General features: G+C 48.6%; 50 protein-coding genes and 1 pseudogene. 27 read left to right on the top strand and 24 right to left on the bottom strand.

Translation table 11 applies throughout. From position 1 onward, the window contains the following. Nucleotides 1–29: 29 nt before the first annotated feature. From DXA87_RS12830 to DXA87_RS17815, 5 genes are all read left to right on the top strand, one after another. The gene (locus DXA87_RS12830; RefSeq protein WP_199537929.1) at nt 30–377 is read left to right on the top strand and encodes an aldo/keto reductase; all 348 of its coding nucleotides are present in this window, start codon (nt 30–32) and stop codon (nt 375–377) included. A gap of 103 nt (nt 378–480) precedes the next feature. Further along, entirely contained in the window at nt 481–1,290 is an 810-nt protein-coding gene (locus DXA87_RS12825) for an epoxyqueuosine reductase (protein ID WP_117504727.1), read from the top strand. Nucleotides 1,291–1,452: 162 nt separating this feature from the next. Then, entirely contained in the window at nt 1,453–1,737 is a 285-nt protein-coding gene (locus DXA87_RS12820) for a hypothetical protein (RefSeq protein ID WP_117504725.1), read from the top strand. Nucleotides 1,738–1,909: 172 nt separating this feature from the next. Next, nucleotides 1,910–2,707, top strand: coding sequence for a hypothetical protein (locus DXA87_RS12815; protein WP_117504723.1), 798 nt, complete (start codon nt 1,910–1,912; stop codon nt 2,705–2,707). A gap of 233 nt (nt 2,708–2,940) precedes the next feature. Continuing rightward, nucleotides 2,941–3,228, top strand: coding sequence for a hypothetical protein (locus tag DXA87_RS17815; protein WP_147326531.1), 288 nt, complete (start codon nt 2,941–2,943; stop codon nt 3,226–3,228). A 797-nt stretch (nt 3,229–4,025) separates the two neighbouring features. On the opposite strand, the gene DXA87_RS17810 is transcribed toward DXA87_RS17815, so the two are convergent. From DXA87_RS17810 to DXA87_RS12750, 10 genes and pseudogenes are all read right to left on the bottom strand, one after another. Further along, entirely contained in the window at nt 4,026–4,661 is a 636-nt protein-coding gene (locus DXA87_RS17810; RefSeq protein ID WP_147326530.1) for a hypothetical protein, read from the bottom strand. Nucleotides 4,662–4,677: 16 nt separating this feature from the next. Continuing rightward, a pseudogene (locus DXA87_RS12795) lies at nt 4,678–5,049 on the bottom strand (DUF2500 domain-containing protein). 312 nt (nt 5,050–5,361) lie between these two features. Then, nucleotides 5,362–5,796, bottom strand: coding sequence for an NUDIX domain-containing protein (locus DXA87_RS12785; protein WP_008402203.1), 435 nt, complete (start codon nt 5,794–5,796; stop codon nt 5,362–5,364). Nucleotides 5,797–5,861: 65 nt separating this feature from the next. Then, nucleotides 5,862–6,290 (bottom strand): hypothetical protein, encoded by a 429-nt coding sequence (locus tag DXA87_RS12780; protein WP_242998064.1) that lies wholly within the window; start codon nt 6,288–6,290, stop codon nt 5,862–5,864. Between the two features lie 52 nt (nt 6,291–6,342). After that, nucleotides 6,343–6,738 carry a hypothetical protein gene (locus tag DXA87_RS12775; RefSeq protein WP_117469311.1) on the bottom strand — a complete coding sequence of 132 codons (396 nt, stop codon included), beginning with the start codon at nt 6,736–6,738 and terminating at the stop codon, nt 6,343–6,345. A 53-nt stretch (nt 6,739–6,791) separates the two neighbouring features. Next, a complete protein-coding gene (locus tag DXA87_RS12770) occupies nt 6,792–7,283 on the bottom strand; it encodes a hypothetical protein (RefSeq protein WP_117504721.1) in 492 nt (163 codons plus the stop codon). A 74-nt stretch (nt 7,284–7,357) separates the two neighbouring features. Beyond that, the gene (locus DXA87_RS12765) at nt 7,358–7,474 is read right to left on the bottom strand and encodes a transposon-encoded TnpW family protein (protein WP_117504719.1); all 117 of its coding nucleotides are present in this window, start codon (nt 7,472–7,474) and stop codon (nt 7,358–7,360) included. Between the two features lie 416 nt (nt 7,475–7,890). Next, nucleotides 7,891–9,795, bottom strand: coding sequence for an ABC transporter ATP-binding protein (locus tag DXA87_RS12760; protein ID WP_117504718.1), 1,905 nt, complete (start codon nt 9,793–9,795; stop codon nt 7,891–7,893). Beyond that, entirely contained in the window at nt 9,792–11,525 is a 1,734-nt protein-coding gene (locus DXA87_RS12755) for an ABC transporter ATP-binding protein (RefSeq protein ID WP_117504716.1), read from the bottom strand. The genes DXA87_RS12760 and DXA87_RS12755 overlap by 4 nt, the downstream gene beginning before the upstream one ends. A 97-nt stretch (nt 11,526–11,622) precedes the next feature. Continuing rightward, a complete protein-coding gene (locus tag DXA87_RS12750; protein WP_117504714.1) occupies nt 11,623–12,045 on the bottom strand; it encodes a MarR family winged helix-turn-helix transcriptional regulator in 423 nt (140 codons plus the stop codon). A gap of 593 nt (nt 12,046–12,638) precedes the next feature. Here DXA87_RS12750 and DXA87_RS12745 point away from each other — a divergent pair. Then, a complete protein-coding gene (locus tag DXA87_RS12745; RefSeq protein ID WP_117504712.1) occupies nt 12,639–13,121 on the top strand; it encodes a DUF2798 domain-containing protein in 483 nt (160 codons plus the stop codon). Between the two features lie 310 nt (nt 13,122–13,431). On the opposite strand, the gene DXA87_RS12740 is transcribed toward DXA87_RS12745, so the two are convergent. Together DXA87_RS12740 and DXA87_RS12735 are read right to left on the bottom strand one after the other, a co-directional pair. Further along, a complete protein-coding gene (locus tag DXA87_RS12740) occupies nt 13,432–14,118 on the bottom strand; it encodes a DUF6198 family protein (protein ID WP_117504710.1) in 687 nt (228 codons plus the stop codon). A gap of 481 nt (nt 14,119–14,599) precedes the next feature. Beyond that, entirely contained in the window at nt 14,600–15,169 is a 570-nt protein-coding gene (locus DXA87_RS12735) for a GNAT family N-acetyltransferase (protein ID WP_117504708.1), read from the bottom strand. Nucleotides 15,170–15,492: 323 nt separating this feature from the next. Here DXA87_RS12735 and DXA87_RS12730 point away from each other — a divergent pair, with 323 nt between their 5' ends. Next, complete coding sequence (locus DXA87_RS12730; RefSeq protein ID WP_117504706.1) at nt 15,493–16,407, top strand: AEC family transporter; 915 nt, start codon at nt 15,493–15,495, stop codon at nt 16,405–16,407. Here the strand turns inward: DXA87_RS12730 and DXA87_RS12725 are convergent. Then, the gene (locus tag DXA87_RS12725; RefSeq protein ID WP_117469325.1) at nt 16,397–17,071 is read right to left on the bottom strand and encodes a TetR/AcrR family transcriptional regulator; all 675 of its coding nucleotides are present in this window, start codon (nt 17,069–17,071) and stop codon (nt 16,397–16,399) included. The two genes, DXA87_RS12730 and DXA87_RS12725, sit on opposite strands and share 11 nt — an antisense overlap. A 322-nt stretch (nt 17,072–17,393) precedes the next feature. Between DXA87_RS12725 and DXA87_RS12720 the strand changes: the two genes are divergently transcribed. Both DXA87_RS12720 and DXA87_RS12715 read left to right on the top strand, forming a co-directional pair. Continuing rightward, complete coding sequence (locus DXA87_RS12720; protein WP_117469599.1) at nt 17,394–18,503, top strand: aldo/keto reductase; 1,110 nt, start codon at nt 17,394–17,396, stop codon at nt 18,501–18,503. A 21-nt stretch (nt 18,504–18,524) separates the two neighbouring features. Beyond that, nucleotides 18,525–19,055: a DUF3877 family protein gene (locus tag DXA87_RS12715; protein ID WP_117504704.1), complete on the top strand. Its 531-nt coding sequence runs from the start codon at nt 18,525–18,527 to the stop codon at nt 19,053–19,055. 152 nt (nt 19,056–19,207) lie between these two features. On the opposite strand, the gene DXA87_RS12710 is transcribed toward DXA87_RS12715, so the two are convergent. The 3 genes from DXA87_RS12710 to DXA87_RS12700 all read right to left on the bottom strand — a co-directional run bounded on the left by DXA87_RS12710 (nt 19,208) and on the right by DXA87_RS12700 (nt 22,798). Next, nucleotides 19,208–20,176, bottom strand: a complete 969-nt coding sequence (locus tag DXA87_RS12710; RefSeq protein WP_117504702.1) for an L-lactate dehydrogenase — start codon at nt 20,174–20,176, stop codon at nt 19,208–19,210. Between the two features lie 286 nt (nt 20,177–20,462). Continuing rightward, the gene (locus tag DXA87_RS12705; RefSeq protein ID WP_117504700.1) at nt 20,463–21,959 is read right to left on the bottom strand and encodes a hypothetical protein; all 1,497 of its coding nucleotides are present in this window, start codon (nt 21,957–21,959) and stop codon (nt 20,463–20,465) included. Next, on the bottom strand, nt 21,956–22,798 hold the full coding sequence (locus DXA87_RS12700; protein ID WP_117504698.1) for an RNA methyltransferase: 843 nt from the start codon (nt 22,796–22,798) through the stop codon (nt 21,956–21,958). Before DXA87_RS12700 ends, DXA87_RS12705 begins: the two co-directional genes overlap by 4 nt. A gap of 182 nt (nt 22,799–22,980) precedes the next feature. Here DXA87_RS12700 and DXA87_RS12695 point away from each other — a divergent pair, with 182 nt between their 5' ends. After that, a complete protein-coding gene (locus DXA87_RS12695) occupies nt 22,981–24,351 on the top strand; it encodes an MATE family efflux transporter (RefSeq protein ID WP_015554093.1) in 1,371 nt (456 codons plus the stop codon). Here the strand turns inward: DXA87_RS12695 and DXA87_RS12690 are convergent. The 8 genes from DXA87_RS12690 to DXA87_RS12655 form a co-directional block, all read right to left on the bottom strand. After that, on the bottom strand, nt 24,348–24,704 hold the full coding sequence (locus DXA87_RS12690; protein WP_117469330.1) for a cupin domain-containing protein: 357 nt from the start codon (nt 24,702–24,704) through the stop codon (nt 24,348–24,350). The two genes, DXA87_RS12695 and DXA87_RS12690, sit on opposite strands and share 4 nt — an antisense overlap. A gap of 129 nt (nt 24,705–24,833) precedes the next feature. Then, the gene (gene aroF, locus DXA87_RS12685) at nt 24,834–25,844 is read right to left on the bottom strand and encodes a 3-deoxy-7-phosphoheptulonate synthase (RefSeq protein ID WP_021903916.1); all 1,011 of its coding nucleotides are present in this window, start codon (nt 25,842–25,844) and stop codon (nt 24,834–24,836) included. Between the two features lie 475 nt (nt 25,845–26,319). After that, nucleotides 26,320–26,922, bottom strand: a complete 603-nt coding sequence (locus tag DXA87_RS12680; protein WP_117504696.1) for a cytidylate kinase-like family protein — start codon at nt 26,920–26,922, stop codon at nt 26,320–26,322. 169 nt (nt 26,923–27,091) lie between these two features. After that, entirely contained in the window at nt 27,092–27,802 is a 711-nt protein-coding gene (locus DXA87_RS12675) for an ABC transporter ATP-binding protein (RefSeq protein WP_015554098.1), read from the bottom strand. 13 nt (nt 27,803–27,815) lie between these two features. Then, entirely contained in the window at nt 27,816–28,577 is a 762-nt protein-coding gene (locus DXA87_RS12670; protein WP_181968539.1) for an ABC transporter ATP-binding protein, read from the bottom strand. 1 nt (nt 28,578) lies between these two features. Further along, on the bottom strand, nt 28,579–29,655 hold the full coding sequence (locus DXA87_RS12665; RefSeq protein ID WP_117504694.1) for a branched-chain amino acid ABC transporter permease: 1,077 nt from the start codon (nt 29,653–29,655) through the stop codon (nt 28,579–28,581). A 9-nt stretch (nt 29,656–29,664) separates the two neighbouring features. Next, complete coding sequence (locus tag DXA87_RS12660) at nt 29,665–30,549, bottom strand: branched-chain amino acid ABC transporter permease (protein ID WP_021904194.1); 885 nt, start codon at nt 30,547–30,549, stop codon at nt 29,665–29,667. Nucleotides 30,550–30,697: 148 nt separating this feature from the next. Next, entirely contained in the window at nt 30,698–31,915 is a 1,218-nt protein-coding gene (locus DXA87_RS12655) for an ABC transporter substrate-binding protein (RefSeq protein ID WP_117504692.1), read from the bottom strand. Nucleotides 31,916–32,224: 309 nt separating this feature from the next. On the opposite strand from DXA87_RS12655, the gene DXA87_RS12650 reads away from it, so the two are divergent. The 17 genes from DXA87_RS12650 (at nt 32,225) to DXA87_RS12570 (ending at nt 52,691) form a co-directional block, all read left to right on the top strand. Then, the gene (locus DXA87_RS12650; RefSeq protein WP_117504690.1) at nt 32,225–33,127 is read left to right on the top strand and encodes a LysR family transcriptional regulator; all 903 of its coding nucleotides are present in this window, start codon (nt 32,225–32,227) and stop codon (nt 33,125–33,127) included. A 211-nt stretch (nt 33,128–33,338) separates the two neighbouring features. Next, entirely contained in the window at nt 33,339–33,980 is a 642-nt protein-coding gene (locus tag DXA87_RS12640; protein WP_117504687.1) for a vitamin B12 dependent-methionine synthase activation domain-containing protein, read from the top strand. A gap of 23 nt (nt 33,981–34,003) precedes the next feature. Continuing rightward, complete coding sequence (locus tag DXA87_RS12635) at nt 34,004–36,496, top strand: homocysteine S-methyltransferase family protein (protein ID WP_117504685.1); 2,493 nt, start codon at nt 34,004–34,006, stop codon at nt 36,494–36,496. 396 nt (nt 36,497–36,892) lie between these two features. Further along, nucleotides 36,893–38,659 (top strand): arginine--tRNA ligase, encoded by a 1,767-nt coding sequence (argS, locus tag DXA87_RS12630; RefSeq protein ID WP_117504683.1) that lies wholly within the window; start codon nt 36,893–36,895, stop codon nt 38,657–38,659. Nucleotides 38,660–38,858: 199 nt separating this feature from the next. Beyond that, nucleotides 38,859–42,065 carry a DEAD/DEAH box helicase gene (locus DXA87_RS12625; RefSeq protein ID WP_117504681.1) on the top strand — a complete coding sequence of 1,069 codons (3,207 nt, stop codon included), beginning with the start codon at nt 38,859–38,861 and terminating at the stop codon, nt 42,063–42,065. Between the two features lie 151 nt (nt 42,066–42,216). Further along, on the top strand, nt 42,217–43,596 hold the full coding sequence (locus DXA87_RS12620; protein WP_117504679.1) for a D-alanyl-D-alanine carboxypeptidase family protein: 1,380 nt from the start codon (nt 42,217–42,219) through the stop codon (nt 43,594–43,596). Between the two features lie 21 nt (nt 43,597–43,617). Then, nucleotides 43,618–43,821 (top strand): hypothetical protein, encoded by a 204-nt coding sequence (locus DXA87_RS12615; RefSeq protein ID WP_015554108.1) that lies wholly within the window; start codon nt 43,618–43,620, stop codon nt 43,819–43,821. Nucleotides 43,822–43,827: 6 nt separating this feature from the next. After that, entirely contained in the window at nt 43,828–44,715 is an 888-nt protein-coding gene (locus DXA87_RS12610; protein ID WP_348982227.1) for a metallophosphoesterase, read from the top strand. A 123-nt stretch (nt 44,716–44,838) separates the two neighbouring features. After that, nucleotides 44,839–45,630: a segregation/condensation protein A gene (locus DXA87_RS12605; RefSeq protein WP_117504729.1), complete on the top strand. Its 792-nt coding sequence runs from the start codon at nt 44,839–44,841 to the stop codon at nt 45,628–45,630. An 88-nt stretch (nt 45,631–45,718) separates the two neighbouring features. Further along, nucleotides 45,719–46,480, top strand: coding sequence for an SMC-Scp complex subunit ScpB (scpB, locus tag DXA87_RS12600; protein ID WP_117504677.1), 762 nt, complete (start codon nt 45,719–45,721; stop codon nt 46,478–46,480). Next, complete coding sequence (gene nrdD / locus DXA87_RS12595; protein WP_117504675.1) at nt 46,477–48,609, top strand: anaerobic ribonucleoside-triphosphate reductase; 2,133 nt, start codon at nt 46,477–46,479, stop codon at nt 48,607–48,609. Before scpB ends, nrdD begins: the two co-directional genes overlap by 4 nt. A 308-nt stretch (nt 48,610–48,917) precedes the next feature. Further along, nucleotides 48,918–49,412, top strand: a complete 495-nt coding sequence (gene nrdG, locus DXA87_RS12590) for an anaerobic ribonucleoside-triphosphate reductase activating protein (protein WP_015554112.1) — start codon at nt 48,918–48,920, stop codon at nt 49,410–49,412. Between the two features lie 26 nt (nt 49,413–49,438). Then, nucleotides 49,439–49,753 carry a hypothetical protein gene (locus DXA87_RS12585; protein WP_015554113.1) on the top strand — a complete coding sequence of 105 codons (315 nt, stop codon included), beginning with the start codon at nt 49,439–49,441 and terminating at the stop codon, nt 49,751–49,753. 208 nt (nt 49,754–49,961) lie between these two features. Then, nucleotides 49,962–50,324 carry an Rpn family recombination-promoting nuclease/putative transposase gene (locus DXA87_RS18455; protein ID WP_242990600.1) on the top strand — a complete coding sequence of 121 codons (363 nt, stop codon included), beginning with the start codon at nt 49,962–49,964 and terminating at the stop codon, nt 50,322–50,324. Continuing rightward, on the top strand, nt 50,251–50,778 hold the full coding sequence (locus DXA87_RS18450) for a hypothetical protein (protein WP_242990601.1): 528 nt from the start codon (nt 50,251–50,253) through the stop codon (nt 50,776–50,778). Before DXA87_RS18455 ends, DXA87_RS18450 begins: the two co-directional genes overlap by 74 nt. Before the next feature lie 391 nt (nt 50,779–51,169). Continuing rightward, entirely contained in the window at nt 51,170–51,610 is a 441-nt protein-coding gene (gene tnpA, locus DXA87_RS12575; RefSeq protein WP_015554115.1) for an IS200/IS605 family transposase, read from the top strand. Further along, on the top strand, nt 51,573–52,691 hold the full coding sequence (locus DXA87_RS12570; protein WP_117469343.1) for an RNA-guided endonuclease TnpB family protein: 1,119 nt from the start codon (nt 51,573–51,575) through the stop codon (nt 52,689–52,691). Before tnpA ends, DXA87_RS12570 begins: the two co-directional genes overlap by 38 nt. Nucleotides 52,692–52,835 lie beyond the last annotated feature (144 nt).

Below are 52,835 nucleotides of genomic sequence, written 5' to 3'. Positions count from 1 at the left end.
CCGCAAAGACGGCCGTTTAGCTTCGCAATATGCAGGCACCATTTGGCGAAGGAAGAAACGGTCTTTTTGAGAATGAAGTCCTGAAAATGATTGGACAGAAATATGGAAAAACAACAGCCCAGGTAATGCTCCGCTGGCATATCCAAAGAGGTGTGATCGTAATTCCGAAGTCTGTACATAAAGAACGTATGATTGAAAACTTTAATGTATTTGACTTTGCGCTTGATGAGAATGATATGAACCAGATTTCACAGATGGATACTGCCACAAGTGCTTTTTTCTCACATCAGGATCCAGCAATGGTGGAGTGGTTTGTAAAAATGGTTGAGGAGCGCAAATCGCAGCATGACAGCAGCAAAGAAAAAAAGAACTGGTAAAGCTGCTTATGAGGTGAGTACGCACTTTTTTACTGCTATTGTCACCGGAAGCTGCCGGTGGCAAACTCAGTTGGAAGAAAAAGAAATTAGGTGGGGACAAAGAATGAAAGGCCGTGTTGCAAAATATTATCTGACAGACGGAAGAAGACATACAGATTCAGAAGGTTATAAGACAAGCGTGGCATTTGAAAAATACCTTGCAGACTGCGGTCTTCAGGTGGCGACTGACAGAGACTTTGGAATTACAGCTCTGCGGTGGGCAGGAATGAAGGCGGGAATTGGAATCATACGAAAAAACAATTTCTTTTATACCGAGAAAGGGTCTTATCAGTATCTGGAGGCTTTTTTAATTGATGAGCCGCTTCAGTACATTGTGGAGAATCAGATCAGACCATGCGCTGAGAAATGTAACCTGTGCATGCGATCCTGTCCGACAGAATCATTGGAAGCGCCGTACATGATGTGCAGAAACACCTGCGTTTCCTGCCTGACAACATGGGATGGCTGGGATCTAAGGACGGAACCGCTGCAGAACAAATTCGAAAAATGGATCTACGGCTGCGATGCCTGCCAGGATGCATGGCCCCATAATAGAAAAGCATGGAAAGATACAGAAGAATTCCCAGAACTCGAAGCGTGGAGCAGCCATTTTACGGATACAGAGATCGTTCTGGCGGAATACAGCTGGCTGCGATCCGTCGTGCAGCCCAAACTCTGGTATATTCCGCAGGGGAAAGAGTGGCGGTATAAAACGAATGCGCTGAACGCGATGTTAAATAACTATGATCCGAAATACCTTCCGGTTATTAAAAAAGTATGTCAGGATGAATATTGTGAGGTTCGTGATATGGCGGAGTGGGTGCTTGAAGAGATTGAAAGGAAAGATATCGGTGAATCGGAAAATGGGCAGTGATGTTGCATATAGAACATAAAATTACAGATAATTAACTAAAATATAAATAATATATTACAAATCATGAAGACATACGGAAGTATATTGAAAAAAACAGCAATTGAAATATAATTTAAATAAGAGAAAAGCTCAAAGTGGACTGCCCCCCGGAGAGGAGGCAGTATGAGCAAGAAGAAAATTAAAATAAGATATATCATTTTTGTTCTGATCATCATAGGCATAGTAGTTTTTGTTGGAAAAATAACTAAGCTTGATGATTTAAACGCAGAAAAAGTCACCGAGATCATACTCGTATCCCCACCTTATAAAAAGAGAATAACAGACCGGCAGGAGATCGAAGAATTTACGAGTCTGTTTAATGAAAGAAAAAAGAAACCTGTATTTTCAATCATCAACTCATCTGGCTGGAGCAAAAGAGCCATTATAACAACGGAAGCATATCAATAGGATATTATTTTTTGCGGGGAAAACATCACAGTGAACAGGCAGAAATATGTCATGGATGAATCGATTGATTCTGAACTGGAACAGTTTTATCAGTCCCTGAATGAGACAGAGGAAAAATATAATTAACAAAGCCCCGTTAAGATGAATGCCCCCGGATAAGGAGGTCACTATTATGGATAAATCAATAAAAACATGGAGAGTTTTTCTTTTTGGGATGTGCTGTATCTTGGTGAGCCTGTATATAAAAAAAATTTTACTCTCATTAGAAATAATAAAAGGTGATTTTTTATCCAATAGTATTGTTGGGGTTGCGGTGATCTGGTTCATAGCCGGTATTTTTCGCCTATACCATTTAAAGCGAACATATCCTGAACTTAAAACAGTCTTATCGAAAGATAAATGGTGCATAGCAGAATCTATTCTTATTTTCATTCTAGCAGTGGGATTAACATTAACTGGTGTAGGAGCGCACAATACCCAGATGTTATCTGAAATATTTCAAAGAGATGAAGATGAGAATATCACAGAATCTATAGTAAACACAGAGTATGGTTCTATAGAGGATTTTTCAGCAAACAACAGCATGGATATTTTTGTGCTTAATTTTAACAAGGAAAGCAATTTAGATAATGGATCGTTCAGCGCAGTAGATAAAACTGTTTCTGTGGCAAAGAGCTATACGGCAGTAACATATGAATGTGAGATAGATAGCGATAGATTTCAGGTAAAGTTGGCAACATATGATTCGGACAATGGCGAAGAACAACTGAACGCTGTAATAAAAAGCAATCCGGACATATTCACGAAAAAAGATATTGGAGGAAATTCCACATATTATTGCCCGGGATCAAAATATGACTGGTCGGACTGTTATGCAATGGTAGTAGATCATAAATTACTCGTGGTTAATATAGAAAAAGAATATGATCAATACATTGAATGGGTGTTAGGGCATATCACATTACAGTAATAAAGAAAGTAATTACTTTTTGTAATATTACAAGGAGCTAGTTTATGCAGATTATATTTCTGCCTGGTGATGAACCATTTTCGCAGTATCCTAATCATTATGTCGTTACTTCTAGTCTTGAAAACGTGATACTCACCATTTAAAGAATGGAGATGATCCTGATTAAAAAGCTACGCATAATTGCATTAATATCTATTCTGTGCCTACTGATAGTTTATTTGCTTTGGAATAACATGAGTTTAAAAGGAAATTGGCCGGATGATTCTGATACCGTTTCCATTGAATGGTATGATTATAAAGGAATCTATCACAACCAGACTTTGACAGAAGAAAGAAGCGGACTTACTCAATTAATAAAGGATATAACCCCAAAGAAAATATACATAACTCCGCAATCACGTTCAGGAGAACAAAGTTATAATATTGACTATTCTGGCAAGCGAAGTGTTCGTTATACTGTAAAAAGTTCAGGTTTAATTATTATTTTGAATAATGAATTTCCATTTCAACATTCGGTCTGAAATAGGAGATGACGCGGTAATTATTCAATACATAAATAGTATGGTTGATAGATGAGCAAAGAAGAAAAAACGCATCACCATAAAAGCTGTTTGATCGTGATATGAATGGAGAACTTGTACACTGGTTCACAAAATCAAAGGGAAATGGAGGGGACAAAATGAAAAAACATTGTATACTATGGACTGTAGTAATAACTCTTATTGTTTCCTGGTTTTTATTTTTCCCGTGGAGCAAACAAGTATTAGAGGATGGCGGGACTATTGTCTATTCCAGTTTCACATATAAAATTTATATATGGAACTCAATAGGAGGAAAAAATACGACTGAGATATATTATTTCCCATCTAATTTTAAGTATAGGAGTGGAACATTAAATTAATAATCAAAAGTCAATGATAAACCCTTGAACATTGTTTGTGTGTCTGTCATCGAATATTTTCAACTGGTGAAAGTCTGGAAACTGCTTGGTAATGGGAAGGGGGAGGAGAAAAATGTTGTCCTCTCAAAAGAAATATTTTATTACGATTATTATATATGTTGCGCTTTACCTTTTGTCCCAAACTGTTCTTTCCAAATTATATTTGTTTCAATGGACAGCAACACACCATTATTTATATGTTTGGATTTTCTCCACTGTACTGCTTTATTGTAAGAAATATATAGTTTCATTTTCAATAACATTTGGAAATTTGTTTGGAATATTAATTGGTCAATTTTTTGGAGATTGCATTAAGTATAAGAACATATTAAAAATAACAGCAGAAATGTCCTTGGAACAAAAATATACACTTTACCATCATCCAGGCGTAGAGTATTGGATTGTAACTATTATTATTTTTACAGTAGTTGGCATATTAGTGAACAAGCGCAGATATGTCAGGGATGAATCTTGAACTGGATCAGTTTTAGCTATTGTTGAATGAAACATTGGAAAAGAGTGAATGCATCGGCGAAATTCATGGAGGTGACGGCTATGAGGAAAATAAAGGAGCTTATATTTTCTGAGAATGGTATGAAAGCAGTTAACACCTTGTTCTTTTTGGCGATGTTTTTTTATAGCAGCGGCCTGCTGTTTGTCGCTTATATTGTCTGGATCTGTTATCTTGTGTTTTGCATTAGAAATACGGAATCCAGGGGGAGCAAAGTGGTTTATTCGGTGTTTGTTGGACTTGCAGTGGTTATGATCGGAGTGAGTCTGTATGGTTTGATACAAGGATGATAGATCATCCGGATTTCCTTTTGAACTTCCAATTTTCAGCGACTTTACTGCTACCGATGCATCTTCTGCACGTTCTTCTTTATTTGTCTCTGTTTCTTCATGTGCAGAATCTGCAGGGGCAATCGTAGTTATTTCCGGTATCGTCTTCTGAGCAGTCTGGCAGCTGGTCATAAACAAGCAGACAATTCCGAGCATTATAAATAGTTTTTTCATGTTATCACCTCCTGAATCACACGCGCTCAAATGACAGATATCTCGTCCCTTGAGAAGTGAGTTTTCCGACATTTCCTTCCGCCAGTATTCCATATTCTCTTCCTGAAACCTGTAGTTCCATCCGGTCACCGCTCTCTACCTGAAACGTGACATAGTAGCTGGTACTTGAAGTCGAATGAAAGGCATGAGCTCCATACGGGTCACCCTCATTTGCATGGCTATGATGTGTGATATTTTCACGCTTTGCGACGATGGTTGCACTCACCGACAGACGCGGTGACTGATTGTTTTTGTGCCATGTTCTGATTCCGGTCACAAACTAAAAGATGATCATACCGAAAACGATCACAAAGATAATTGGAAACATATATTCAAACAGCATAAACATATCACTCACCCCTTCTTAATCTTGCGTCTAACGATTCCCCTGAGCACAGCATATACAACAATCACGAAAAGCGAGGCAGCGCTATACAGTAATGCTTCTGTATACCAAGGCGCAGAATTCTGTTCGTATAGTTTCGGAAAGCGCTTGTACTCATAGAAATCCATACTCGTTTTAATCACAATCACATAAAAACTCGCATAGATCATACATTTTAAGAAATCGTAGAGTTTATTCATATCATCACCTCCGCGATACACTGCTCAATTCTTTTGACTTCAACAAACTGAAAGTTTCCGTTGCTTATCTTGATTTTTATATAAAGCCTCTTTTTTTTGCTTCTTCAATCAATATAGGTTGAATTAAAGGATATGTCCAATTATCAACTAACTTATCTGAAATCAATATTTTCTCAATCTCACAATGTAATTCCACGAATGAGCTAATGTCTGCAATAAATAACATTCCAAAAGTTTCATCATCAATATTTTCATTTACTCGTGTCTTTCCTTTAACAGAATACACACATATTGGTTCAATTTTAAAATCAATTGCCCCTGTTTCTTCTTGTAATTCTCTTTTGGCTGTTTCAAAAATACTTTCTCCAGGTTCTCTGTGACCGCCTGGCACTTCATAAGTTTCTCTTTCTTTGTGTTTACAGAATACCCACTTGTTGTCTGTTTTTGATATTATTACTGCAAACTTCAAAAGTTCATCTGCGACATTGTCATAAAATTTAACTTCTACCATTCTACCAATACCTCGTCAAATTCCGATTTTTCGTTCTCTGCGACTTCCCAATAAACGGGAAGTTGTTACTCTGATTTCCGCCAGAACAATCCTTCTGAAGCTGCAATTTCCTCAAACAACATACACATTTCTTCGTCTGGATTATAAATGTTTATATTTAAGCAATCCCATCCAAACTGGAGAAGCACATCTTTACTTGTAAATAATATATTTACATCACCAGAATGGCTTTCCAGTATAGTGTCAATGATTTTTGTTACTTGTTCGGGGGTTGGCTGTTCAATCCATTTGCCCCATTGAACAGATACGGGATAATAACACATCGCTTTCAAAATAACGCCAACAAACCTATCTCTTAACCCACAGTAATCATAGTGGTTGAGTAGATAAGTTTCTACTTCAAAAAACTGTCCACCACAATTCATGGGTACTTGTTTAGGGAGGAAATCCATTATATAGCACGGGGTTTCCAAGAGTTTGTCAATTATGTTCACTTAATCACGCTCCTTTAACAAATTCCGATTTCTCAGTTTAAAAAACTGGAAATTATTTAATTCTCTGTGTACCTAATTGTAATTGTTCAACTGCTATTTTTGCTTTATTGTCATCTTCCTTTTGAAGATTTTCTATTTCCGAGTTCCGAATAGTCAAAATGATTTCGTCCCCCACCTGTAAATCATCAAGTGTTATATCTACAACATCTTGCGTATCATAATTACAATAGATCATAGGAATTTGGGAACAATCGATAAGACAATCATCTCCTAAAACACATTCTTCTCCGCTATCTTTTGTGGTTATGATTTTATTTTCTTTATCAATTTCTGTTATTATCGCATTGACACCTAAAGTAAGTGGTTCGTTTGTTTGTTGTCCAGAACACGCAACTAAAGTAAACACACAAATAAATATACATAATGCCATTATCATTTTTTTTATCATAAGTTCCTCCAAATTCCGATTTTTGTTCTATTTGCTCCCCGATAAATATGAATTTATAACAGTCCTTCTGCTTTTGCCCGAATCGCATAAAACTCTTGGAATGTATCTGGTTCTTCCATTATAGTTTCTTTCATAATTCTTAATCTCCGTTTACCAACTCGTCTATCCAATACAGCAAATATTTTTACGATTAAATTTTCACTTTTAAGACTCGCTTCAATATCTTGATTATCAAACTCTGCAAACGCATTATAAAAACAACGTTGGTCAAAAATACCCAATTTTATAGCTGTATCGTCCATATACGCATTTTCTACTTTCATGCGTTTCTCGTATTTTTCGTCTTGAGGAAACATGTCTGCTTTCGCCCAATTGTTCCAATAGCATCCCTTGATGATTTCTTTTCCATCATATCTTATCGCCGCCCGTCCCTCATGGTCGGGACTCCTGCTATATGATGTTGCATAATACTGAATATGACCTTGCAGATTTTGAGCCAGATATTCCGTTTCCAACTTTTTCCTTATACCACTCCATGTTGCCATTCATTGTTCTCCTCAAATTCCGATTTGTTACTCACATAATATCATGTTTTTTCTTCAATTACATCTACATAATTTTAATAAACCGCCATTCGGTTTGCTTCTGTAACCAGCATCCGGTTAATCTTCTCCTGCATTGTTTCCCTTGCATCTTCGTTGAAATGATAACGGATGACAGAGACTGTCCAACTCATCGATACGCTCTTTTGGAATACAAGGCTGTTCGGATATATCCTCAATGTATTAGATATCATCCGCAAAATGGGATTCCAGTATTACTTCCCGCATCGTACATCCCATCCCGGCGCATTGCATTTGACGATTAAACTGCCGGACGAACAATCCTGCCCTCCGCCCTTAGCATTCTTCTGCAAGCTTAGAGGAAACCTCCCGGAATTCCTCAAGACCCGGGACCGGAGGGGTACCGGCGCGTCCCCCGCCACAATGAATCAACCCACAGAACCTGCCCTCACATATTCTTCCATATACATAGCTACAAAAAAGCCTGCCCCACCAGCATTCTATTTGCCAGTGCAGCAGGCCCTTTAAAATACGTTCTAAATTACATTCCAAGTCAACATCTAAGCTGAAATCTACAGGCTAAGAGCCATCATTCCAACTCAAACGCCCCAGTATATAACTGATAATACACACCCTTCTGCGCGATCAACGTATCATGATCCCCGCGCTCAATGATATGCCCGTGATCTAAAACCATGATCGCCTTACTGTTGCGTACCGTAGAAAGTCTGTGGGCGATCACAAACACCGTGCGTCCCATCATCAGGTTGTCCATGCCCTCCTGAACCAGCGCCTCCGTTCTCGTATCGATCGAGCTCGTCGCCTCGTCTAAGATCATCACGGGTGGATCCGCGACAGCTGCTCTCGCGATGGAAATGAGCTGTCTCTGTCCCTGGGAAAGGCTGGCACCGTTGCCGGTCAGCATCGTATTGTAACCTTCCGGAAGTCTCTGGATAAAATCATCCGCATTTGCAAGTCTTGCAGCCGCCATACATTCTTCATCGGTGGCATCCAGCCGTCCATAACGGATATTCTCCATAACCGTACCCGTAAAGAGATTCACGTCCTGAAGGACAACGCCGAGAGACCGCCTGAGATCCGGTTTCCGGATCTTTGTGATATTGATCCCATCGTACCGGATCTTGCCGTCCGGAATATCATAAAACCGGTTGATCAGGTTCGTGATGGTCGTCTTACCGGCACCTGTGGCGCCGACGAAGGCGATCTTCTGACCGGGCTTCGCGTAGAGTGTGATGTCATGAAGCACAAGCTTCTCCGGCGTGTATCCGAAATCCACATCCTCTAAACGGATATCGCCCTTTAAAGGAGTATAAGTGACGGTTCCGTCCGCCTTATGCGGGTGTTTCCATGCCCAGATTCCGCTCTTGTCGTTTGTCTCTTTTAAGACGCCGTCAGCGCCCCATTCCGCGCGTACAAGAGTCACATAACCCTCATCTTCCTCCGGCTCCTCGTCGATCAGCGCGAAGACACGGGAAGCGCCCGCAAGACCCATGGCGATCATGGAGACCTGCATGGAGGCCTGACCGATGGTCTGGGAGAGCTGTCTTGCCATTCCAAGGAAGGAAACGATCACTCCGATGGTGAGGACTGCCTGCCCACTGAGACTGATATTCGGAGCGGAAAGATATACGAGGAGTCCGCCGACGATGGCGAGGACCACATACATCAGGTTTCCCACGTTATTTAAGATCGGCATCAGGGAGTTGCCATAACGGTTTGCCATCTCACCGTCGGAGAATAGCTGTTCATTTAATTTGTCGAAATCTTTTTTACATTCTTCCTCGTGGCAGAAGACTTTTACGACCTTCTGTCCCTGGATCATCTCTTCGATAAAGCCCTCTTCTCTGGCAAGAGATTTCTGCTGTGCCATCATGTAGCGGGAGCTTGCGCCGCCGAATTTCTTCGTGACGGTCAGCATGAGAGCGGAGAAAAGGCACACAATGATCGTCATCCAGACGCTGTAATAGATCATCATAAGGAACATGACGGTGATCGTGAGGGAAGACTGGAAGACCATCGGAAGCGACTGGCCGATCAGCTGGCGGATCGCATCCGTATCGTTTGTGTAGGTACTCATGATATCGCCGTGGGCGTGGGTGTCAAAATATTTGATCGGCAGAGACTGCATCTTATCGAACATGTCCACACGCAGGTGCTTTAATGTCCCCTGTGTTACGGTCGCCATGAGGTGGGTGTAGGTGAAGGCAGCCGCGACACCGAACACATACAGGGTGACCATTGAGAGGATCGTCTGTATGAACGGCTGCCGGATGCTCTCAAATCCGTTCTCCAGTCCCGGAAGAATGCAGGTATCGATGAGCCGCTGTAAAAATACGGTCTGGACCACGGAGGCAGCTGCGGCAATGATGATGCAGATGATCACGGTGATCATGTACACCCGGTAGTTCTTGTAAATGTAGCGGAGCAGGCGGCCGAAGGTGCCATTTTTCTTATTCTGTTTTTCCATGATCATGCCTCCTTGCTCTTTGTCTGGGAATCATTGACTTCTCTGTAAATACCGTTTAAGGCGAGAAGCTCTTCGTGGGTTCCGGATTCCACGATCCGCCCGCCATCCATGACGAGGATGCGGTCTGCATCCTGAACAGAGGAAACACGCTGGGCGATGATGATCTTTGTGGTGTCCGGAAGCTCATGTTTAAATGCCTGACGGATCAGGGCATCTGTTTTAGTATCCACAGCGGAAGTGGAATCGTCCAGGATCAGGATCTTTGGTTTCTTTAAGATCGCTCTCGCGATACAGAGACGCTGCTTCTGGCCGCCGGAGACGTTCGTTCCGCCCTGTTCGATATAGGTGTCATATCCATCCGGGAATTGTGTGACGAACTCGTCCGCCTGCGCTAATCGGCATGCGTGGATCAGCTCCTCGTCTGTGGCGTTCTTATTACCCCAGCGGAGGTTTTCCTTGATCGTTCCGGAGAAGAGGACGTTCTTCTGGAGAACGACAGCCACAGCGTCACGGAGGGCCTGAAGATCGTACTCACGCACATCGCGTCCACCGACCTTCACCGCGCCCACCGTCACATCGTAGAGACGTGGGACCAGCTGGATCAATGTTGTCTTTGCGGAGCCGGTACCGCCGATGATACCGATGGTGGAACCGGACGGAATCTTAAGATCAATGTCAGTCAGGGCAAATTTTTTGTTCTTTCCGGAATAGCGGAAGGAAACATGGTCGAACTCGACGCTGCCGTCTTTTACGTCCGTTGCTCCGTTTTCCGGGGATCGTAAAACGCTCTCATGATTCAGGACTTCGGCAATACGGTCGCCGGATTCCTGGGCCATGCTGCACATAACGAATACCATGGACAGCATCATCATGGACGTGAGGATCTGAACGCCGTAGCTGATCAGGGAAGAAAGTTCCCCGGTGGAAAGCTCGCTGCCTCCGGTGCCGATGATGAGCTTCGCGCCGAAAAAGCTTACTAAAAGCATTGAAACATAGATGCAGAAGGTCATCACCGGGTTATTTAAGGCGAGGATCTTTTCTGCCATCGTGAAGTCTTTTCGCACCTCCTCGGCAGCGTTTTCAAATTTCTCCTTCTCGTAACCTTCGCGGACGAAGGATTTTACGACACGGATGCCGCCGACGTTCTCCTGGACGGAGTTATTTAAGGCATCGTATTTCTTGAAGATCCGCTTAAAGATCGGGTGGACATAGAAGAAGATGCCAAACAGTGCCGCTGCAAGAACCGGGAGAAGTGCCAGAAAGATGAAGGACATCCGGACATTGATGCTCATGCTCATGATGACGGAAAAGACTGTCATAAGCGGGGCACGGACTGCCATACGGATCAGCATCTGGTAGGCGTTCTGAACGTTCGTGACATCCGTCGTCATCCTCGTAACAAGAGAGGAGGAGGAGAACTTGTCGATGTCTGCGAAGGCGAAGTCCTGGGTCTTAAAGTAGAGATCTCTTCTTAAGTTCTTCGCGAGTCCGCACCCGGCTGTGGCAGCCGCTCTCGCCGAGAGAACGCCGAAGAGCAGGGAAAGGGTCGCAAGGACCAGTAAGAGGGCGCCGTATTTTAAGATCGGTGCCATGGAAGATCCGGTCATGTCATCGATAAGCTTAGACATGATGAGAGGAATCGTACATTCCAGAATGACTTCCATGGTGACAAACAGCGGTGTCTCGATGGACACGCGTTTGTACTGGCGCACGCTTTTTAAAAGTGTTTTAACCATGAATGATTTACCTCGTTTCCATATAAAATTTGCGATCCCGCAAAAGCTCCTGATGCGGAGAACATGCAGGTTCTGCAGGTGGGACCCGTCCGGATATTCAGGACATATTTCGGATCATCTGGTTGATGACCCTGAAAAACACGGCGAGATCCTGGGGAGATATTCCGGAGGTCAGACGATCTTCGGTTTCTTCCAGACTCTGGTGGATCAGTTCCTGATACTGCATGGCTTTTTCAGTAGCGACAATGCGTTTTAGGCGGGCATCATAAGGAACTGCCTCACGGTAGATCAGTCCGTTTTTTTCCATATCCTTTAAGAGCTTTGTGGCGGTCGGTGGTCTGAGACTGTACTCCTCTTCGATATCTTTCTGGAAGACATCGCATTCCTGCCCGCGCGCCAGAATAAAATGTAGCGTTTTTCCCTGTGCGCCGCTTAATGTACCATGAAAAGAAAAGGTACTGAAGTGCCTGCGGATCAGGTTGGAGAGCATTCCCACACTGCGTCCAACGGTTTCTTTCATAGATCAAGTTCCCCCTTATACCCACCACCCAAAAGAGGTGGGAGTCTTCTCGACAGAGATAAAAAGCTGTGATTTGATCGTCTGCCGGATACTTAGCAAACTAAATTATTAGCTTGCTAAGAATAATAAGGCTTTTGTGGGGGAATGTCAATGGGAAAATTGTGAAGAAACTGTGATCGATGATGAAAAAGCTGAGGTTTGCGGAAGAAAGTGGGGACAGCTTTAGAATCCCATGGATGCCATGATGGGGATAGGATGAATGTGAATAATGAAATGCGAGAATTGGGACAAAGTTTTGTGCAAGTATACAAAATTGGTGTTTTGTGGAAAAAAGTACTTACGAAGCGATAAAGAAATATTGTATACTGCGTTCACATAGAGATTGAGAACGCAGTGAGATGTACACGAAAAGAGCAGTGGAGTCGCAACGAGTTTTGTTGGCTTCGCTGTTTTTTTCTGTCATATGCCCGGAAGAAACGGTCAGAGACGGTTCTTACAGATGATGATCTGAGTGAAGAAGTTCTGATACGGCTTTCGGGGAAATATCCACATCGTTTTCACAGAAATTTATAGGTTGAAAAAGGAGAAAATGTATGCCAAGAAATAAGAGAGAAAGTCTGATCTACACAGTATTAATGTGTTTTACCATGGTGCTCTGGATGAGCATCTACAACGTAACACTTCATATGGGAGCGTTAAACCTCACAACAATCCGTGAGGCCTGGATCGGATTCCCGATCGCCTATGTGTTCGCGATGTGCATGGACTGGTTTGTGGTCTCCGGACCGGCGAAGGGATTCGCGTTCCGTTTTCTTGTAAAGCCGGAGAGTCCGGTGCTTCACAAGGTGATTGCGGTTTCCTGCTCCATGGTGGTTCCGATGGTTATCATCATGTCCCTCTACGGTGCCCTTGAGGGATGCGTAAAGGGCGGAAACTTCAGCCCTCTGCTGCTCATCTGGCTCACGAATATCCCAAAGAATTTTGTAATGGCACTGCCGTTCCAGCTCATCATCGCGGGACCGCTTGTCCGCAAGGTGTTCCGTGGCGCATTTCCGGAAGGGACTGTGTTAGCGTAAAGAATTCAGAAAAGAAAGCTGCGGTACAAATTGCGGCGTAGATAAGAAAAGCCGTGTGGTCTTTCTCTGTGATAGGATTATGAACCTATGGGGGAAAAAGCTCAGGCGGCTTTTTATATAGAAAATTTAAATGTATTCACTGAAAAATTTCTTTAAAACGGACTGCTTCCTATTTTAGATTGGAGAGCTGCAAGAGTGGGCTGCTTTATGATTCTGCCTAAAATTATGAAGTTTAAATGCGAATTCGTAAGCATATGGAAAATTATAAGGTAGGAGGAGCAACATGAATACAGACAAAGTAATACAGGACCTAAACCGCAGATTTGCTGCGTTCTGTGAGGAATGACACAAACCGGAAGTGTCTATCCAGTATATTGCCTATCATGCCGATGACCTTACCCATCGTAAACGCGGCGAGGATCGTTCCGATTCCAAGCCCTTTGATATGACCGAGGAAACAGAAAGTCAGTCCCGCGGTCACGGCGAGACAGGTCACGTCGAAGGTGATCTTGACTCTGGAGTATGGAACCTTCAGAATATCGGCCATTTCTCGAGGAAAGAGGTCTGTCGGGATGATCGGAAGTCCGCAGCGGTTGGAGAGGGCAATTCCGAGGCAGATGACGAGATAGCTCACGATAAAATAGACGATCTGGTATCCGATCCCCATCGTGAGGCCCGCGAGGGCGGTCTTATATACATCTAACATCTTACTGAAGGCGAAGCCTACAACGAAGCTGAAGAGGTATGTAGGAACAAACTTTTTCCGTAAGATCATGAGGGCAGCTACGAGAATCCCCTGAAAGATATAAGTCCAGGTTCCGAGCGTCAGAGCCGGGAAGGATTCAGAAAAAGCGTACGGAACGCTGGAGATCGCCGAAATTCCGGCACCGGAGTCCAGCATTAAGACAACACCGAAACTGTTGATCAAAATCACAATAAGAAGAGCAAGTTCACCGCGCCAGACAGGGCGCTTGTCAGTTCGTTCATTCGTATTCATGTCACATCTCCTGTAAGCTTATATTATGTCAAAATCGAACGTTTACCATTGTAGCGTGCTAAAACAAGATGTGCAAGTCCTTTTTTTCATCTAACCAGTATATAGTGCAGAGAAGACTCCAGATATAGATCACATGAATGAAAAGTGTTTGTAATTACGTTCTTTATCCAGTTAATTCTCAGTATGGAGAAAGCAATTAAGCACAGGACACAAAAGCAGAGAGAGTCAGTAATTTCTTTCTTAATTCAGCCAATACACAGCGCAGGGAAGACCTGGGGCACGGACCGCCTGGGTGAAGGGAGCTGGTTTCCTCTTGGCTCGCCGGAGAATGCGTTGGAGGACATGTGCCGCTTGTCTGAGCGAAGCGAGTTGTGGCACATGTCCTCCGTCCTTAGCATTCTTCGGCAAGCTTAGAGGAATCCTCCCGGAATCCCTCAAGTGTCCGCGCCCCAGGCCCTCCCTGCGCGTACCTCTCGCCATATTATTCGTTATAGGAATATGGCTTTACCGCCGCCTGATCCGATGTATGTTCCCCAATAATCTTCTCCATCCAGATCATATCGTACCACCGGTTAAACTTATACCCACAGTTTTCAAAAGTCCCGCAAAGCCGGAACCCAAGATGCTCATGGAACCGGGCACTGTTCTTATTTAAATACTCGTCCTCAACCTTCGGGTATCCGATGCAGGCGTAAAGATTCAGAACTCCCATGTCTTTGAGCCGCTCAGCCAGAGCTTCATAGAGTTTTCTGCCAAGCCCGCATTTCTTCGCGTTGTGATCCAGATAGATCGTGAGCTCACTGGCCCAGTCGTAGGCGGCGCGCCCGACGAAAGGATGGGCGTAAGCGTAGCCTTCGATCCTGCCGTCACGTTCGATGACGAGATAAGGATATTTTTTCATGATATCGATCATGCGGTTCTCGAATTCTTCAAGGGAAGGGACATCGTATTCAAAGGTGATTACGGTGTTCTCTACATAATAGGTGTAGATCTCAAGGATTCTCGGAGCGTCGGATAATTTCGCGTTTCTTACTTTGATGTTGGTTTCCATGTTGGGACCTCCTTTGTGAGATGGTATAAATTGGGGTTATTGTACCACTGATAGGGAACGGTGACAAGATTTTATATCCGGACGGGCGGGCAGAAGGGAGATGGATTGGTTACTGTACACGGGTAGGAATTTTCTGAACTGAAAATTCCGTACAATACAGTGGTAGTAGTGGATTTTGCCGATTTGGAATGCGAAGCATCGGCAAAATCAGTTACTGTTTGCGCAAGGCGTGAACAGTAACATAGATTGGTGAAAGTGAAGAGATTGACAAAATCGGAGGGGAAGCAGTACAATAACGCCAGTTTGTAATAAAGGAGTACGTGATGGATTTTACAAGTTTGTTTAATATGCAGGGAATGATGTTCTGCATCCTTGCGCTGGGATGGTATCTCAGGAAGAGCGGGATGATCGATAAGAGCGGGAAGGCGCTGCTCAGCAGTCTCGTGATGAATGTGACGCTTCCCGCGAGCATCGTGAAGTCGTTCCAGATGGAGTTCAGCGCGGATATTCTGAAGCTGACGCTGGAAGTGATCGTGATCTCGTTTTTGATCCAGATCTTTTCGAATCTTTTAAGCCGTGTGCTGTATCCGGGCTGGAGTGAGGAGAGCAAAAAGGTTTTGCAGTACGCGACGATCGTCTCAAATGCCGGTATCCTCGGAAACGCCATCGCTGAGGGAATCTTCGGAGATCTGGGAATCATGTATGCGGCGGTCTACACGATTCCGACGAGAATCTTTATGTGGTCGGTGGGACTCACTTATTTTACGGAGGCGCCGACGAAGAAAGAGCTTTTAAAGAAGGTCGTGACACATCCGTGTATCATCGGAATTTTTACCGGCATGGTACTTCTGGTATCCCAGTTCCAGCTTCCCGGATTTGTAAACCAGACAGTCCGGACGGTCGCTGGGGCGAACACGTTCTGCGCGATGCTTCTGATAGGATGTACGCTCGCGGAAATCCCGTTTAAAGAGGTGTTCACGAGAGAAGTTTATTACTACACGTTTATCAGGCTGTTCCTGATTCCTGTCATCGTTCTGGCGGGCTGCCGTCTGTTTCACATTGATCAGCTGATCACAGCGGTCTGTGTGATCCTGTCCGCGATGCCGGCAGCGAGCACGAGCGTCGTTCTCGCGGTCAAATATGGAAAAGACGACCGCCTTGCAACGAAGATCGTTGTCTTTTCGACGGTCGTCTCACTGATCACACTTCCGGTCTGGTGCTATATTCTTACGGTATGACGCAGGAATTTTCTCCGGCAGGACCGGAGAGATAGAACCAGAGGTTCATTCGGATAAATTCATACATGTTGAGCCGGAAATCACGTTTTTTATATGGGATTCCGGCTATTTTCATAGCCTCCAGCATAACCGGATTGGAGTGGCAGCTTCCACATAGACCGGCAGCATGGTACAGGACAGATAGGAAGACTTCACTGGCATCATGGGAGCTAAGGCCGAGACGGACTTCCATGAGCCTTACAAAGGCATCCCGGCGTGCATGGTAGCTTGTTTTGAAGCTGGCAAGGCGGCATGCAGTGACATGGACCTCGATGATCGTACAGAGGATATCGCTGTAGCGGAGATAGTCACGGTGCGCGTTCAGGACATCTGCCCAGGCAGCAGCCCATTGATCCGGGGTAAATGGTTTCTCATCGGGAAATGCTGCGAACAGATCGTCAAAATAGGACTGCATTTTATCGGAGCAGATCTCAAGATAGATCTCTTCCTTCGTCGTTACATATTTATAGAGGTTTGCCCGCGTCCAGGACAGCCTTCCGGCAATGGTGGAGAGGGTGATCTCCTGATAGGGGACAGAGCAGAAGAGCTCGTCCGCCGCGGCCTTGATCTCGGCCATTCTGGCCTGTTTCTGTTCTTCACTTCGCGCTCGCACGAAATCTGTCATGGAATTCACCTCCTGAAGGTCTGATGTAGTTCCCGGCGATCAATAGGATCCGGTCGGCCGGTAGAAATCTGAAAGTTAGTTTAAACTGACCGCAGATAGTATGCTATCATCATTATAATTGATTTCCATTCGCTTGACAAGGGAGTGGGCGTATGCTATCATCAAAATAAGTTACAAGATGTTACTTAACGCAGCGGCGGGCGTTGCCGGACCGTGAAAAGTGGACGACGGATCAGCCGGAGAAAAGGCAGGAGCATGATTGGGACGCAGCGGTGAAGACATTCACCGCCCGTGCCGGATCTATTCAGAAAAGGAGAGCAGCATGGATAAGATTAAAAAGAATTTTGGTTTCGGATGTATGCGTTTCCCTATGATCGGGGAAGAGATCGATGAGGCGCAGGTTTCCCAGATGGTGGATTATTTTCTGGATCAGGGCTTCAACTACTTTGATACGGCTCACGGCTACATCGGTGAGAGAAGTGAGCTTGCGGTCAAAAACTGCCTGACGAGCCGTTATCCGAGGGAGAGCTACATTCTTACAAATAAGCTGACGGCCGCTTATTTTGAGAAGGAAGAGGATATCCGCCCGTTTTTTGAGTCACAGCTGGAGCGCTGCGGTGTGGACTATTTTGATTTCTATCTGATGCATGCCCAGGGAATGGGAAACTATCCGAAGTTTAAGGAGTGCCATGCGTATGAGACGGCTTTAACCTTTAAGGAAGAGGGGAAGATCCGCCACTTTGGAATTTCTTTCCATGACCGCGCGGAGGTCCTTGAGCAGATCTTAACGGAGTATCCGCAGATCGAAGTCGTCCAGATCCAGTTTAACTATGCGGACTTCGATGATCCGGCAGTTCAGGCCGGGAAATGCTATGAGATCTGCAGAAAGCATGGAAAACAGGTGATCGTTATGGAACCGGTCCGCGGCGGAAGCCTTGCGAATCTTCCGGATGACGCGAAGGCAGTCTTTGAGGAGCTTCACGGCGGCAGTCCGGCTACCTATGCGATCCGCTACGCGGCGGGATTCCCGGGTATCATGATGGTCCTCTCCGGAATGAGCAGTCTGGAGCAGATGAAGGAAAATGTGAGTTTCATGAAGGACTTCAAACCCCTTGATGAGAGGGAGATGAAGGCGGTCGAGAAGGTGCGCGAGATCTTCCGCGGAAAGAACCTGATCCCGTGTACCGAATGCCGCTATTGTGTCGACGGATGTCCGAAGAAGATCTCGATCCCGGATCTGTTTGCGTGCATGAATGCGAAGAAGACCTACCAGAATACGAATTCCAATTTTTATTATGGAATCCACACACGGAACAACGGAAAAGCGTCGGATTGTATCAAGTGCGGAAAGTGCGAGAAGGTATGTCCGCAGCATCTTGAGATCCGCAAGCTGCTCTGTGATGTTGCGGATGTATTTGATGTGAAGGCGTAAAAAGAAGGAGAATTTGGCAGGATGGGATTTCGAAGACTGGAAGAGAATCTGATCGATCTGGTGAAGGAGCAGCAGGCGAAGCTGGGATTCCGGCCGGAAGTGATACGACTTTATTATCCGGTGTCCACGCTGAACCATTTTTTCGGGAGTGAGGACACAGCGGAGGAGATGAAGGTGCGTCTGAACGGTCTTGGGGCGCATATGAAAAAGACATTGGGAGAAGTCCGCGTGACGGCGAAGGGAGACCGGTTCTGTTTCCTGATTCCGGAGACCGGAAGTGTCTATGTGCATGAGCAGATGAAAGGGCGGGAATTTATTCAGGATCTGGTGGATCTTGTCGGGACGCATGGATGCAGTCTTGAGGAGATCAGAGAACTCTTCCGTCAGTGGTCCGCAAAGCCGGTGTTTGAGAAGATCGAAGATGGAGATTTCGACTGGGTCTTCTATTTTGCGGATGGGATTCCGGACCGGTATTATTACTGTTTTAAGGATGAGGGCTGTCATCTGATCTACCACCGGTTTTTGCCGGAGGATTACGCGGAATTACAGTAGATGTAAAAAAAGCTCGCGAACAACGAGCCAAAGTCCGCGCTTTCGCGAGACCTTGGCGACTGTCGCGATAACAAGGGGAAACTCGCGAAGCGTGTTTTCCCTTGTCTTAGGTTAAAAATCTGCCGTTGCTATGCCGGGCAGATAATATAAGGTTAGTTGGTGGCTGTGGAGAGATCAAGCTCTGCAGCTATTTTTTTCAGGGTCTCGGCGGATTCCCGGAGTTTTTCTGCTTCCTCTGCGTCCAGTGAGATTGGAACGTGGGTCTCGATCCCGTTGAGTCCTACGATCGCCGGCATGCTGAGGGAGATGCCGCTGATCCCGTATTCTCCATGCATCATGGAGGAGATCGGGAGAATGGAACGTTCGTTTCGGATGATGCATTCGCAGATCCGTTTGACGCTCATGGCGATCCCGTAGTAGGTGGCCTGTTTTTTGGAGATAATGTCGTAGGCGCTGTTTTTTACCTCTTCGGCGATGCGGTCCATGGCGGCATCATGGTTATAGTGGCCGCGCATCTCACAGAAGGTGTTTAACGGGATTCCGGATACGTTGGTACTGCTCCACGCGGCGATCTCGCTGTCACCATGTTCACCGATGATGAAGGAGTGGACGCTGCGGCTGTCGACACCTAAATGTTCACTTAAGGCATATTTTAAGCGGGCAGTGTCTAAGACCGTGCCGGAACCGATGACACGGTTTTCAGGGAAGCCGGAGAGCTTCAGGGCCGTGTAGGTCAGGATGTCTACCGGGTTGGAGACGATGAGGAGAATGCCCTGAAAGTCCCGTCTGGAGATCTCCGGAATGATGCTTTTATAAATGGCTACGTTTTTATGGACGAGATCCAATCTTGTTTCGCCTGGTTTCTGATTGGCGCCGGCGGTGATGATAATGATGGCGGAGTCGGCGATGTCATCGTAGGTTCCGGCATAGATCTTCATCTGACCGGCGAAGGGGATCCCGTGGGCGATATCCTTTGCCTCGCCGTCGGCTTTTGCTTCGTTGGCGTCTAAAAGGACGAGCTCGGAGAAAAGGCGGCTCTGCATAAGAGTGAAGGCAGTGGCGGAGCCAACGAAGCCGCAGCCGATGATCGCTGCTTTTCTTGGGTTGATAGTCTGAGTCATATGGGGTACCTCCTGTATTTGCAAAATGGTGTTGGTTTGGTAGCTGTTCAGTAGGTCTGCGCACTCGCTGCGCTGACCGTAATAAAACACAGGCTTGAAGGCAAAAATCCCATCGGCGAAGCCGATTTGGAATGGATTTTTGCATGTAACTGTGAGGCACTGAACAGTTACTTGGTTTGCTATGCGATGGGCTTAGTATAGCATAACCAAAATATAATGTATGTTGTGTATACAACGAAAATGGAAGAAATTGTTAAAAAAATAACAGAAGGTCAAAGTTTAAAATTTACTCGTTGTAGGAACCGGTCGTGATCGTATATTTGCCAGTACCCTGCACAAATACAGTGCCGTCTGTGCCGGCGATCGTCACGCTTTTGCCGTCAGCCCCTGTGATGGAGCCGTTACAGGTGAGGGAGGTGACAGTGCTGTTTCCGGTTACGGTCCAGGCGGAGAGGGCGTCTATGGTGACGTCGCAGGTTCCGTCTCCGCCGTCACCGGCGTTTGTCTCGTCCTGAAGGATGGCGCCTGTTAAGATGGTGCCGTTTGTGAGCTTCAGATCGAGATTACTGATGCTATCCCAGAGGATATCGCCGCTCATTTCCTGAGAATCTGCGGTAAAGGTGCAGTCAGCACCATTTTTTCCGGACTGACCCCAGCCGCGTTTGTTGGCATTTCCGGTGCATTTTAAGAAAAAGTTATTGGACGGGGAGTAGGTGATGTCCACATTCTTAAGATAGAAGGAACTCTCCGTGTTTGTCGTATAAAAGAGGCCGCCGTTTAAGGAGGTTAGGCTACCACCGTCCATGGAAAATTTGCTTTCGCCGACTTCTGAGTCACCGGACATGCTCTGATAGAGGATGACGGTCCAGTCGCAGTCATTCTGTTCATTTTCCGGAATGTTTCCGGAGAGAGAGCAGTTTGTGAGAGAAAGGGAGTTCAGACCCTCGATGCAGACAGCCTCAGAGTTTTCAGCAGTGAGCGCCGCGTTGTTGACGGTAATGTCGGCAGTACAGTAGACTGCCGGGGAGCCGGTTCCCCTGGAGGTGTAGGTTCCGCCGGTTACCGTCATGGTACCGCCGCCGCGGTCGCTCCGGATCGCTGCGGAGGATTCACCGTTTGTCTCAACGGTGAGGTTGGTGGCAGTGAGTGTGCCGCCGCCTGCCACATGGATACCGCCGGAGGTATCCTGTTTTGTGGTGATCGTGGTGTCGGATACGGCGACATTGCCGTCGCCGTAGCTGAAGACACCTGCACCGCCTTTTGCATCGGTGGTGATGGTGCCGCCGGTCAGTGTCAGGCTGCCGTTGGTGGCAAGTGCCGCGGCACCGGTTCCGTAAAAGCTGGAATCATCGCCTCTGGTGCTGTCAGCGGAATTGCGGTCGATCGTGAAATTTTTTAAGGTGATGTTCGCACCTTCGGTGACGAGAACTGCGCTCTCATCGGTTCCTGTGGAGGTGTAGGTCTTTCCGTCCTCCTCAGTATCGGTGGAGTAGCTTGAGACTGCCGTATAGGATGTCGGAGCAGCGTTCTGTCCACCCGGACCTCCGTTTCCGTCGTCCGGCGGTGCCTGTTTTCCATCCGGACTTCCCTGAGCCCCATCCGGCGGATTTCCGGGTTTATCGGAGTTTTTGTCTTGAACGCCGTCCGGTTTGTCAGCCGGAGCGGAGTCGGACGTTTCGGTCACCTGCGCGGTGCCAGCGGTGGAGTCAGTGGCTTTTTGACCGCATCCTCCGACCATAAGAGTACCTGCAAGAGCTATGCAGAATAATGCCTGTTTTTTCATGATATCAGATCCTTTCTGTTTTTCGTCAGTTCCCAAAATGCCACCGCGCTGGCTGCCGCCACATTCAGCGAATCAACCCCATGGGCCATCGGGATCATGACCGTATGATCGCACCCGCCGATGGTTGCGGAGGCGAGGCCGTCCCCTTCTGTTCCTAAGATCACGGCAAGTTTTTCGGCAGCCAGAAGCTTTGGATCATCAATGGAAACGGAATCTTCCTTCAGCGCCATGGCAGCCGTCTGAAATCCCAAAGATCGGAGTGTTTCAAGTCCGCCGCAGGAGAGATCCGCGTTTTTCGGAAAACAGGTCCACGGAATCTGGAAGACAGTTCCCATACTGACTCTGGCGGCTCTCCGGTAGAGGGGATCGCTGCAGCCGGAGGTCAGGAGCACCGCGTCCATTCCAAGGGCCGCGGCAGAGCGGAAGATCGCCCCGATATTTGTGGGATTCATGACATTCTCAAGGACAGCGATCCGGTGTTTTCCCTCACAGATTTCCGCCACAGACGGCAGGATCTTTCGCTTCATGGCGCAGAGCAGGCCGCGGGTTAAGGCAAAGCCGGTGAGATTTGTCAGTAGATCGAATTTTGCGGTGTACACAGGAAGCTCCGGGTAAGCAAAAAAGAGCTTCGGGATCAGGTCGTCGGCCTGTTTTTCTTCGATGAGGACAGCGAGCGGTTCATACCCGGCATTGAGGGCGCGCTCGATCACATTCGGGCTTTCTGCGATGAAGATCCCCGGTTTCGGTTCGTTGATATGGAAAAGCTGGGACTCGGAATATCTGGAAAAAAGATCGAGTTCCGGCGCTGTGAGATCAGTGATTTTTTTGATCTGCGGCATAAGAAAAATCTCCTTTGGTTTTCATAAGATCAGGGACCGTTCCGTCACTTGACATCCCTGGTCATACATGATACGATTATTTTAGTTACAATGTGTCACTTAAACGACAAAAGTCCGTACTATGCGGACAATACCTGAAGCATATGAAGGACGAATGGTCTGATACTGAGGGAGGAAATGGCATGGGATTAGTCCGGAAAAGGGCAGGAGCCGGTAGTGGGAAGAAGGATGGGAATCTGACAGAAGGTCCGATCGGACGAGGACTTTTCAGGTTTATGATCCCGATCTTTTTAGGACAGCTTTTACAGCAGCTTTACAATATGGCGGATGCCTGGGTCGTCGGAAATTTCGCGAGCAATGATGCCTTCGCGGCGGTGAGCTTATCATCAAATGTGAATATGTCGGTGATCACGTTTTTTGCCGGGATCGCTGTGGGCGGCGGTGTCGTGATCTCGAAATATTTCGGGGCACAGGATGAGGAAAAATTACGGTGCGCGGTACACACAAACTTTCTTCTGGGAATCGTGTTCTCGGTTTTCGCGACGCTCATCGGTTTGTTTTTTGTTCCGATCCTTCTCGGCTGGCTCAACACGCCGGACAGCGTGATGGTGGAGGCGAGACTGTACTTCGGAATCTATTTTGCCGGTGTCTCCACCGTCATCATGTACAATATCTGCATGAACATCATGAGGGCAGTGGGGGACAGTGTCCATCCCCTGTATTATCTGATCTTTTCTTCTATAGTGAATATGATCCTGGATCTGATCTTTGTGGCGGGATTTCAGTGGAGTGCCGCAGGCGCTGCTGTTGCCACGGTGATCGCCCAGGGATTGAGTGTTTTATTATGCATGATCCGCATGGTGAAGGATGGAGGGGCTGCGACGATCCATTTTAAGGAGCTTCGCTTCAATGGCTCCATGATCCGTCAGGTGATCACACAGGGACTTCCGACGGGACTTCAGAACTCCGTGATCAGTGTCGGAAATCTTGTGGTCCAGTCAAACATCAATACCTTCGGAGCTTTTGCAATCTCCGGACAGGGGGCCTTCGCGAAGCTTGAGGGGATTGCCTTTCTTCCGATCATGAGCATGTCCATGGCGCTGACAACCTTTGTGAGCCAGAATCTCGGTGCCGGGAAAGCGGACCGCGCGAAGAAAGGTTCCGTGATGGGTGTGGCGTTCGGAATGGCAATGGCGGAGCTTGTAGGAATCTGTCTTTTTATCTGGGTTCCGATCCTGCTTCGGATCTTTGTGGATGTGCCGGAAGCGATCGAATTTGGAACGATCCACGGAAGAACGGTTGCCTTATTTTTCTTTTTGCTGGCGTTCTCCAACTGCGCGACGGGAGTACTCCGCGGCGTGGGAAAATCCATTGTCCCGATGTTCACGATGCTGATCTGCTGGTGCGGTATCCGCGTGCTCTACGTGACGATCGCGATCCGGATCATTCCCGTCTTCCGGACGATCTCCTCAGCGTACCCGCTGACGTGGACGCTGAGTTCGATCATCTTTATCGTGTTCCTGCTTCGAATGGACTGGGACGCGCGGGTTTAGATCTCTTTTCCACGCTCATTGATCACAAGTGCCATGATCTCAAGCGGCTCATCAAAAGGATTTTTGATCGCGTGGCTCTGGCCAACCTCGATGACACAGACATCGCCCGGGTGGATCTCGGTCTCGGTGTGATCGTTGTCCTCAAAGATTCCCTTTCCCTTGAGAACGTAGTACGGCTCGGTGTTTTCCACATGCTGGTGGAATCCGATGCTGGCGTGGGCCGGGATGATCACGTGGGCGTACATGGACGCGTGACCCATGAGCTCATCCTTGTTTAAGATATGACGGATCTCGATCGTTCCGTCGCCTCCGCGCAGATTTGGAACAAAAGCAGTTTCAGTGTTTCTGACCATCGTGTGAACCTCCATGAATCTTAATAGTCTGCAACCGTCCGGCAGGCCGGCGCATTTCCAGCGCCGACCTGCCGTTTCATTGCGGTGTGATTTAAATATTATACTGCATATTCAGGAAAAGAACAACGATTAACCGAGAGAGTGGAAGAAATCCGCAGCTTTATCGACTTTTTTCATCAGATGGTCGAACATTTCCGGCGTCAGGGACTGGGCACCGTCGCAGAGGGCTTTCTCCGGGTTATTGTGGACCTCGATCATGAGACCGTCGGCTCCGGCTGCGATAGCTGCCATGGCAAGGGGCTCCACCATGAAGCGGATGCCTGCCGCATGGCTCGGGTCGACGATGACCGGAAGATGGGTCTTTTTCTTTAACATCGGGATCGCGGAGATATCCAGCGTATTTCTGTAGGAAGTCTCAAAGGTGCGGATGCCGCGCTCGCAGAGGATCACCTTCTCATTTCCACCTGCCATGATGTACTCCGCACTCATCAGAAGCTCGTCTAAGGTGTTTGCAAGACCGCGTTTTAAGAGGATTGGCTTGTCGATCTTTCCAAGGACTTTCAAAAGCTCGAAGTTCTGCATGTTTCTTGCGCCGACCTGTATGATGTCAACGTCGTCGAAGAGCGGAAGATGCTCCGCGCTCATGATCTCCGTGACTACCGGGAGACCGGTGGCTTTCTTTGCCTCTAAGAGAAGGTCAAGACCCTGCTCGTGAAGACCCTGGAACGCGTACGGGGAAGTTCTCGGTTTGAAAGCACCGCCGCGGAGGAAGGCTGCGCCGGAACGCTTCACGTCCTCAGCAACCTCTGTGATCTGCTCCTTTGTCTCGATGGAGCAGGGGCCTGCGATGACCTGAAAGCTGCCGCCGCCGATCTTTCTGCCGCAGACATCGATGACTGTGTCCTCCGGGTGCATGGAGCGGTTTGCCTTTTTATACGGCTCACGGATCCTGCGGACGTCCTCAACGACATCGTTGGCTTTTAACCAGTCTTCATGGATCTGGCTTGTGTCACCGATGAGACCGATGAGGGAGGCCTCGGTTCCTTCGGAGAGATGGAGCTTAAATCCCTGATTTACAAGCTCTGTCTTTAAGTTCTCTACTTTCTCTTTGTTGGCATTTCTTTTTAAAATAATGATCATAATCTTATTCTCCTTTATATGACAAGTTTCGGTTTGGTCTGCTTATAAAAACGCTCTGGAAAACGGATATTCCTGTATTCAGCTGGTACCGTAGCCGAAAAAAAGGAACTGCTTCATGCATACGTTTGTGGGTATCCGGAAACAAAAAAGCCGGTGTCTGCTGCAATCGCAAACACCGGCTCCGCATTTTCCTTTACGTTTCCTGAAGTCCTAAAGACCTTCGGTCGGAGAGGGTTGTTTTTTGCAGCAGAAACAGTCCGCGCAGTAATAATAGCCCGGAAAATAATAAAAAGAATAGGATGCAAAAAGATTCATCATCTGGTTCTTCATATCTGCTGTTCTCCTCTCTGAAGATTACCGCCGGATTCATTCTCTCCGGCTGCTGAAGCTATCATAGCGCTGTCGGGCGGATTTGTCAACAGAAAAATTCAATAAGTTGAAGTTTTACGCTTTTATGCAATAAAGAGAATTCCTGCTATTCCAAAGTGACTGAATTCGCAATGATCTCCACACACCGCTCGATCCCGAGTGTACCGCTGTTTAAGCAGAGGTCATAGTTTTTCGGTTTGCCCCACTCATTTCCGCTGTAATACTGGTAGTAATCCCGTCGCTTCGCGTCCACGGCGCGGATGCGGCTCTCGAGTTTCTTTATATCTTCAGGCTCCTTTTCAAGCCTCTGGATCCGCTCCACACGCTTTTTGAAGCTGGAGCAGATAAAGATGCGGAAAGCGTCCTCGACGATCACATCGGAGCATCTGCCGATGATCACACAGGGACCGTTTGCGGCAAGGCGCTGGATGATCTTCGACTGGATCACGAAGAGCTGGTCGGAGACCGGGACTTCGTATACAGGTGAGAAAGGATCCACAGTGGCATAATCATCGTAGTTGATCCGTTTCTGACCGGCGATCACTTCATCGTTCGCATGAAAAAGATCTTCCGAGATATTGCTGTCCTCGGCCGCCATGGCGATGAGTTCTTTATCGTAAAAAGGAATGCCGAGTTTTTTTGCGAGACGAAGACCGACCTCGCGGCCTCCGCTGCCGAGCTCGCGGCTGACTGTAATGACTTTGCTCATAATATCTTCCTCCCCTGTACATGATTTTTCTTCTTTATTCTGCACAGTTTCAGTGCTGTCTGCTAAGAGTATACCATAAAATTCGTCAAAACGTTACATGATTTTCATGGATTCATATATTTGTAAGAAAAAAATACGGTCTGTGCCAGGCACAGACCGTAACTTCTGATCATTCACTTAAATAAGCCTTTTTGACCTTATCATCATTCATAAGTTGCTTCGCGTCGCCGCTCAGAACGATCTTACCGGTCTCCAGTACATATGCCTGATTCGCGATGGAGAGCGCTTTTTTCGCGTTCTGCTCGACTAAGAGAACCGTCACGCCGTCGCGGTTGATGCTCTGGATGATGTCGAAGACTTCATTTACATAGATCGGGGACAGCCCCATGGACGGCTCGTCGAGAACGATGAGCTTCGGATGGCTCATGAGGGCGCGTCCCATGGCGAGCATCTGCTGCTCACCGCCGGAGAGGGTACCGGCCGGCTGGTTCACACGCTCCTTTAAACGCGGGAAACGCTGATAGATCATATTGAGCGTCGCATCCATCTCTGCCTTATCTTTTCTTGTGTAGGCACCGAGCTTCAGATTCTGGAGAACGGTGAGCGTGGAGAATACACGGCGTCCCTCCGGAACATGGGCGATTCCCATGCTGACGAGCTTGTAGCCGGGGATCTTTGTGATATCGGTTCCTTCGTACATGATATGTCCGGAACGGGCGCTCAAAAGACCCGTCACGGTGTGCAGTGTTGTCGTCTTTCCGGCACCGTTGGCACCGATCAGAGCGACGATCTCTCCCTGATTTACATCGAAGGAGATTCCTTTTAACGCCTGGATCACGCCGTAGTAGACTTCCAGATCTCTTACTTCTAACATTGCCATGATTGTTCTCCTCCTATTCACCGAGATAAGCTTTGATAACTTCCGGATTGCTTAAGACTTCCTGAGTAGGACCTGTGCAGAGGACCTGACCAAAGTTTAAGACGGTAAGACGCTCACAGATACCGCTGACGAGCTTCATATCATGCTCGATTAGGAGGATCGTCATTCCGAAATGGTCGCGGACGAAGCGGATCGTGTCCATCAGCTCTGCGGTCTCGTTGGGGTTCATGCCGGCAGCCGGCTCATCGAGAAGAAGAAGCTTCGGCTCCGTCGCAAGGGCGCGGGCGATCTCGAGCTTTCTCTGTTTTCCGTAAGGAAGGTTGGAGGCCTTGAAATCACATTCTCCCTCAAGTCCGAATACCTTTAAGAGTTCCATGGCTTCCTCATCCATCTCTTTTTCCGCCTTGTAGTACCGCGGAAGGCGGAGGATTCCCTCAAGAGTGGAGTAGGTGTGGTGGTTGTGAAGTCCTGCCTTTACGTTGTCGAGAACGGAAAGATCCTTGAAAAGGCGGATGTTCTGGAACGTACGGGCAATACCGGCTTTGTTGATGTCGGTAGTGGACTTTCCTGTAAGGTTCTGGCCGTCTAAGAGGATCGTTCCTGTATCCGGCTTGTAAACGCCTGTCAGGAGGTTGAAGATCGTGGTCTTGCCGGCACCGTTCGGTCCGATGAGACCGTAGAGCTGGCCTTTTTCAATGTTGATGGCAAAATTATTGACAGCCTTTAAGCCTCCGAAGGAGATGCTTAATCCTTTTACACTTAACATGTCTGACATTTTAAGCTTCCTCCTTTCCGGAATGGGCAGCATGCTGCGGTTTTAAGCCGCCGAAGATCCGCTTACGGAGCGTGATGAACTGCGGAGCGGAGTTGAAGAGCATCGCGAGGATCAGGACGATGGCGTAGATCAGCATACGGTAGTTGTTTAAACCTCTTAAAAGCTCCGGGAGCAGGTAGAGGATAACGGTTGAGATCACGGATCCACGGATGCTTCCGATTCCGCCGAGAACCACGTATACAAGGATCATGATGGACATGTTGTAGCCGAAGTTCTTCGGGAGAGCAGTAAGTGTCGTAAGGTTGTGGGCATAGAGAACGCCTGCAACGCCTGCCAGAGCAGCGGAGATGCTGAAGGCCAGCAGCTTGTATTTTGTGATGTTGATTCCGATGGACTCAGCGGCGATGCGGTTGTCACGGATGGACATGATCGCGCGGCCGGTTCTGGAATTTACAAGGTTCATGACGATGATCAGTGTGATCAGGACAAGAATGATGCCGATCGTGAAGGTGGCTGCCTGCGGGGTCCCTGTGATCCCCTGAGGACCCTTGATGAGGACCTCGCCGCCATCCTTTAAGCCTAAGGACATGGAGTCCTTGAAGGAGATGTGGAAGCCGTCAGCGTCGCGTCCGAGGAATACGGCGTTTACAAGGTTCTTGATGATCTCGCCGAAGGCAAGAGTCACGATGGCGAGATAGTCACCGCGCAGACGCAGGACCGGGATGCCGATCAGAATGCCGAAAACGGCAGCAACGGCAGCGCCGACAAAGATGGCGATCACAAGACTTACGGTCGGATCGATCACGCCCTTCATGCACTTGGAAAAGAGGGCACCGGAGAAGGCGCCGACACACATGAAGCCTGCGTGTCCGAGGCTCAGCTCACCGAGGATTCCGACGGTCAGGTTTAAGGAAACCGCCATGATCACGTAGATACAGAAAGGAACGAGGAGTCCCTTTAAAAGGCTGGATACATGTCCGGTGCCCATGAGCACTTCCATGATGATCCAGGCAGCAACGACCATGCCGAGCGTGATCATATTGTTGATAAAGATTTTCTTTTTTGCTGTACTTTTCATGGGAATCACCTACACTTTCTCGTTCAGTTTTTTGCCCAGGATTCCGGTCGGACGTACTAAGAGGACGATGATCAGGACGGAGAATACGATCGCGTCGGAGAGCTGGGAAGAAATATATGCTTTTGACAGGATCTCAATGATTCCCAGAAGGATTCCGCCGATCAACGCGCCGGGGATGGAACCGATTCCGCCGAATACGGCTGCCACGAAGGCCTTGATGCCTGGCATGGATCCTGTGTAAGGAGTCAGGGACGGATAGGCGGAGCAGAGTAAAACACCGGCCACGGCAGCGAGGGCGGAGCCGATCGCGAATGTGAGCGCAATGGTTCCGTTTACGTTTACCCCCATCAGGGTGGCGGCACCGCGGTCTTCCGATACGGCGAGCATGGCCTGGCCGGCCTTCGTCTTGTTGATAAAGGTGGTAAGTCCGATCATGATCACGATACAGGAAACGATCGTCACGAGAGTCTCACCGGTCACTGTGATGGCACCGTCCGCGAACTTCAGAGCCGGGATCGTCACGACAGAGGTGAAGGACTTTGTGTCGGCTCCGAATAAGAGGAGTGCGACATTCTGTAATAAGTAGCTGACGCCGATGGCCGTGATCAGGACGGACAGAGGAGAAGCGTCACGCAGCGGTTTGTAGGCGACACGCTCAATGACGATACCGAGCACGGTACACACGATGACAGAAAGGAGAACGCTTAAGAAGACCGGCATTCCCATACTGTGTGTCGTGATAAAGACCACGTAGCTTCCGACCATGATGATATCGCCATGGGCGAAGTTTAACATTTTCGCGATTCCATAGACCATGGTGTATCCAAGCGCGATGATCGCGTAGACACTGCCAAGGCTGATTCCATTGATTAAGTAGTTGATAAAACCCGTCATAAATTTTACACCTCGGTATGTTTTCATTGGCTGTGGGCCAGTTTTTCGGGGAACGGTCTGGAAACATCACAACGCAGGCCCGTGAAAGAAACAAGAGGATTGCCGAAGCGACAATCCTCTTAACATGATGCCATTCTTAAATGATCGATTACATCGCCTGATATGCGCCGTCTACGACTTTGACAGCCTTCGGTGCCTTGTGCGGTTCGCCATCTTCTGTCCATGTCATGTCTTCACCGGTAAGACCATTGACTTTGATCTTTAACATAGCCTCTTTCATCTTATCGCAGGTATCGCTTACAGATGTCTCCGGTGTGATGTCAGCCTCTTCCATGGCAGCTTTGATCGCGTAGATCGCGTCATATGCGTCAGCAGCGAACTGGATCGGAGTCTCGCCATAGTTCTCTTTGTAAGAAGTTACAAATTTCTGGGTAAGCTCATCCTGGGCGTCAGCAGCAAACGGAGTTAAGAGCATTAAACCTTCTGCAAGCTTTGTATCAAAGTTCTCAACCTGAAGGATACCGTCCATACCGTCGCAGCCGAAGAATTTCGGAGCGTAGCCCATGGTGTCAGCCTGCTTGAGGATCAGGGATGCCTCTGTGTAGTAGATCGGAAGGAATACGAGGTCAGCGCCTGCGTCCTTTGCCTTCTGGAGCTGTGTGGAGAAGTCCTTGTTGGAATCTGCTGTGAATGCCTCGGCGTCCACGATCTCAAGACCCTGGTTTGCAGCCTCAGCAGCGAATTTCTCGTAGATACCGCTGGAGTATACATCGGAGCTGTCGTAGATCACTGAGATCTTTTCCGCAAGCTTGTTCTCAGCAATGTAAGTTGCGGATGCAGCACCCTGATCCGGATCGGAGAAGCATACACGGAACACGTTCGGGTTCTGCGCACACTCAACAGAGGAGCCGGACGGTGTGATCTGGAACATATTGTCAGCATTCGTCTTATCTGCAACAGCTACACACGGAGCGGAGGTTACAGTTCCCATGAGGACCTGCATGCCCCAGTCTTTTAATGTGTTGTAGGCATTGACGGATTTCTCGGCGTCGTGCTCGTCATCCTGGAAATTAAACTCGATCTGGTATCCGTTGATACCGCCGTCAGCGTTGATCTCATCAACAGCGATCTGTGCGCCGTTCTTAACTGCGAGACCATATACAGCAGCCGCGCCTGTGACCGGGCCGATACCGCCGATCTTGAATACTTTGCCGGAAGATGCTTCACTGGAAGCGCCAGCAGCGGCTGTTGTTGCGTCAGCTGCTGCAGCGGCAGTTGTCTCGGTTGTGGAAGATGAGCTTCCGCAGGCAGTTAAAGAAGCCGCCATTGCAAGTGCAAGGCTTAAACTTAAAACTCTTTTTTTCATAATTGATTCCTCCTCTGGAACTTGTTATCATGATAACCGTTCAACGCTCTGTCGAGTTGCAGTGAAGCGGTTAAAGATTATTTTGAATTATAGGGAGTTTGTTTCAAAATGTCAAGCAAATTTATTTTTTAACGAAAAAATTGTTGCAGTTTGGCTCTGCAGCGCACGGACCGCAACGACCAGAGCCGGTGTGCCTTTGCGGAATGGCGGTTCGGATTGACAAAATGACTCACAGTGGATAAAATTTGACATATCAGGAGCCGGGAAGGGAAAACAACAGGCCCGGATCCACCCGAAAGGAGACGTGTTATGACGCTGACGCAGTTAAAGTATGTGATCACCATCGCGGACACCGGTTCCATGAATGAAGCGGCGAAGCTTCTTTTCATATCCCAGCCCAGCCTTTCGTTGGCGCTCAAGGAGCTGGAAAATGAGATCGGGACAGAGCTTTTTAAGAGAAGCAACCGCGGCGTTGTCCTGACACCGGAAGGACAGGAGTTCTTAGGCTACGCGAGACAGGTAACGGAACAGTATAAGCTGATGGAATCCAGATATATTGAGAAAAAGAACGTGAAGAAGAAATTCGGCGTTTCCATGCAGCATTACACCTTCGCGGTAAACGCGTTTATCGAGATGGTAAAGCAGTTCGGTATGGATGAGTACGAGTTCGCGGTCCGGGAAGAGAAGACCTATGAGGTCATTGAGGATGTGAAGACGTTCAGGAGTGAGATCGGGATTCTGTATCTGAACGATTTCAACCGGAAAGTGCTCACAAAGCTTTTCGATGAGTCCGACCTGGAATTCTGCCCGCTTATGGACTGCGGGATCTATGTATATCTCTGGAAAGGCCATCCGTTAGCGAACCAGAAGGAGATCACCATCGAGGAGCTTCAGGAGTATCCGTGTTTTTCCTTTGAACAGGGAAATTACAACTCCTTCTATTTTGCGGAGGAGGTGCTGAGCACCTACAGCTATAAACAGCTGATCAAGGCCAATGACCGGGCAACCTTGTTAAATCTGATGGTAGGCCTTAACGGATATACCCTCTGTTCCGGCATCCTCTGTGATAATTTAAACGGTTCCGATTACTGGGCGGTGAAATTAAAGTCCGACGAGGTCATGACTATCGGATACTTAAAGAGAAAAGGGATCGCCCTGAGCCCGTTGGGACAGAAATATCTGGAGGAGATCCGGAAATTTGAAGGCATGTAGCATGCTGAATGGCAATAAGAAAAAACTATAACCAGACACATGGCGGATATATTGGACGATGGCGGATCGGACGTGATATGCTGATAAAGATCTGTCAGGGAAAGAATATGCGGACAGATCATAGGAAGAGAAATAGTTTAACCTCTGGTTATGGGAAGCTTAACTGCCGGTTATACGATCTATTATAATAAGGAAGGAACTCGTTCAAATCATGCAGACGGACAGAAAAGAAGCGCTCCGATATCTGGGGCTTGGAAAACATGAACCGGATCCGGAGACGGAACGGCTTTTGGAGGAATGCATCCGGGAAGCAGAACGCGCGGCGGAGTTCAGACACCTCGTGCGGGAGTATCCGCTCTCTGTGGAAGAGGACGGAACCATCGATGGCGGCTGCTTCCGGGTAAAGAGCGCAAACTTAAAAAAGAACCTGTCCGGCTGTGAGTCTGTGCTTGTGATGGCGGCCACCGTGGGGGCGGAGGTAGACAGACTTCTCGCCCGGTACGGAAAGCTTTCGGTCGCAAAAGCAGTGGTCATGCAGGCAGCGGCGGCAGCGATGGTGGAGGCTTACTGCAATGAGCTGAATGCCGGGTGGAAAAAGGAATATCTGGAAAAAGGTCTTTATCTGAGACCAAGATTTTCACCGGGTTACGGGGATTTCCCATTATCGGTCCAGAAACAGATCCTTGACGGACTGGAGGCAGGAAAGAGGATCGGGATCACACTGACAGAGGGATTTCTGATGCTGCCTTCGAAATCGGTGACAGCGGTGATCGGGGTGAGCCGGACACCGGCAGCCTGTGTGATCGAGGGGTGCGAGGCGTGCGGAAAGAAAGACTGCGCCTTCAGAAGATAAGTTGAAGAAGATAGGAGAGAGCCATGGGAATTCTGGAACTGATGAGGGAGAGACGGATTTATTTTGACGGAGGTATGGGAAGTCTTTTACAGGCCCGGGGTCTGAAGCCTGGCGAACTCCCGGAGACATGGAATCTTTCCAGACCGGAGATCATCACGGAGATCCACAGGGAGTACCTCGATGCGGGATCTGACGTGGTGACGACGAATACCTTCGGCGCAAACCATTTTAAATTTAAAGCGGAGGATGGATATTCCGTAAAAGAGATCGTGACGGCGGCGGTTCGAAATGCAAAAAACGCCATCGCGGCGGCCGGACATGGTTACGCGGCTCTGGACATGGGACCGACGGGAAAACTCTTAAAGCCATACGGTGATCTGGAGTTTGAGGACGCCTATGAGGCATATAAAGAGGTAGTCCTCATCGGAAAAGCGGCTGGCGCGGATCTTGTGATCATTGAGACCATGGGCGACGGATATGAGCTTAAAGCAGCAGTCCTGGCGGCGAAGGAGAACAGTGATCTGCCGGTATTTGCGACCGTCACGCTGGATGAAAAGGGAAAAATGCTGACCGGGGGCAACGTGGAGTCTGTGACGGCACTCTTAGAGGGACTGGGAGCCGATGTGATCGGTTTAAACTGTGGTCTCGGGCCGATCCAGCTGCTGCCGTTTATGAGAGATATGGCGAAGGTGTCCTCCACCCCGATCCTCGTCAACCCAAATGCGGGACTGCCGAGAAGCGAGGGTGGAAAGACCGTTTACGATATCGATGCCGATGAGTTTGCCACGGCGATGCAGGAGATGGCGAGAAACGGGGCGACGGTACTCGGCGGCTGCTGCGGAACGACACCGGAACACATCCATAAGACAAAACTTGCCTGCGATGATATTCCTGTCTGTGAAATTACGGACAAAAACCGCACGGTGATCTCCTCCTACTCCCACGCGGTGACATTCGGCGGCAGACCGATCCTGATCGGGGAGCGGATCAACCCGACGGGAAAGCCGAAATTCAAGCAGGCATTGAAGGATAAGGATCTGACCTATATTTTATCCATGGGTGTTGCCCAGCAGGAGAGCCGCGCCGATGTTCTGGATGTCAACGTGGGACTTCCGGGGATCGACGAACCCCAGATGATGGTGGACGTGGTAAAGGAACTTCAGGGCGTTCTGGATCTGCCTCTTCAGATCGACACCTCCGACCCGGTGGCCATGGAGCGGGCGCTCAGGATCTATAACGGGAAACCGCTGATCAACTCGGTAAACGGAAAGAAAGAGGTCATGGAGCAGATCTTCCCGCTGGTAAAGCATTACGGCGGCGTTGTGGTTGCCCTGGCTCTCGATGAGGACGGAATTCCGGAGACCGCAGATGGAAGGATCGCTGTTGCAAAGAAGATCTACGAGACTGCGGCAGCCTACGGGATCCCGAAAAAGGATATTCTCGTGGACTGCCTCTGCATGGCGGTGAGCTCCGATAAGAACGGGGCGCTCACAACACTGGAGACCGTGAGAAGAGTGCGGGATGAGCTTGGAGGAAAGACAGTCCTCGGTGTCTCCAACGTGTCCTTCGGACTTCCGATGCGTGAGAATATCAATGCCTCCTTCTTCCTTCTCGCGATGCAGAACGGACTTTCCGCGGGGATCGTGAATCCGAATCTGGAAGCCATGATGCAGGCCTATGACAGCTTCCTTGTGCTGTCAGCTCAGGATGAGAACTGCGCGGGATATGTGGGAATCTATGGTCCGAAGGAAGCGGAGAAGAAGAGACAGAAAGAGATCTTAAAGGCGGCGGCGGTGAACCAGGCAGCCGGGGTGAGTGGAGCGGCAGGCGCAGGAAACAGCAATGGAGCCGGAAATACGTCCGGCACAGGCACAGGAGCGGCAGATACCGGATCTGCGTTAAAAAAGAGCATTGTAAAGGGAATGTCTCAGGCGGCAGCCGATGCAGCGAAACTCGCCTTGAAGGACACGGATGCCTTAGAGCTCATCAATACGGATATGATCCCGGCCCTCGACGAGGTAGGAAAAGGCTTTGAAGCCGGAACCGTGTTCCTCCCGCAGCTTTTGATGAGCGCGGAGGCGGCGAAGGCAGCGTTCGCCGTCGTGAAAGAGTCCATGGAGGCCAGCGGTGAGGTACAGGAGAAGAAGGGAAAAGTGATCCTCGCCACGGTAAAGGGTGATATCCACGATATCGGAAAGAATATCGTGAAGGTCCTTCTGGAGAACTACAGTTTTGACGTGATGGATCTCGGACGCGATGTGCCGCCAGAGACCATCGTGGAAGCGGCAGTGAAGGAGCACGTGCCGGTGGTGGGACTCAGTGCCCTCATGACGACAACGGTTCCGGCAATGGAGGACACCATCAAGGCGCTCCGGAAGGATGCACCATGGGTGAAGGTCATGGTTGGCGGTGCAGTCCTGACACAGGAGTATGCAGATGCCATCGGGGCGGATGCCTATTGTAAGGACGCTATGGCTTCGGTGAATTTTGCGACGAGCGTGATCGGGGAAGCGTAAAAGATAAGATGATATTTTCAACTGCCAGGTCTTTCATTGAAACCTGGCAGTTCGATGTTCCTCCCCAATATGCCTGCCCATGACGTGTTCAGACCATAACCGAAAACAGCTCCTATTTCTTTCTGCACACGGGCAGGAGGTTTCTGGAGTGAAAATGCCGTACAATCCAGTGACAGTCGTGGGTTTTGTCGCGTTGAAATTCGAACTATCGGCAGGATCGGTTCCTGTTTATGTCATGCGTGGACGATAACAAAAATATCAACAGAACTATGGATTTTTCTACCGCGATACGGTATAATGATAGTTACTGTATAAGTCTGTGTCTGCAATTGCCATGTTTTTGGTATGGCACGGGAAAATGATGCAGACTGGCACGCTAAAAAAGGAGAAAATCAGATGAAAAAAATTCTGGATATCATCACGGATGAGATGAAAAAAGCTTTTGCGGCGAACGGTTACGATGAGAACTTTGCAAAAGTGACTCTGTCCAACCGACCGGATCTCTGCGAATACCAGTGCAACGGCGCGATGGCAGCCGCAAAGATATATAAAAAGAAACCGATCGATATCGCGAACGGTGTAGTAGAACAGTTAAAAGACAGCGAAGTATTTGAAGAAGTGAATGCCGTTATGCCGGGATTCATCAACTTGAAATTAGACCCGGCTTTCCTTTCCGGCTACATGAACGGAATGAAGGGTGCAAAGAAGCTCGGAATGGACGAGGTCGAGAAGCCGGAGACAATCGTTATCGACTACGGCGGAGCAAACGTCGCAAAGCCGCTCCACGTCGGACATCTCCGTTCCGCGGTGATCGGTGAGGCGTTAAAGCGTATGGGACGATTTGTGGGCCACAAGGTCATCGGAGACGTTCATCTCGGTGACTGGGGACTCCAGATGGGCCTTATCATCGAGGAATTAAAGGACAGAAAGCCGGAGCTTCCGTACTTTGACGAGAGCTTTACCGGAGAGTATCCGGAGGAAGCGCCGTTTACGATCTCTGAGCTTGAGGAGATCTACCCGGCAGCCAGCGGAAAATCCAAGGTTGACGAGGCATTCAAGGAGCGCGCCCAAGAGGCGACCTTCAAGCTTCAGAGCGGATACGCGCCGTACCGCGCGATCTGGAAGCATATCATGAATGTTTCCTTAAAAGATTTAAAGAGAAACTACGCAAACCTTGACGTGGATTTCGACCTGTGGAAAGGTGAGAGCGACGCGCAGCCGTATATCCCGGACCTGATCAAGGACCTCCAGGATAAAGGACTTGCATATGAGAGCCAGGGCGCTCTCGTTGTTGATATCGCCGAGCCGACCGATACCAAGGAGCTTCCGCCGTGTATCGTGAGAAAATCCGATGGCGCGGCCCTCTACGCGACTTCCGATCTTGCGACCATCGTTGAGAGAGAAGAAGATTTCAAGCCGGATCACTATATCTACGTAGTGGACAAGCGTCAGGAACTCCACTTTACACAGGTCTTCCGTGTCGCAAAGAAGGCAGGGATCGTTCCGGCAGACCGGAAGATGGATTTTGTCGGGTTCGGTACCATGAATGGAAAGGACGGAAAGCCGTTTAAGACGAGAGAAGGCGGCGTTATGCGTCTTGAGAACCTGATCGCAGATATCGACGAGGCGGCTTACAACCGTATCATGGAGAACCGCACTGTTTCTGAGGATGAGGCAAAGACGACAGCAGAGATCGTAGGTCTCGCTGCCTTAAAATACGGCGATCTCTCTAACCAGGCCACAAAGGACTATGTCTTCGATATCGACAGATTTACTTCCTTTGAGGGAAATACAGGTCCGTATGTTCTCTACACGATCGCGAGGATCAACTCCATCTTAAAGAAATACAGCGATACCTGTGAAAATACAGAGAATGGCGAGATCCTTCCGCCGTCCGCAGAGCCGGAGAAGACCCTGATGCTCGCCCTTTCCCGGTACAGCGATGTGATGCTTACCTGCTTCGAGGAGCTTGCGCCGCATAAGATCTGTGCTTACATTTACGAGCTCTCAAATGCGTTAAATCACTTCTATCATGAGACGAAGATCATCGCTGAGGAAGACAGGAAGAAACAGGCGGGGTACATCAGCCTTGTTACGTTAACACGTGATGTGTTAATGACATGCATTAACGTTCTGGGATTCAGCGCACCGGAACGGATGTGATGAAACAGCCTGTCATGCGGCTATGCAGAAGGGCAGGCTTGCCTGCACAGATGCATAGACATATGACGGGCAAAACTTCATGAGCAAGTAAGCCGACAGGCTGGATTGCGAATGAAGTCAGGATCGTGGGAGCACGTAGTGCGGAACGATCCGTTTCAGGGCTGGAAAGCAATAAAACAAACCGGGGGGACGGAATGATATGGAAGTAACGGAACTTACTGCCGAAGCCTTCTGGAAAGGCGAGACAGAGATCAGGGGAACCGTCATGGACGGGGAAGATGAATACCGTGTCCGTATCCTGCGCAAGGGTAGTCAGAATTTTGACTACTCTTGTTCGCGTATCAGTAAAACGGGAAGAAATCTCGGCTTTTGCGGAGTATCCTGCACACAGGGACCCGACGGGATCCCCATGTGCCCGCATGCCCATGCCCTGCTTGCGGAATGGCTCCGGAGAGAGAGCAGGGAGTCGAAACATCCGGTCTCCACATCCCAGAAAGTCCGGTTTATGGTCCGGGAGTACACGAACCGCGAGGTGAGCCGGATCATGGGGGCCTCCGAGGAGGGACATTACCGTCTGATCCCTATCGTTACGATCTCAAGAGACCAGGTGCGGGTCCGCTTCACGGTGGGCCGTGAAAAACAGTACCCGGTGAAGGATCTGACAGCCTTTGCGAAGGCGATGGAAACCATGAGCCTTGTCCAGTACGGAAAAGGGCTGGCGTTCCATCACAGTCTTCAGGCTTTTGATGAGGAGAGCCGGGCGTTGGCGCTTCTCATCATGGAACGTGTCGGCTTTTTTAGGGAACAGTACCGCGGAAACGGCCGGTTTTCCATGGAAGCGGAACCGGCGTTAAAAGAACTGATCCTGGGAAAAGCCGGACGAGAGCGGTTCTTTGCCATCATGGACGGTCAGACCATCGAGTGTGAGGATTACCGGAAAAAAAAGAGAATGCTGACGGTAAAACGGGAAAATCCTACATTTACCGCTGTTGTAAAGAAAGAGGGACGGGACGGGATCAAGGTCATTGTTGACAAGGACATTATGGCCTTTTCCGGCGAAAAGTCCTTATTTATCGCGGACCAGGAATCGATCTGCCGCTGCGATCCAGACTACACGGAGTGCCTGACCGTATTCATGGAATACATGGTCATGGGGCTTGATGCGGAGAATGAAGTCTCCGTCAATGACCGGGACATGCCGCTCTTTTATGAGAGAGTTTTGAGAAAGCTGGAGTCTTTCGGACTGATCCGCTCCGAGGGCGTGGATCCCGAGAGCTACCGCCCGAAGGAATTGAAGGCCTCCTTCTATTTTGACAGCGATGCCGCTGGAACCGTCACCCTGCGTCCGGAGCTCGCCTACGGCGATTTCTCCTTTCACCCGCTGGCGGACGAGAATTTCCCGAAAGAGATCTGCCGGGATGTCCCGGGAGAATTCAAGGTGAGCCAGCTGATCACCACCTACTTTAAGTATACGGAAGACGGATCCGGAAACCTCGTGATCAAGAATGACGACGAGGCGGTATATCGTCTGATCTCCGAGGGCATGAAGAAATTCATGGATACCGGGGATGTGTTCGTGTCCGAGTCCTTCAAGAAGATCCACGTCCTGCCGCCGGTGAGCACATCGGTCCAGGTACGGACGCTGGGAAGATGGCTGGAACTTGAGGTAGACACTGGGGCGCTTCCGCGGGAAGAACTCGCTGCGGTGCTGGCGGCTTACGGAAAGAAAAAGAGCTTTTACCGGATGAAGAACGGCGATTTCCTGACTCTGGGGGATGGCGGACTTCTCACGGTCGCAAAGATCGCGGAACAGCTCGGTGTCGCGAAGGAACTTGTGGGTTCCGACACGATAAAGCTCCCTGCATACCGCGCTATGTTCCTGGACGCGGCGTTAAAAGAGGATAAGAGCGTCAGCGTGTACCGCGACCAGCTGTTCAAGGCTGTGGTCCGTGGCATGAAGGACGTGGAGGACAGCGATTATGAGATACCGAAACGCCTTGCATCGACGCTTCGAAGCTACCAGAAGGTGGGCTACCGATGGTTAAAGAGCCTGGATGCCTACGGCTTCGGCGGAATCCTTGCGGACGAGATGGGTCTGGGAAAGACGATCCAGGTCATCGCCCTTTTGCTGGATGAAAAGGCAGAGAACGGCGGCACGTCTCTCGTGGTGTGTCCGGCATCCCTGGTATACAACTGGGAGAACGAGTTTGCCCAGTTCGCCCCGGAGCTTAAGATCATGACGGCGGCGGGGAACCAGGCAGAGCGCGAGGAGATGTTCGCAGCTTATGAGAAGGAGCGCCCGGATGTGATCATTACGTCCTACGACCTCTTAAAGCGCGATATTCTCTGGTACCATGAAAAGGAATTCCGCTTCGAGATCATTGACGAGGCCCAGTACATCAAGAATTCCTCCACACAGGCAGCGAAATCCGTGAAGGCTGTTCCGGCAAAGACGAGATTTGCCCTGACAGGAACACCCATTGAGAACCATCTTGGGGAACTCTGGAGTATCTTTGACTTCCTGATGCCGGGATTTTTATTCACGTCACAGAAGTTTAAGCGTGCGTTTGAGATGCCGATCGTGAGGGACCAGGATCCAAATGCCCTGGTTCAGTTAAAAAAGCTTACGGGACCGTTTATTTTGAGGCGTTTAAAGAAAGATGTCTTAAAGGAACTTCCGGATAAATTAGAGACGGTTCTCTACTCCAACATGGAGGGCGAGCAGAAAGACCTCTACACGGCCGCGGCAGCTTCCTTAAAGGAACAGCTCATGGAGGGAACTGACGGAGATTACGGAAAAGAGCGGATGCAGATCCTCGCGGAGCTCATGCGTCTGCGCCAGATCTGCTGCGAGCCGTCTCTATGCTTTGACGGCTACAAAGGTGGATCCGCGAAGCTCGATACCTGTATGGAGCTTCTCTTAAACGGAACATCTGCGGGACATAAGATCCTCCTGTTCTCCCAGTTTACATCGATGCTTGAGATCATCGCGAAGCGCTTAAAGAAGGAGAAGATCCCGTTTTACCTGCTCACCGGCTCCACGCCGAAGCGGGACCGCGTGCAGATGGCGTCTTCGTTCCAGAAGGACGATGTGATGGTGTTCTTAATCTCACTGAAGGCCGGCGGAACCGGATTAAATCTCACTGCGGCGGATGTGGTGATCCACTACGATCCGTGGTGGAACGTGGCGGCACAGAACCAGGCCACAGACCGCGCCCACAGGATCGGGCAGGAGAACCAGGTCTCCGTATTCAAACTCATCACGAAGCACACCATCGAGGAGAATATCCTGAAGCTTCAGGAGATGAAGCGGGATCTGGCGGATACCGTGGTGACGGAAGGAACAGGAGCGCTCAGCAGTATCACGAGAGAAGACCTCATTCGTATGCTGGACGAAGATATATAAGCGATATGCCCGTATCAGACGGACATACGGTTCCTGTCAGCGCGAGACGTAGACGGGAATGCTTGAAGCGACATAAGAAAATCGACAGAAAATTGCAAAGCTTTTTCGGTGGATCTATGGTAGCATAGAGAAAGAAAAGGAGGAAAGAAAAATGAGAAAAATGAACAGATTTATCCCGGTCGCACTTGCATGTGCCATTTTTGCGGCACAGCCGGTGCAGGCGGCTACGATCATCCGGGACAGCGATAAACAGGCCACCAGCCAGAACAAACAGACGACAAACACGACCCAGAATCCCCAGGCTGGAAACGAGGGCGGTCCGGGATATGAGGACAGCAAGCCCAATACATCAAATAATACAACAAACACAGCCGGTCAGAGCCAGGTGAGCGCAGAGGCAAAAGCGGCAGCGGATGCCATCGCAAAGCCGACGATCTCCGCGGAGGCCGGAATCCTCTACGATGTGACGAACGGAAGAGTTCTCTTCGAGAAGAATGCCGATGAGAAGCTTGCTCCAGCCAGCACCACAAAGCTTATGACAGCGCTTCTCGTGCTGGAAAAAGCAAACCTGGACGACAAGGTGACATTCTCAAAGACAGCAGTCACAAACCTGGAGTCCGGAGCTGTGAAGATCGGACTCGTGGAGGGCGACCAGGTCTCCGTGAAGGACAGCCTCTATGCCCTGCTTTTAAAATCTGCCAATGAGGTCGCAAACGGACTCGCGGAGCATGTCTCCGGCAGTATTTCCGCCTTCGCGGAGCTCATGAACGCGAGAGCGGCGGAGCTCGGCTGTACGAACACACATTTCGTGAATCCAAACGGCTTAAACTCCGATCAGCAGTATACTACATGCCGCGATATGGCTAAGATCGCAGCTGCGGCCTTCGCAAATAAGACGCTCTGCGAGATCGACTCCACATTGAGCTACAAGTTCCCGGCGACAAAGGCAGCTGCGGCAAGAACCATCACTCCGGGCCACAAGATGCTCTACCCGAACGATTCCAGATATTATGCGGGAATCGTCGGCGGAAAGACGGGATATACTTCCAAGGCAGGAAATACTCTTGTGACTTGCGTGGAGAAAAACGGCGTCCGTATGGTTGCGGTGATCTTAAAATCCAAGAGCACCCACTATGAGGATACAAAGAAGATGCTGGACTATGGCTATCAGTATGTCAATACAGAGAAGTCCGGAAGCACATCCGCAGGAAAGCAGACAACTGCCGGACACTGGGTACAGGATAACGGCAGCTGGAGATACGAGTTTGCCGACGGAACAAAGGCAGTAGGAACGATCTACACGATCGATGCCGCTGATTTCGGTTTTGATACGGACGGAAAGATGGTAACCGGATGGAAGATGTTCGGCACCGAGTGGCACTATTTTGAGACAAACGGAAAGATGGTAAAGAGCGCATGGAGACAGGATTCCGGTAAGTGGTTCTATCTCGACGCGGAGGGAAAGATCGCGAAAAATACCACGATCGATAACAAGTATGTAGTCGGCGCAGACGGCGCATGGGTACAGTAAAAATAAAAAGGAGTATTGATCATGAAAGAAAGAGTAAAAGTAATGCAGGACGTGTACGAGAACCGTTCCACAAATAAGAAGGCAGCAGGATGCACCGTCATCATCAGCGGAGAGATGAAGGAAGTTATGGATAAGATCATCGCAAAGCATCCGGAGTACAAGAGCTATGCACAGGCATTCGCAGGCGTTGTTGAGCGCGGGATCCGCGTATTTGAGGAGGAGTAATCCGATTTGGGAACAGCAGTGTTTCTGGCAGCCAGTGTCATGGCTTTTGGGGCCGGCTGCCTGGCACGTTCCCGGTATGAGAGGGACTGCCTTGTAACGGAAGAGTACCGGATCGCCTCGGAGAAGATCCACGGACAGGGAAAGACCATCGTCTTCCTGACTGATCTCCACAATAAAGAATTTGGGGAAGAGAACAGCCGTCTGCTTGAGACCGTGCGGAAGGTGAAACCGGATGCCGTACTTTTTGGCGGGGACGGAATGGTTGCAAAGAGGGGAAATTCTGATGTCAGGATCCCGCTGGCGCTTCTGACAGAGCTTGCGAAGGAGTTTCCGGTGTACTGCGGAAACGGAAATCATGAGAGCCGGATGGTCTGGAAGACAGATGTTTACGGGGAAACTTATGAACATTACCGGATGGCCCTGGAAGATGCGGGAATCCGTTATCTCTCCAACGAGGCGGCGGATCTCGACAGCGATATCAGGATCTATGGACTGGATCTTCCAAAGAGCGCCTATCGGCCGCGGTCGGGAGAGATCCCTGAGGGTCTTTTGAAGGAGACCCTGGGAGAGCCGGACCCTGAAAAGTTCTGTCTTCTTCTGGCCCATTCTCCGCTGTTTTTTGAGGAGTATGCGGCGTGGGGAGCGGATCTCACACTTTCCGGACATTTTCATGGCGGAACCATCCGGCTTCCGCTTGTGGGCGGAGTCATGACACCCCAGTACCAGTTCTTTTATCCGCGCTGTGCGGGATATTTTGAACTTCCGGGAAAAGGAAGAGAAAAGAGCCGGATGATCGTCGGGCGGGGACTTGGGACCCACTCGATCAATATCAGGCTGAATGATAAACCACAGGTGGTTGTTGTGAGGCTCTGCGGGGCTGATACGCAGCAGTAGGGACAAAATGTGAACGGCGTGATGAAGAGTGTGCATACGCACATTCTTTTTTGCGGTTATATATTGAATTGTTGGACATGGGATTTCTGAATGGAAGACTGTGAAAACATACTTGAGGTGCATATGGAATTATCGTACAAACTGGAAAAGTTTGAAGGTCCGCTGGATCTTCTTCTCCATCTGATTGAAAAAAACAAAGTGAATATCTACGATATCCCGATCGCCGAGATCACGGACCAGTATATGGAGTACGTGCGGCAGATGGATGAGGAAAATCTGGATGTGGTCAGCGAATTCCTTGTGATGGCGGCGACGCTTCTCGACATCAAGGCGCGGATGCTGCTGCCGAAAGAAGTGAATGAGGAGGGCGAGGAGGAAGATCCGAGAGCGGAACTTGTGATGCGTCTCCTGGAATATAAGAAATACCGGCTGATGTCGGAGGAACTTAAGGACATGGAGTCCGGGGCGGACCGGGTGTTCTACAAGGATCCGACGATCCCGCCGGAGGTCAAGGAATATGCAGAGCCGGTGGATCTCGATAAGCTCCTGGACGGAGTGACGCTCACGAAGCTTCAGAAGATCTTCGAGTCGGTGATGAAGCGGCAGCAGGATAAGATCGACCCGGTCCGCAGCACCTTCGGAACCATCAAAAAAGATCCGGTGAGTCTGGAGGACAAGATCACCTCTGTTCTGGGATATGCCAGAAAGCACCGGAAATTCAGCTTCCGGCAGATGCTGGAAAAGCAGAACGACAAGACAGAGGTCGTCGTGACGTTCCTGGCACTTTTAGAGCTCATGAAGGTGGGGAAGATCCATCTGATCCAGGAACATCTCTTTGACGACATGTGCATAGAATCTCTTGAGCCGGAAGGCGAAGAAGAGGATATTGCTATCGATGTCACAACTGCTCAGTAGGTTTGCGCATTTACTGCGCGGGACTGTAAAAAATCGGACAGTTCCGTTACCAGTATGAGTAGGAGAATACCACTGTGGAGGAAAATGAATGAGGGTGGAAAATCTGAAAAAGCAGGAGTCCGTTGTGGAGTCCGTGCTGTTTACCATGGGGCAGTCTGTGGAGATCCGCCAGCTTGCGGCAGCGTTGGAATCGGATGAGGAGACGGCCATCCAGGCCGTGGAGCGCCTGAAGGAGAAATATGACAAGAGAAAGGCGGGCATGCAGATTGTGCGTCTCGATGACAGCTACCAGATGTGCAGCCGCACCGACTATTATGAACATCTGATCCGCGTGGCGGCGACACCAAAGAAGCAGGTGCTGTCGGACGTGGTGATGGAGACGCTGGCGATCATCGCCTACAAGCAGCCGGTGACGAAGGCAGATATCGAGAAGATCCGGGGAGTAAAGTCGGATCACGCGGTGAACCGCCTTGTGGAGTATGACCTGGTGTATGAGGCGGGCCGTCTCGATGCGCCTGGAAGACCGGCACTTTTTGCCACGACGGAGGAATTTCTGCGCCGCTTCGGAGTCGGATCCACGGAACAGCTCCCGGAGATGAATGTGGAGCAGCGGGAGGAAATCCGGAGCGAGGTCGAGGAGGAGCTGAACCTTAAAATCGACGAGGAAGGTCATCTGATCGATGAGCCGGAAAAGGATGCGGGGACGGCAGAAGAACCGGTAGATTCGGAAACTGGAATGGAAAAAACAGAAGAAAATGAAAGTGGCACAATCATAAGCAATACAGAGATAGAGAAAGAAATAGAAAGCGAAGACAACAGCGAAACCGATGAGGAGGATTCCATATCATGAAATGCAGTGAGATCAAAGTGATCAAGAAAGACGGGACAAAAGAAGAATTCAATGTCCAGAAAGTCCTGGCGGCGGTGAACAAGTCCGCAAACCGTGCGATGATAATCTTCTCAAAGGCTGAGAGCAAATTTATCTGTGAGTTCGTGGAGGAGAAGGCGGAGGAACTGGACCAGTCAGAGGTGCCGATCGCCCAGATGCACAATATCGTCGAGGGCGCCCTGGAGCGCGTCAATCCGGTGGTCGCAAAGAGTTACCGCGATTACCGCAACTACAAGCAGGATTTCGTCCAGATGTTGGACGAGGTCTACAAAAAGAGCCAGTCCATCATGTATATTGGCGACAAGGAAAACAGCAACACCGACAGCGCCCTGGTCTCCACGAAGCGGAGCCTGATCTTCAACGAGTTAAATAAATCCTTATACCAGAAGTTCTTTATGACGGTGGAAGAGCTTCAGGCATGCCGTGACGGATATATCTATATCCACGACATGTCCGCAAGACGTGATACGATGAACTGCTGCCTCTTTGATGTCAATGAGGTCTTAAGCGGCGGATTTGAGATGGGAAATATCTGGTACAACGAGCCGAAGACCCTGGATGTGGCCTTTGACGTTATCGGCGATATTGTCCTGAGTGCCGCAAGCCAGCAGTATGGCGGTTTTACGGTGCCGAATGTGGAGAATATCCTGGCGCCTTACGCGGAGAAATCTTACGGAAAGTATATCACAAAGTATATTGACCTTGGCCTCGATGAGGAGAAGGCAAAAGAAGTGGCATGGAACGACGTTCAGCGCGAGATGGAACAGGGATTTCAGGGATGGGAGTACAAGTTTAACTCTGTTTCCTCCAGCCGCGGTGACTACCCGTTTATCACCATGACAGCGGGAACCGGAACAAGCCGCTTCGCGAAGATGGCCACTATCACGATGCTGAACGTCAGAAAGAAAGGTCAGGGAAAAGAAGGCCACAAGAAGCCGGTACTGTTCCCGAAGCTTGTATTTTTATATGATGAGAATCTCCACGGATCGGGAAAAGAGCTGGAGGACGTCTTCGAGGCAGGAATCGAGTGTTCCTCAAAGACGATGTATCCGGACTGGCTGTCATTGAGCGGTGAGGGATATATCGCCAGCATGTATAAAAAGTATGGAAAGATCATAAGCCCCATGGGATGCCGCGCCTTTCTTTCCCCGTGGTATGAGAGAGGCGGCATGGAACCGGCGGACGAGAATGACGTTCCGGTGTTTGTTGGCCGCTTCAATATCGGCGTTGTGAGCCTGCATCTTCCGATGATCCTCGCGAAGGCGAGACAGGAGAGCAGGGATTTCTATGTGGTCCTCGACTACTACCTGGAGCTGATCCGTAAGATCCATATCCGTACCTACGCGTACCTCGGCGAGATGCGTGCCTCCACGAACCCGCTTGCCTACTGCGAGGGCGGATTCTACGGCGGACATTTGGGGCTTCACGATAAGATCAAGCCGCTCTTAAAGACCGCGACGGCGTCCTTTGGAATCACGGCGTTCAACGAGCTCCAGAGACTTTATAACGGAAAATCCCTGGTGGAGGACGGCGCCTTTGCCATCGAGGTGTTAAAGCATATCAACGAGAAGGTGGAGCAGTTTAAGCATGAGGACGGAAACCTCTATGCGATCTACGCCACACCGGCGGAGAATCTCTGCGGTCTGCAGGTAAAGCAGTTCAGGAAGAAGTACGGAATCATTGAGAATGTCTCTGACCGCGAGTACGTCAGCAACGGCTTCCACTGCCATGTGACTGAGGACATCACTCCAATCCAGAAGCAGAATCTGGAACACCGGTTCTGGGAGCTCTCCAACGGCGGAAAGATCCAGTATGTGAAGTACCCGATCGACTACAACAAAGAGGCGATCCGCTCCCTGGTCCGCCGCGCCATGAAGATGGGATTCTACGAGGGAGTAAACCTGTCCCTGTCCTACTGCGATGACTGCGGGCACGAGGAACTGAATATGGATGTGTGCCCGGTCTGCGGAAGCAAAAACCTCACGAAGATCGACCGGATGAATGGATATCTGAGCTATTCCCGCGTAAAAGGCGATACGAGACTGAATGATGCGAAGATGGCCGAGATCGCTGAGAGAAAGAGCATGTGATAAAACCAGTTTGCAGTGCACGGATTCAGGCATAAAAATGTGTTGCAAGCTTGCTTGCATAAGCATTTTTCTGCCTGAATCCGTATAGGGCGAACGCCCGAGAGATTCTTGTTTTCATGTAAATGAAAACAAGAATATGAGCACTGCAAACGAGCGAGACAGAGCTCATAAAAATGTGTTGCAAGCTTGCTTGCATAAGCATTTTTCTGCCTAAAGACGTATAGGGCGGACTTCCGAGAGATTCTTGTTTTTATGCCAATAAAAACAAGAATATGAACACTGAAGAATACAGATAAAGGATAAAGAAAATGCGATACCACAACATAACAAAAGAGGACATGTTAAACGGTGATGGCCTGCGCACAGTCTTATGGCTGGCAGGCTGCAGCCATGCTTGTCCGGGCTGCCAGAATCCGGTGACATGGGATGTGAAGGGCGGACTTCCGTTCGATGAGGCAGCGAAAGAGGAGCTTTTTGAGGCACTTTCCCCAGCCTGGATCTCCGGGGTGACCTTTTCCGGCGGTGACCCGCTCCACTGGCAGAACCGGAAGGAGACAGGAAATCTCATCGAGGAGATCCACAAAAAATTCCCGGAAAAGACCATCTGGCTGTATACAGGATTTCTCTGGGAAGACATCAAAGACCTCCCGTTCTTAAAATATGTGGATGTTCTCGTCGACGGCCCGTTCGTTGAAGCGGAAAAAGATGTGACCCTGCACTGGAAAGGCAGCGCGAACCAGAGAGTGATCGACGTGAAAAAGAGCCTGGCACAGGGAAGTGTAGTTCTTTACGAGTCAAAATAGAATAATGGAGTGAAGGAGGAAGGCACATGTTCACAAAGTATATACTCTGTATTTTAACGATTGAATGGGCCGTGATTGGTACCTGGCTGTTAAAGGGAAAAGGAAAGTCCTACGAGCGGATTCAGAAGAACGATAAGATCCATGAAAAAGACCGTTTCATCCGCTTTCAGGGAATGAACCTTTTGTATCTTGCCCTGACTTCTTTCCTCGCCCTGCTCACAACATTCGCAGGCTCCGACCGCCTCACACTCCTCTTTTTCGCCGCCGTCTGCCTGTGTCTGTTCGGCCGGCTTCTCTACGGAAACTGGAAATTCGGCGGAAAGATCTGGATCCGGTGGTAAAATAGAATAAAAAACTTATTTTTGGGGCTGTCGCATTAGCATATCAGTTAGTACGGCAGTCCCATTATTGATATCAGAGTCGTTTTTACACGAAATTAAAGTTTATATAAACTTTATAATTTTAAACGTTTGATAACTTGAGACTGGTCCGCAGCTGGTTTATAATGAAGAAAATCATACAAAAGGTTCCTGAAAAAGAAAGGAAAACATGAGAAAAACATATCAGGAACTTGAATTTAAGGATGCGTTTATGTTTGCGGCGGTCATGTCCGATGCGGAAAGCTGCAGGGGAGTGCTGGAGCGGATTCTGGGAATCCCGATAAGAAAAGTAATGGTTCATGCGGAACATGTTCTCTTTGTAAATCCGGAAACAAGAGGTGTCCGTCTTGATGTGTATGCGGATGATGAACATGGAACGGTCTATAATGTGGAGATGCAGACAACGGACAATAAAAAATCTGCCGAAAAGAAGCAGGTATTATCAAGGACAGATGGATATGGATGCTTTGAAGACAGGGGAAGATTTTGCAAGGCTGCCGCAGAGTATCGTGATCTTTATCTGCACATTTGATCCATTCGGAAGAGAGCGATACAGGTATACATTTGTGGAAACCTGCAGAGAAGATGGGGAACTTCTGGAGGATGGAACCTGCAAGATTTTTCTGAACACGAAAGGGAAAATTGAGACAGGGATAGGACAGGAACTTGTACGTTTCTTAAAGTGGATCGGTGAGCCTGATGCCGGGAAGGAAAAGGAAGAAAATGATCTGCTTATCACGAAACTTCGGACACAGATCACAGATTTAAAGAAAAATCGGGGAATGGAGGAAAATTATATGTTGTTTGGTGAAATGTTGGATGAAGAAAGGCGGCAAGGGCAGAAAGAAGGACTGCAGCAGGGGAAAATGGATATACTTTTAAAACTGCTGCAGGAGCATAAGATCGACGTCAAGACAGCAGCATCAATTATGGGAATGAATGAGGATGAGTTTGCAAAAGCGGTAAAAGAATGCCAGGAAGTCTAAAACAATATTTAAACAAGTCATAAAATCTAGAGACAAATCTAACTATTTTTAATCTATCGTATCTGAAAACAAATCGATAAAGAATCAAAGAATGAATATCAGGAATCTATGTATGATTTAAAACAGGGCAGGATTCCAGAGGAATCCTACCCTAAATGTGATTGTAAACGATATTTAACAACACTTTGCAAGAATTCTCCCATCCTCTTTAGGTGGTGAGATGAATTGCCTTTTGGGAAAATCATGCAATATCTGGCATCTTAAAACTGCACATATCTGTGTACATAAATGAAAACAAGCATAGAAGAACAAATGTTCTAAAAGACATAGACAAACAAGTGTTCCTGTGTTATGATATAATCAGTCGAAAGTAAAAGGAAAGGCTGATTTTATGAGAAAATTGGACAGTAATGCGCATTCAGTATTTCTACTCTATTATCATTTGATTCTGGTTATAAAATACCGAAAAAAGATACTGACGGATCCTGTTTCTGATCGGGCCCGGGAGATTTTTGAATATATCGCTCCGAAGTATCATGTTACATTAGAGGAATGGAATCATGATCGGGATCATGTTCATATCATGTTCCGGGCCCATCCGAAATCGGAACTCAGCAAATTTATTAATGCGTATAAAAGCGCAAGCAGCCGATTGATAAAAAAAGAGTATCCGGAGATTCGGCAGAAGCTTTGGAAAGAAATGTTCTGGAGCCAGAGTTTTTGTCTGTTAAGTGCTGGTGGTGCACCCATTGAGGTTATCCGCCAGTACATAGAAACACAGGGAGAAAAGAAGAGTGAACATCGTGTACCGTTTTCGGATCTACCCGAATAAATCTCAAAAAGAACTATTTGCAAGGACATTTGGCTGTGTGCGTTTCGTGTATAACCGGATGCTGGCAGAAAAGAACGAATATTATGAGAAAACCGGAAAAGTATTAAAGGTTACGCCTGCAAAATATAAGGCAGAGTTTCCGTGGCTGAAGGAGGTAGACAGTCTGGCATTGTGCAATGCACAGCTGCATCTGCAGACAGCCTACAAGAACTTCTTTCGGGATTCTTCGGCTGGTTTTCCGAAGTTCAAGTCAAAAAAGAATCCGGTGAGAAGTTATACGACAAACTGCGTAAATGGAAATATTACTTTGCAGAATGCGAAACTGAAACTTCCGAAAGCAGGTTGGATCCGCATAAAACAGCATCGGAGTATCGATGATCGTTACATATTGAAGGGTGCCACCGTCAGCCAGGAAGCAGATGACAAGTATTATGTATCATTACTGTATGCGGCAGAAGAACCGGGACATGAAATCAGGCCAGTAAAAACCGCAATCGGACTTGATTTTTCCATGAGCGAATTGTATGTAGATTCCCATGGAGCTCATGCAGATTATCCCCACTTTTTCCGAAAATCCCAGGAAAAACTTGCAAGGGAGCAGCGCAGGCTGAGTCATTGCGAAAAGGGGAGCGGCCGTTACATGAAACAGAAAAAGAAAATAGCCAGACTCCATGCTCATATCGCACGTCAGCGGAAAGACTATCTACACAAGGAATCCAGAAAGATAACCAATTTTTATGATCTTGTGTGCATAGAATCTTTGAATATGAAAGAAATGAGCCAGGATTCAAGGTTCGGAACGAGTGTTCATGATAATGGATGGGGTATGTTTACTGATTTTCTTTCCTACAAATTAGAACGTGCCGGTAAGAAACTGGTTCGTATTGATAAGTGGTATCCCAGTTCAAAAATCTGCAGCTGTTGCGGAAAACTCAAAAAGGAGTTGAAACTGGAAGACCGTATCTATAGCTGCACCTGTGGAAATCAGATGAACCGTGATGAGAATGCAGCTATCAATATTTGCAGGGAAGGATTGAGAATATCGGGAGTTGAACTTGAAACAGAAAGAAAAATTTCCTGATCTCCGCCCAAAACGTAGATTTTGTTCGGGACTGCGTAGATACGAAACAGCCCCGCTCGTAATAACAGAACCGTGGGACACACGGGGATAGCTCGCCTATGCTTTGCCCAATAGGGCAATCGAACGAGAAGCCCCCACTTCAAG

Origin of the sequence: Desulfotomaculum sp. OF05-3 (assembly GCF_003435535.1) — a bacterium.
Taxonomy (GTDB): Bacteria; Bacillota; Clostridia; order Lachnospirales; family Lachnospiraceae; genus Pilosibacter; species Pilosibacter fragilis.
This window is presented reverse-complemented; position numbering and strand designations above follow the sequence as displayed.

Bases quoted from the DNA above. Each gene is read 5' to 3' on its own strand.
- DXA87_RS12670 (WP_181968539.1), bottom strand. From the start codon at position 28,577: ATGTCAGACATGTTAAGTGTAAAAGGATTAAGCATCTCCTTCGGAGGC.
- DXA87_RS18450 (WP_242990601.1), top strand. From the start codon at position 50,251: ATGGATGCTTTGAAGACAGGGGAAGATTTTGCAAGGCTGCCGCAGAGT.
- DXA87_RS12820 (WP_117504725.1), top strand. From the start codon at position 1,453: ATGAGCAAGAAGAAAATTAAAATAAGATATATCATTTTTGTTCTGATC.
- DXA87_RS12620 (WP_117504679.1), top strand. From the start codon at position 42,217: ATGAGAAAAATGAACAGATTTATCCCGGTCGCACTTGCATGTGCCATT.
- aroF (WP_021903916.1), bottom strand. From the start codon at position 25,844: ATGATCATTATTTTAAAAAGAAATGCCAACAAAGAGAAAGTAGAGAAC.
- DXA87_RS18455 (WP_242990600.1), top strand. From the start codon at position 49,962: ATGAGAAAAACATATCAGGAACTTGAATTTAAGGATGCGTTTATGTTT.
- DXA87_RS12705 (WP_117504700.1), bottom strand. From the start codon at position 21,959: ATGAAAAAACAGGCATTATTCTGCATAGCTCTTGCAGGTACTCTTATG.
- DXA87_RS12725 (WP_117469325.1), bottom strand. From the start codon at position 17,071: ATGACAGATTTCGTGCGAGCGCGAAGTGAAGAACAGAAACAGGCCAGA.
- DXA87_RS12740 (WP_117504710.1), bottom strand. From the start codon at position 14,118: ATGAATACGAATGAACGAACTGACAAGCGCCCTGTCTGGCGCGGTGAA.
- DXA87_RS12755 (WP_117504716.1), bottom strand. From the start codon at position 11,525: ATGGTTAAAACACTTTTAAAAAGCGTGCGCCAGTACAAACGCGTGTCC.
- DXA87_RS12680 (WP_117504696.1), bottom strand. From the start codon at position 26,922: ATGAGCAAAGTCATTACAGTCAGCCGCGAGCTCGGCAGCGGAGGCCGC.
- DXA87_RS12830 (WP_199537929.1), top strand. From the start codon at position 30: ATGCAGGCACCATTTGGCGAAGGAAGAAACGGTCTTTTTGAGAATGAA.
- DXA87_RS12715 (WP_117504704.1), top strand. From the start codon at position 18,525: ATGGGATTTCGAAGACTGGAAGAGAATCTGATCGATCTGGTGAAGGAG.
- DXA87_RS12625 (WP_117504681.1), top strand. From the start codon at position 38,859: ATGGAAGTAACGGAACTTACTGCCGAAGCCTTCTGGAAAGGCGAGACA.
- DXA87_RS12655 (WP_117504692.1), bottom strand. From the start codon at position 31,915: ATGAAAAAAAGAGTTTTAAGTTTAAGCCTTGCACTTGCAATGGCGGCT.
- DXA87_RS12635 (WP_117504685.1), top strand. From the start codon at position 34,004: ATGGGAATTCTGGAACTGATGAGGGAGAGACGGATTTATTTTGACGGA.
- DXA87_RS12650 (WP_117504690.1), top strand. From the start codon at position 32,225: ATGACGCTGACGCAGTTAAAGTATGTGATCACCATCGCGGACACCGGT.
- DXA87_RS12770 (WP_117504721.1), bottom strand. From the start codon at position 7,283: ATGGCAACATGGAGTGGTATAAGGAAAAAGTTGGAAACGGAATATCTG.
- DXA87_RS12640 (WP_117504687.1), top strand. From the start codon at position 33,339: ATGCAGACGGACAGAAAAGAAGCGCTCCGATATCTGGGGCTTGGAAAA.
- DXA87_RS12690 (WP_117469330.1), bottom strand. From the start codon at position 24,704: ATGGTCAGAAACACTGAAACTGCTTTTGTTCCAAATCTGCGCGGAGGC.
- DXA87_RS12825 (WP_117504727.1), top strand. From the start codon at position 481: ATGAAAGGCCGTGTTGCAAAATATTATCTGACAGACGGAAGAAGACAT.
- argS (WP_117504683.1), top strand. From the start codon at position 36,893: ATGAAAAAAATTCTGGATATCATCACGGATGAGATGAAAAAAGCTTTT.
- nrdG (WP_015554112.1), top strand. From the start codon at position 48,918: ATGCGATACCACAACATAACAAAAGAGGACATGTTAAACGGTGATGGC.
- DXA87_RS12760 (WP_117504718.1), bottom strand. From the start codon at position 9,795: ATGATCATGGAAAAACAGAATAAGAAAAATGGCACCTTCGGCCGCCTG.
- DXA87_RS17815 (WP_147326531.1), top strand. From the start codon at position 2,941: ATGAGTTTAAAAGGAAATTGGCCGGATGATTCTGATACCGTTTCCATT.
- DXA87_RS12605 (WP_117504729.1), top strand. From the start codon at position 44,839: ATGGAATTATCGTACAAACTGGAAAAGTTTGAAGGTCCGCTGGATCTT.
- DXA87_RS17810 (WP_147326530.1), bottom strand. From the start codon at position 4,661: ATGAAAAAACTATTTATAATGCTCGGAATTGTCTGCTTGTTTATGACC.
- DXA87_RS12710 (WP_117504702.1), bottom strand. From the start codon at position 20,176: ATGACTCAGACTATCAACCCAAGAAAAGCAGCGATCATCGGCTGCGGC.
- DXA87_RS12735 (WP_117504708.1), bottom strand. From the start codon at position 15,169: ATGGAAACCAACATCAAAGTAAGAAACGCGAAATTATCCGACGCTCCG.
- tnpA (WP_015554115.1), top strand. From the start codon at position 51,170: ATGAGAAAATTGGACAGTAATGCGCATTCAGTATTTCTACTCTATTAT.
- DXA87_RS12765 (WP_117504719.1), bottom strand. From the start codon at position 7,474: ATGAGTTGGACAGTCTCTGTCATCCGTTATCATTTCAACGAAGATGCA.
- DXA87_RS12660 (WP_021904194.1), bottom strand. From the start codon at position 30,549: ATGACGGGTTTTATCAACTACTTAATCAATGGAATCAGCCTTGGCAGT.
- scpB (WP_117504677.1), top strand. From the start codon at position 45,719: ATGAGGGTGGAAAATCTGAAAAAGCAGGAGTCCGTTGTGGAGTCCGTG.
- DXA87_RS12675 (WP_015554098.1), bottom strand. From the start codon at position 27,802: ATGGCAATGTTAGAAGTAAGAGATCTGGAAGTCTACTACGGCGTGATC.
- DXA87_RS12815 (WP_117504723.1), top strand. From the start codon at position 1,910: ATGGATAAATCAATAAAAACATGGAGAGTTTTTCTTTTTGGGATGTGC.
- DXA87_RS12730 (WP_117504706.1), top strand. From the start codon at position 15,493: ATGGATTTTACAAGTTTGTTTAATATGCAGGGAATGATGTTCTGCATC.
- DXA87_RS12615 (WP_015554108.1), top strand. From the start codon at position 43,618: ATGAAAGAAAGAGTAAAAGTAATGCAGGACGTGTACGAGAACCGTTCC.
- DXA87_RS12700 (WP_117504698.1), bottom strand. From the start codon at position 22,798: ATGCCGCAGATCAAAAAAATCACTGATCTCACAGCGCCGGAACTCGAT.
- DXA87_RS12745 (WP_117504712.1), top strand. From the start codon at position 12,639: ATGCCAAGAAATAAGAGAGAAAGTCTGATCTACACAGTATTAATGTGT.
- DXA87_RS12750 (WP_117504714.1), bottom strand. From the start codon at position 12,045: ATGAAAGAAACCGTTGGACGCAGTGTGGGAATGCTCTCCAACCTGATC.
- nrdD (WP_117504675.1), top strand. From the start codon at position 46,477: ATGAAATGCAGTGAGATCAAAGTGATCAAGAAAGACGGGACAAAAGAA.
- DXA87_RS12585 (WP_015554113.1), top strand. From the start codon at position 49,439: ATGTTCACAAAGTATATACTCTGTATTTTAACGATTGAATGGGCCGTG.
- DXA87_RS12665 (WP_117504694.1), bottom strand. From the start codon at position 29,655: ATGAAAAGTACAGCAAAAAAGAAAATCTTTATCAACAATATGATCACG.
- DXA87_RS12695 (WP_015554093.1), top strand. From the start codon at position 22,981: ATGGGATTAGTCCGGAAAAGGGCAGGAGCCGGTAGTGGGAAGAAGGAT.
- DXA87_RS12720 (WP_117469599.1), top strand. From the start codon at position 17,394: ATGGATAAGATTAAAAAGAATTTTGGTTTCGGATGTATGCGTTTCCCT.
- DXA87_RS12775 (WP_117469311.1), bottom strand. From the start codon at position 6,738: ATGATAAAAAAAATGATAATGGCATTATGTATATTTATTTGTGTGTTT.
- DXA87_RS12785 (WP_008402203.1), bottom strand. From the start codon at position 5,796: ATGGTAGAAGTTAAATTTTATGACAATGTCGCAGATGAACTTTTGAAG.